This is a genomic window from Pygmaiobacter massiliensis (assembly GCF_900199435.1).
Lineage (GTDB): Bacteria > Bacillota > Clostridia > Oscillospirales > Ruminococcaceae > Pygmaiobacter > Pygmaiobacter massiliensis.
Window position 1 is genome coordinate 229,944 of sequence record NZ_OAML01000002.1, and the last position, 57,671, is coordinate 287,614.

Below are 57,671 nucleotides of genomic sequence, written 5' to 3' on the forward strand. Positions count from 1 at the left end.
ACCTCGGGTCAGCTTCCCCTTGACCCCGAAACCGATACTTTCCCAAAGGGCATTGAAGCACAGACACGCCAATCGCTTGAAAATTGCAAGCAGGTGCTAAAGGCGGCAGGCGCTACGCTGGAAAACGTAATAAAAACTACTGTCTTTTTAAAAGACATGAACGATTTTGGTGCGATGAATCAAGTGTACGCAACCTTCTTCACCGCTGACTGCCCTGCCCGTAGCGCGGTAGAAGTGGCTCGTCTGCCCAAAGACGCTCTAGTCGAAATTGAATGCTTGGCAATGATTTGATCTGTTTTGACTGCCGACCGCTAACCGAGCCGGGCACATGAACCGGGCGGCAACCGGGGTATCAATATATTGCAAAAATATGGAGGTATTAACATGGCAAAGTTTATTCCAGAACCTTATCGAATCAAGATGGTCGAGCCGATTAAAATGACAACCCGCGAGCACCGCGAAGCTGCCATTAAAGAGGCGGACTACAACCTTTTCCGTTTAAAGGGCGAAGATGTATACGTCGATACGCTCACCGATTCTGGCACTAACGCCATGAGCGATGCACAGTGGTCTGCATTAATGATGGGCGATGAAGCATACGCTGGCGCCAAAAGCTACTTTAAGCTAGTTGAGGCTGCACAAGACATCTTTGGTTACGGTTATATTCAGCCGGTTCATCAGGGCCGCGCTGCCGAAAAGGTTTTGTTCCCCAGCTTTTTGGAAAAAGGGAAATATGCCATTGCAAACCTGTTTTTTGATACCACCCGCGCCCACGTAGAGCTTGCTGGGGCCCGCTGCCTCGAAGCCTGCAACCCGGAAGCTTCTGATTCTTCGCTGCGCGCTCCCTTCAAAGGCAATATGGACGTTGCCCGTATGGAAGAAATTATCCGCGAAAAAGGCCCTGAAAATATCGGCCTTGTGGTAATGACAATTACCAACAACTCGGCTGGCGGCCAGCCTGTATCTTTGCAGAATATGCGAGAGGTTGCAGCCCTTTGCCAAAAGTATCATATTCATCTGAATATTGATGCTGCCCGCTACGCAGAAAATGCAATGTTTGTAAAAATGCGCGAGCCCGAATGCAAAGATATGTCGATTAAAGAAATCATTCGTGCATTTTTCGACCTTGCTGATACATTTACGATGTCTGCAAAAAAAGATACCATCGTTAATATGGGCGGTTTGATTGGCGTAAAAGATGAAAATGCACCTTATATTTTGAAAATCAAAGCAAACTGCATCAGCTTTGAGGGCTTTTATACTTACGGCGGCCTTAACGGGCGCGATCTGGAAGCACTGGCCGTTGGTCTTTACGAGGGCCTTGACGAGAACTGGCTGCGTTATCGCATCGGCACCATGGAATACTTTGGCGAACGGCTCGATGAATACGGCATTCCCTACCAAAGCCCCGCTGGTGGCCATGGCATTTTTCTCGACGCAGCGAAATTCTATCCCCAACTTCCGTATTACGAGTTCCCGGGCCAAGTACTGGCAATCGAGCTTTATAAAGAATGCGGCCTACGTGCCTGCGATATTGGCTCGTACATGATCGGCAACGACCCCGATACAGGCAAACAATTAAAATCCATCAATGAGTTTACTCGTCTTGCAATTCCGCGCCGGGTTTACACTCAGAGCCACTACGATATGGTCATCGAGGCCATCAACGAAGTATGGAAACGGCGTGAGAGTATTCGGCGCGGCTACAAGATTACCTGGGAGCCCCCTATCCTTCGTCACTTCCAGGCCTCTCTTACCCCAATAGAAGAGTAAACAAAAAAGCATAAAAAGGCGCGGCTTCCTCAGTTTTTGAATTTGCAGCAGGCCTTTTCGGCAAAGGCCGGAAAGGCCTGTTGCATTTTTATTTAAAGTAAAAAAGCAATCCCAAACTTTGTGTGATTGAATGGAGGAAAGAAAATGGCAACTGATAAAACTACTGTTCCAGAAACCCGCGATAGCTTCAAATCCAGATGGGGATTTATTCTTGCTTGTATTGGCTCTGCAGTTGGTATGGGCAATATCTGGCTTTTCCCTGCTCGTGTCTCTCAATATGGCGGCGCAACTTTCCTTATTCCGTACCTTATTTTTGTTCTTTTAATCGGCTCCACCGGTGTAATCGGTGAAATGTCTTTTGGCCGGGCTACCGGTATGGGACCTATCGGCGCATTTGGCCAGGCCACTGAAATGCGCAATGGCAATAAAAAGCTGGGCGAAGCACTGGGCCTGCTTCCTGTCATCGGCTCGCTTGCACTGGCAATCGGCTACTCAGTAGTAGTTGGCTGGATTTTCAAATATATGGCAGGCTCTTTTACCGGCTCAGTACTTGCAAATGACGGCGTGGATCAATTTGGTGCACTATTTGGCGGCACTGCGAGTGCATGGGGCAACAACCTTTGGCAAGTTGTCGGTATGGTCGTCACTCTTATCATTATGATTTTTGGTATTGGAGATGGCATTGAAAAAGCCAACAAAATCATGATGCCTCTCTTTTTTGTTATGTTTATCGGACTTGGTATTTACGTGGCTACCTTACCGGGTGCTGCTGATGGCTATAAATACATTTTTGTACTTGACCCCAAAGGTCTTGCGGATCCCCTGGTATGGATTTATGCCCTCGGTCAGGCATTCTTCTCACTTTCTGTCGCTGGTAACGGCACCCTAATCTATGGCTCTTACTTAAGCAAAAAAGAGAACATCCCCAGCAGCGCAAAAATGGTCGCTATTTTCGATACACTGGCGGCTATGTTGGCAGCGCTTGTCATTATTCCTGCCATGGCTTCTGCGGGTCAGCAACTTTCCAGCGGCGGCCCCGGCTTAATGTTCATCTTCCTGCCGAATATCTTTAAAAACATGCCGGGCGGCAGCTTTATCATGATCATCTTTTTTATTGCCGTGCTGTTTGCCGGCCTCACGTCCCTCATCAACCTGTTCGAAGCGCCGACTGCAACGTTGCAGGAAATGTTCCATCTAAAACGTACCACCGCTGTTGCTATTATTGGTGTTATCGGACTCGTCGTTGGGTTGAGCATTCAGGGCATCGTTTCCAATTGGATGGACGTGTGTTCCATTTATATCTGCCCGCTGGGTGCGTTGCTCGCCGCTATTCTTTTCTTCTGGGTTTGCAAAAAAGACTTTGTACTTAGCCAAGCGAACCTTGGGCGCAATAAGCCTTTGGGCAACTGGTTTTATCCACTTGCAAAATATGTATTCTGTGGTGTTACTGTGGTTGTTTTACTCGCCGGCGCATTTTTAGGTGGCATTGGCTAATCTACTCCTTTCAAATTTTTCGCAAGGTTTCAGAAAGCTGTCTGCGGTAACACAGACAGCTTTCTTTTTGTAGCGGACCGCATATTTGTAATCGTTAGGCTACGCATAACAAAAAGCCATAGATCTGCTCGGTATTTTGGCAACTATGTTTTTGCGATTTTTCCTTTTGGCCATGGCTTTCAAATTAAGTATGAGGCTTCCCTCAATCGATTATCGGATTTAACCTTATTTTCTGCTGGCGAATAAAGAAATCAAGCGCCTTTACGTAAAATCTCGTAAAGGCGCCTAATTTGATTATAATTTTAACGATTAATATTTGCTGGAGAAGCCAAAGCTGCGAGGCACGCCATCGTCTTCTTCCCGCTCATAGGGTTCCGCTACCGCATTAACGCTAGGCATCCCCTGCTGCTTTTTCAGCGTAAATCTGCCGATTAAATCCTTGAACATCTGTGCCTGGCTGCTCAGCTCCTCACTAGCTGCCGCGCTTTCTTCTGCAGTGGCACTATTCGTCTGTACCACTGCAGAGATTTGCTCGACACCCTGATTAATCTGGGTAATCGAATCCGCCTGCTTATCCGCAGAATCTGCAATTTCTTCAATCGCCTGCACCGAGCGCTTCGAGTCGGCGACAACCTCTTCCAAAGATTTTGCAGCTTCAGAAACAATCGCTGTGCCGTTGCTGATAGCACGCAGCGCGTTATCAATAAGCAGCGCAGTGCTTTTGGCGCTTTCTGCGGATTTACCTGCAAGGTTGCGCACTTCGTCGGCTACAACGGCAAAGCCTTTGCCTGCTGCACCGGCACGTGCAGCCTCTACAGCTGCATTCAACGCCAAAATATTGGTTTGGAATGCAATATCATCAATGTTTTTGATAATTTTTCCGATTTCGGTAGAGGTCTTGCTGATTTCATTCATGGCATCGACCATCTTCTCCATCTGCTGCTGGCTATACTCGGTTGCAGTGTTGGCTTCGATAGAAATCGCACGTGCTTTACGGGCATTTTCAGCTGTTTCTTGAATCTGAACCGAAACTTCGCCAATGGTTGCAGAAAGTTCTTCAATGGAGCTTGCCTGCTCGGTGGTGCCTTGCGAAAGGGCCTGTGCACCAACAGCAACCTGTTCTGAACCACTCGACACTTGTTCGGCCGCCGTGTTGCACTCCGCCAAAGTATCGCTGAGCATATCAGAAGCCTGCACCAAGGCGTCTTTAATTCTGCGGAAATCACCATCATACGACTGAATAAAGGTTAGATTCAAATCTCCTCTGCCCATCTGTGTCAGCAGGTCAGAAACCTCCTCAATATACGCAATATAGGTTCGCAGCCTTTCTACAAGTACATTCATAGACTGGCCCAAACGTCCAACCTCGTCTTTAGAGCGTACGTCCAATGAGACATCCAAATCGCCTGCTGCAAGCTTGTCCGTTGCTTGGGTCAGTTTTTTCAGCGGGCTCGAAATGCTTTTAGCAAGCAAAGACATGATAATGAGAATTGCGAGCATTGCAACGCCATTTATCAGCAAGATGGTGCGTACAATATTGCTCGTTGCCTCTTTGTACTCTGCTTTTGGTACGATATTGACGACTTTCCAGCCGCTTTCCTGCTCTTGAGCAACCACAGCATAGGCATCCGTTTCGCCATCATTAAAGGCAGTGATGTCGCTGTTCACATTATCAATTGCGCTCAAAAGCGCATCACTTACACCAATTTCATTGTACTTTTTTAGCACGCTGTCCGCGTTTTTATGTGCTAAAACCGTATTTTCTTCCGAGACTAAGATACGGTAGCCGGTGTCGTAAGTAGATGCCGTATTGGTTACCATGTCGCAAATTGTGGTAACCTTAATGTCCACTGCTACAATGCCGACAATCTCGGTATGTGCCTCGTTATAAACCGGAGCCGACACGGTTGTTACTATATTGCCAGTGCTTACATCTACGTACGGTTCGCAGATGATAAAGCCTTTATCGGCCTGCGCTTGTTCCTTAAACCAATAGCCCTTTTGGTCCAAATTAAAACTGGCATCGCTAAGCCATTCTCCGTTATCAAACGCAAAGTCCGGCGTGCCGGAAACATTGTTTTTCACTACATAAGCAGTGAGAATGTTCTCGGCATCTTCTGCGCCTGTTGCCTGCAGTGTGCTGTATACAGCTGCATAATTAGGCGCCTGCTGGTATGTTTCTGCAGTCATTTCGCCCGAAAGTAGCTGTACTACATTTTTATCACGTGCCATCTGCTGCATCATGTTGATGTAGCGCGTAAAATAGTTGCTGATTTGGTAAACGGTTTTTTGGCTGTCGTCCTGCATAATAACATTTTCATCGTCAATAACCGTTTTCGACACGAAAGAAGTCGTTACCACTCCAATGGTAAGCACCGCCAACAAAACCGCTCCGCCTAAGTAAACCAATATTTTCCCTAATATACTTCTCACAAAACTCTCCCTTTCAGCTTTTGTTTAATCATCAGATCACCCAAAAGACCGATATACTAGATTCCTCTCTGTTTTACTATTCGACACTTTTCGACAATTCTTTAGAGAAACAAAGAGAATTTTTTGCCTAAAAAAGTTAAAAAGCAACATAATTAAAAAATACATGTTACTCGCTAAAATTATCAAAAATTTTAACTATTTTAAGTTTTTCTGGCGATTTTTGGTAGACTTTCAAAATGAATTTCTTTATAATTGAGAAAGCGCTCAAATTCAAAACAAGTAAGAGGACGTCAACTATGGGTTCTGCATCCCAGCAATCGTTAGAACACACTCGTATTATAAGTGTGGTTAATACCGCGTTAAAGCATATTGACCCAAGGCTGATTAACCATGGCGAGCGTGTGGCATATATTGCTACTATGCTTTGTTTATATGGTAAGTTAGAGGGCCGAATTGACTTAAAAAAATTATTATTCTTAAGCCTTTTTCACGATATTGGTGCTTTTAAAACCGAAGAAATAGAAAAGATGATGGAGTTCGAGAACGATAATGTTTGGAACCATGCTATTTACAGTTATTTGTTTTTAAAAAACATTACCTCTTTAGGTGAAAGTGCCCAGGCGGTTTTACATCACCATACTCCTTACTCTGCGTTGGATCACCATTCGCCTTGGACTCCTTACGCCGCACTTCTTTTTTTCGCAGATCGTGTAGACCTTAGTGTACAAAACAACACTTTGGAGCAATTATTTACCCTGCGTGCGGATACCCTTTCCCCAGAGCTTTGCACGATTTTTGAGCAAGCCAATCACAACAACGCTCTGGTTGCTCCTCTGCAAAATGGAACATATCAAGCAAAGCTTTATAGCGTCTTGCACCGTTTGGAATACTCTCAAGAGCAAGTGCTGGAATATTTAAAGCTACTCGTCTTTTCTATCGATTTTCGCAGCCCTTACACTGTAACCCATACCATCAACACAACTGCTATCAGTCAGCAGATCGGGCGGTTAATGGGATTCTCGCAGCTACATCTAGCCGAACTATCCTTTGGTGCCTTTTTACACGATATCGGAAAAATTGGTATCCCGTTTGAAATTCTCGAACATCCCGGGCGGCTTTCCGCAGCGCAGATGGAAGTGATGAAAACGCATGCCGTAATTACTGAAGAGATTTTGCAAGTAACCGTGCCCGCACGCATTTGCCGTATTGCTGCCCGGCACCATGAAAAATTAGATGGCAGTGGTTATCCGCATGGGCTAACAGAAAAAGAGCTCACTGTCTCCGAACGGATTGTCGCTATTGCTGACATTATTAGTGCCCTAACCTGCCAGCGCAGCTATAAGCAAAGCTTTTCTAAAGAGAAAACGCTTGAAATTTTGCTTTCAATGCGAGATGACGGAAAAATTTGCCCTGCTGTGTGTGAAGTGGTTTTGCAGCATTATGATGAAATTATGCGCATTACCGATGCCAGCCAAGACCCGGTAATTCAGATGTATAACAGCATCTCTGAAGAATATCAGAAACTTTGCGTTACCTTTTCTGCAGAATCCTCATACAGCGCTTGCTAAAATAAAAAAGCGTCTTACTTTAAGAAACCTTTATCATTGGCAAAAGATATTACCTTTGCCAGCCTTCAATACAATTAGAGTGTTTTTGTTTCTTTTTTATGCCGCCATAGAATATAACTAAAACGGAATGTATCTTGTTTTTCCAGTTCTTCCCCCTTCGTTATCAGAGATGTAATTCTATAGTTGAGGGAGTTGTCTGCTCTTTCAATCGTGAAACATGAAGGTTGTTATAAATAAAAAAGCATCTTCTCGATTTAGAGAAGATGCTTTTTCTTTTTATCTAGCCAAACAGGCTAATTTGGCTACTCTTTGGCAAATCACCAAAGACACCCGCTTTTTCAAGCGAATCAATGACAGCAGAAGAAACGCCGCTTTCGCTTTGAAACTCGTCGATTGAGATGAAATCCGTCGTCTTTTTGCAGGCTTCTTCCATCGCAATTGCCGCCGCTTCACCGATACCTTTCATCGCAAGGAACGGCAGTCTTATTTTTCCGTTTTCCACCGTGTAGCGCCGCGCTTCAGATTTGCCGAGCTCGATTGGCAAAAACTCGTAGCCACGCGCGAGCATCTCGCCTACCAGTTGCAAGCTGGCCAAGATGTCCTCGTCTTTGGCATTCTTATTTTCTTTCAACCGTGCAGTTACCTCTTTTAGCTTTTGCGCCGCTACAAGCTTGCCGCCAACCGCAGCTTCGTAGTCGATGTCCTCGCCGCGTACAGTAAAGTTTGTAGCATAAAACTCGAGCGGATGATACAGCTTAAACCACATCAGCCGAATCGCCGCAATCAAATAAGCAACTGCGTGCGCCTTTGGGAACATGTACTTGATTTTTTTACAGCTGTCGAGATACCATTCCGGCACATCATGCTCTCGCAGCATTTGCTCTACTCCTTCGGGAAAGCCCTTGGCCGCAACCTTACCTTTACGGGTTAGCTCCATGATGTTAAACGCCTGTTTTGGTTCTACCCCTTTGTGCAGTAGATAAGTCATAATGCTGTCACGGGTACCGATAACGTCAGAAATGGTGCAGGTGCCGTTTTTAATCAAGTCCTGCGCGTTGCCATTCCAAACGTCAGTGCCGTGCGAAAGGCCCGAAATCTGAATCAAATCAGAAAAGCTCTTTGGCTGTGCTTCAATTAACATGTTGCGGACGAATACGGTGCCAAGCTCCGGAATACCGAAAGTGCCGGTTTCGCTAGCAATGTCCTGGGGCTTTACACCCAACGCTTCCGGCGAAACCAGAAGGGAAATGACCTTTTCATCATTCATCGGCACATCGTCCATTTTAATGCCTGTCATATCCTCCAGGTGCTTATAAATTGTCGGGACGTCGTGCCCAAGCTCGTCCAGCTTAAGCAGCGTATCATGGAGGTATTTAAACTCGAAGTGGGTGGTATAAACGCCCTTTTCCTTATCATCAGCGGGGTGCTGAATTGGCGTAAAGTCATATACCTCGTGGTTGCTTGGAACAACAACCATGCCGCCCGGATGCTGGCCTGTGGTGCGCTTTACACCGGTGCAGCCAATGGTAAGACGGTTTTCTTCTGCTTTATTGAGCACCATGCCGCGCTCATCCAGATATTTTTTTACATAGCCGTAAGCGGTTTTGTCTTTCAGTGCCGAAACTGTGCCGGCTTTAAAGACGAACTCCTTACCAAACAGCTCCTCCGTATAACGATGCACCTGCGACTGATATTCGCCCGAAAAGTTAAGGTCGATATCAGGCTCTTTATCGCCGTCAAAGCCAAGAAACGTTTCAAACGGAATGTCATGGCCGTCCATCATAAGCTGCTCGCCGCAAACGGGGCATTTTTTATTCGGCAAGTCAAAGCCGTCGGCAACCGAGCCATCATCAAAAAATTCGCTGTACCGGCATTTGGGGCACAGATAATGCGGAGGCAACGGGTTAACCTCTGAAATGCCAGAGAAATTTGCCACAGCAGAAGAACCAACGCTGCCACGGCTGCCTACTTGATAGCCGTGCTCGTTAGAATAAGCCACCAGCTTAACCGCAATCACGTACAGCACCGCAAAGCCGTGTTTGATAATAGAATCGAGCTCTCGGGTCAGGCGCTTTTCCAAAATCTCAGGCAAAGGATCGCCATAGCGAGCGCGGGCGTTGTTCATTGTTGATTCACGCAGCATCTCATCGGCGCCTTCGATAGTAGGCGTATAGGTACCTTTAGGGATAGCTCGCAGATTGCCATCGACCATTTCAGCAATTTTGGCCGGATTAGTGATGACAAGCTCTTTCGCTTTATCCTTGCCGAAATACGCAAATTCTTTGAGCATATCATCGGTGGTGCGGAAATAGAGGGGGGCTTGTTGGTCCGCATCTTTAAAGCCTTTACCTGCCATTAAAACAGCGCGAAACGCTGCGTCTTCCGGCTCAAGAAAATGCACATCACCCGTAGCTACACACAGTTTTCCAAGATCTTCTGCCAATTTTACAATCGTACGATTAAAGTTTTTGATGTCTTCATCGCTGGAAACCATACCGTCGCGTACCATATATTCGTTGTTGCCGATGGGCTGCACTTCTAAATAATCGTAAAAACTTGCTATTTTGCGCAACTCATCATAGGTGCGACCTTCGGTTACAGCTCTGTAAAGTTCACCTGCTTCACATGCACTACCCACCAGAATCCCCTCACGGTGCTGCACCAAAACGCTGCGCGGAATACGCGGCACCTTGTGGAAGTGATCGATGTGAGCAAAAGAAACCAGCTTGTAGAGATTTTTAAGGCCAACTTGATCTTTGACCAGTAAAATCATATGAAAATTCTTTTTAGACACAGCGCGCGTACTGCCAATTCCCGTATTTACTGCCCCAAGGCTAGTAATTTCACGGAATTCCAACGTGTCAATCATTTTCACAAAAATTTGCGCCAGTACCCGGGCATCGTCAGCCGCGCGGTGATGCTGGAACGGCGGCAGTTCTAAGTGATTTGCGACAGTATCCAGCTTATAGTTTTTGAGTCCTGCATAAAGTGACTGCGCCAGTGGCAGCGTATCCAGATAGGTATTCTCGAATGGCAGATTATTTTCCTGGGCAATTCTGCGAATAAACCGAATATCAAACCCGTGCGCGTTATGCGCCAGCAAAGGACGATTCCCTGCAAAATCCAAAAAGGCTTTTACTGCATCACACTGAGAGGGAGCGTTTTTTACCATGGCATCTGTAATGCCGGTAAGTTCAACGATTTTAGGAGGAATTGAGCGCTCGGGATTTGCAAAGGTGTCAAATTCTTCAATGATTTCGCCGTTGCGAATCAGTACCGCGCCTATCTCAGTAATATTATCATTTTTAGCACTAAGGCCCGTGGTTTCGATGTCAAAAGCTATAAATTCGCCGCGCAGTGGGGTATCAGCTTCGCCGTGTACCACATCCACCATGTCATCTACAAAATAAGCCTCACAGCCGTAAATCAGCTTGAAGTCGGGGTTCGATTTGCGGATGTCATCGGTGGCAAGCATCGCTTCGGGGAATCCCTGCACCACACCATGGTCGGTGATGGCCACTGCGGGATGTCCAAACTTCGCTGCCAGGCGCACTGCTTTCGCAGGGTCGCACAAACCGTCCATCGAGCTAAGCGTGGTATGCAAATGCAGTTCGATGCGCTTTTCTGCTGCGTTATCTTCTCTGCGTTTACGTTCAACCTTCAGCACATCATAAGGCCGAATGACATAATCTCCCTCATATTTATCATAGTCGCAAGAGCCCTTAATAATAAGCGTGTCACCGGTAGAAAGGTTGTCCCAACGCTCGGTATTTTCATTCATGTCTGCGACAATTTTCAAATTGATGGAGCCTGTCTTGTCGGTAACCGAGATAGTGTATATTTTGCGAAAATTACCTTTAAGTTCCGTAAAGAATACATCGCCCCAGATGGTTACCCTACCGCTGTCCGCGCCAAGGTCTTTGATACGGGTAATTTTGCCGACTTTAAAGTCCTTGCCGCTCACCAGACGCGCAGGCGTATCGGTCAGCTCAATGCCGGGCACCTCTAACTTACCTTTGATTGCTTTGCCTTCACCTCGTTTGGCGGGGGCTGCTACAGCCATAGTCGGAGAGGGCTTTTTCGCCAGTACAGCTGCTTCCAGCTTGTCTGGGTCTGGGCGTTCGTTACAAATCAGCTGCACCGTAACTGCCGAGCCTAATTCCCGGGCAATCTCCTGCGCGAGCTTTTGCTCAAAGTTAATGGCCCGCAAAATAGAATCGCCGTGTTTTACTTCAACGGTAACGGCGCAGTTATCAACCTTGATTTCGCATCCATCTAAAAAGCCGTTAATCGGCAGCCCCTGGCGCTTTAACTCCTCCGCAAAACGCAGCACGGCCTGCTCATCCAAGTGCTGACACCTCTGCTCGGAGCTAACACAAACCCCAAAACCGGGAAAAGCTGCCCGTGCAGAAGAAGCGAGTGCATTGCATTCTTCCGGCGCAATACACTCGCTTGATTTAATATTGAGATGAACGGTGTTGGTAGCACGGTCTACAACCGCCGCTGTGAGCTCTGCATCCTGCAGCTTCACATCCAGCTCGCCAGAAAGATCCGGCCATAGTTTTTCGATCAGTGCCCTCATGCTATCCCCCTACAGTTTTTCAATTTCTTCCATCAGTTGTCCAACAATATCGCCGTACAGCGTGCGCACCTGCTGGCCTTTTACAAAAAGCACCGCGCAATCCTTGCCGCCGGCAATGCCAATATCGGCTTCTTTCGCTTCGCCCGGGCCGTTTACAATGCAGCCCATCACGGCAACTTTAATAGATTTGGTGCAGCCCTCTAACCGCTTTTCAACTTCTGCTGCAATTTCAGCCAGGTTGATATTGGTTCTGCCACAGGTAGGGCAAGAAACAATCTCCGGTCCGGGCACGTCAAAGCCCGCAGCGCGCAAAATATCAAATCCGGCCTGCACTTCTTTCTCCGGTGCGTCGGTCAATGAAACACGCAGCGTGTCACCAATACCATCTAACAACAGGCTGCCAATGCCCATTGCAGATTTAATCAAGCCCATGCGATAAGTACCAGCTTCTGTAACGCCAACGTGGAGCGGATAATTGCACTGTGTAGCCAGCAGACGATATGCTGCAACCACTGTGGGCACATTACTGGACTTGATGCTGATAACGATATCGTCAAAATCGTGCTTTTCCAGCAAAGCCACGTGCCGCATTGCGCTCTCACACAACGCTTCTGGTGTAGGCGTGCCGTATTTTGCAAGCAGTTCTTTTTCCAAACTGCCTGCATTTACCCCTATTCTAATGGGAAGGCTTTTAGCTTTACACGCCTTCACCACAGCTGCTACCCTATCATCATCACCGATATTGCCGGGATTAATGCGAATTTTATCTGCGCCAGCATCAATTGCTGCCAGCGCTGCACGGTAATCAAAATGGATATCGGCAACTACGGGCATCGTAACCTGCTCTTTAATCGCGGCAACTACTTTCGCATCCTCAGCAGTCGGTACCGTCACCCGTACAATTTGGCAACCGGCCTGTTGCAAACGCACGGCCTGTGCAACGTTGCCCTCCATGTCATGGATTGGTACATTTAGCATGCTCTGTACCGCTACCGGCTGATTACCGCCTATGGCAAGGTTTCCTATTTTGATTTCTTTTCTCATTTTGCACTCCTCTTTCGGCCTCGCTGTGACAGCAGTAACCTGTGGTCTATCGATGCTCTGAGCTACTTCAAAAGCTTTGCAATATCATTGAAGGTGGCAAAAGCCATAAGCCCCATCAGCAGCACAAAGCCTGCACTGTTGATGAAGATTTCATATTTTTCGGGGATTGGCTTGCGGCGGATTGCTTCCACCAGAAGCAGGAACAGTTTACCGCCATCCAGTGCCGGTACCGGCAGCAGGTTGAACACGCCAAGGTTAATCGTGATAAGAGCCATAACCATAGCCAGCGAATCCCAGCCATAGCTGACAGCATCACTGATGACACTAACAACGCCTACCGGCCCTGCCAGCGTATTAACGGCAACCCGGCCCGTGATGAGATCCATCACCGACAAGAATACCATGCGTGCCAGAGAGCAGGTCCAAAGCCCTGCCTCTTTCACAACCGTAATCGGCGTTTTTTCGATGGGCAGAACTCTAAAGTCGATTACGATGGTTTTTAAGTTTTCGTCTTCGGTCGGCTGGGTATCAAATTTTACGTTATCCAATGTAATGCGCTGGCCACTGCGAATAACCTCAAGGTCTGCAATGCCATTTTGGGTACGCAGAAATTCATAAATAAGGTCATTCGCAATAAAGCAGCGTCGGCCATTGACACCGACAATTTCGTCGCCTACCTGCAGGCCACTTGCCTGGGTAGAAGCATTCGGCAAAAACTCTGCCACGGTACGGCTGGTGATGGCGTGCTCATTAGAAACAAGAACCGTCAAAATCACAAAGCCTAAAATCAGGTTCATCACACCGCCAGCAATAATGACGAGAATACGATTTTTAAGCGGAGCTCGCGTATAAGACCGTTCGTCATTCGACTCCTCGTCCTCGCCTTCCATGCTGACAAATCCGCCGATTGGGAAAAGACGAAGCGCATATTTCGTTTCGCCTTTTCCGAAATGGAACAGTGTCGGCCCCATGCCAATGGCAAACTCGTTTACCTTTATGCCTGACATTTTTGCCGTGACAAAATGCCCCAGCTCATGTACAAACACCACAAGCCCAAACACAAAAAGTGCAGCAAGAATCTTCACTATCAAATCCAACATAGAGTCTCCCGTCACAGGGGCCGCAACGCCTCTGCTATTTTATTTAAGCGTTTGCAAGGCGGCGCACCATGGCTCGGGCCGCCGCGTCGCAAGCATACAGCTCTTCTAATGTATATGCACCATTTCCCGCGCTAAACTCTTCTGCGGCACGCGCAACAAATTCTCCAATCTCCAAAAAGCGAATTTTATCCTGCAAAAACAGTTCTACTGCCTGTTCGTTGGCGCCGTTGACCGCGGTAGGGCAAAGGCCGCCTTTGGTAATGGCACGTTTTGCTGCTGCCAAACACAGAAAAGTATCTTCGTCTGCAACGTCAAAAGTCAGTGTACCCAATGTGGTAAAATCTAATTCGGGTGCGGGGCCGGGTACGCGCTCGGGCCATGTAAGTGCATATTGAATTGGAATACGCATATCCGGCACACCAAGCTGCGCAATAACAGAATTATCGCTGTATTGTACCATCGAGTGAATTACACTCTGCCGCTGTACTACCACCTGAACCTTGTCTGCTGGCAGACCAAACAGCCAAACGGCTTCAATCAGTTCCAAGCCTTTGTTCATCAGCGTTGCGCTGTCGATAGTGATTTTACCGCCCATATTCCAGGTTGGGTGGCGCAGTGCATCTACTGCTGTAATCTGCTGCAGCTCTTCTTTTTTCTTGCCAAAGAAAGGCCCCCCGGAGGCAGTAAGCAGAATTTTGGTAAGGCTTTTTGCGCTTGCCGCATCTTGCAGACACTGAAAAATTGCAGAATGTTCACTGTCCACAGGCAGCAAATGCACACCTTTTTTCTTTACCGCATCTATTACCAGCTGGCCGCCGGTAACCAGGCTTTCTTTATTCGCAAGCGCAAGGTCTTTGCCGCTTTCAATCGCAGCAAGCGTCGGTGCAAGGCCGGCGATGCCGACAACCGCATTCAGCACAATGTCTGCACCGGGCATTGCAGCAAGCTCCACCAGGCCTTCTTTGCCGGTAAGCAGCACCGGTGGGTTTGGCATTGTAGAAAGCTGTGCTTTCAGCTGCTCTGCTGCATGAGGATCCACCACGGCCACAGCTTTGGGGGTAAATTCTATAATCTGCCGCAGCAGCAGTGTTACATTGCTATGCGCCGCAAGGCCAAATACCTGGTACCCCTGGGCCCGGATTACATCAAGACTTTGGGTACCGATAGAGCCGGTAGACCCAAGCAGTGTAATAACTTTAGACATGGTAAACTCCTTTATGCATTTCAGCGTGCAATAATCTGCACCGAGCGAGATACGATGGCAACAAAAGGCATGACAAACAATACGCTGTCAAACCGGTCCAGAATGCCGCCGTGCCCTGGGAAAATAGTGCCGTAATCTTTAATTCCGCATTGCCGTTTGATAGCGGAAGTAAACAAATCGCCCATGATACCCATAACGCTGGCCACTGCGCCCATCAGACAAACTACCAGATAGCTGCTGCCATCAATGGCTGAATAAGCCGACGTCTCCAGATGCGGGAGCAGCAGCGAATAAAGGTAGGTAAACAATGCACCGAGCAGCATGCTGCCAAAAATACCGCCAATTGCACCTTCAATGGTTTTATTGGGGCTTACACTCGGGGCCAGTTTGTGCTTGCCAAAAGAGCAGCCGGTAAAATAAGCCGCCGAATCTCCGCCCCACGCAAACCCAAAGCCCAGCAAAATTAAATACAGGGCATCGTAGTGGTACTGCGAAACAGGATAAATGAGCTTAAACGAAAGAATCGAGTAAAAGCCGAACAGCACAACGCCGCAAAACAGCACAACGCCACTAATTTGTGTAAAAGACAAATCTTTAATCTCAAAAATAACGCAAACCGCAATATACACAATGAAGAGGAAAACCAAAAGCGGTATCGCCTGCCGAATAAACTCTTGATCTGACAGCAGTACGATAAGTGCCATTGGCACCACCGCGAGATAAATCCAAAGAGGATTTTTGATTTTAAATGCGCCGACAATCTCATAGAAAGCAAGCACACAAACGGTTGCTATGATGATATTAAAAACAAACGTATCGTAAAAATACAGCGCAAGGAATAGAATGGGGATTCCTATCAGCGATGTGATAATCCTAGTTTTCATAAATTTTTATATCCTTTCCCGGCTTATTGTGCAAGCCCGCACCGCTCGCCTCTAGATTCCACCAAAGCGGCGGGTGCGATGGTTGTACTCGTCAATGGCAAGGTCAAGGTCATGCCTTGTAAAATCAGGCCAGAGCACATCCATATAAACAAACTCTGCATAAGCGCTTTGCCAAAGCAAAAAGTTAGAAAGACGTTTTTCTCCCGAGGGACGCAAAATGAAGTCCGGATCTTTTTGCCCACCGGTATAAAGCCGGTCAGAAATCATTTGCTCGGTAATGTTCTCAGGGGCGAGCTTGCCCTGCTGCACCTCTTGGGCCAAGGCGCGCACCGCATGCGTAATTTCGTCTCTGCCACCATAGTTAATAGCGATGTTCAGCGTCATGCCGGTATTGTTTTTTGTGCCTTCTTCTATTTCTTCCATCATCTGCACAAGGTCACGCGAAAGTGGTGTGCGGTCACCCAAAAAGCAGACGCGGTTGTTTTCTTTTTTATAATCAAACGCTTTAATGAGATACTCTTTGAAGAGCCGCATAATGCTCTCCACCTCATTTTCGGGGCGTTTCCAGTTCTCGGTAGAAAACGCATAAAAACTCGCGCTTTCTACGCCAATTTGATTACAGTAGCGCACAATGTCCTGAAAAACCTGTGCACCTTTTTTATGACCTGCAGTGCGCGGCAAGCCGCGTTTCTTTGCCCAGCGTCCATTACCGTCCATAATAAAGCCGATGTGGAGACCCTCGGCGCGGGTGTCAAGCTGCTGCATAAATAAACTCCTTTGCTCGTCGCCTAAAAAGGCTGTATCCTAAAAGCGCAGACCGCACGCGAAGGCGTGCGGTCTGCATCTTAGAGGCAGTTTAGCATTATGGAATTGAGAATCCAATACCCTTTTGCAAGCTGTAATGCTTAGATTTCCATAATCTCTTTGATTTTTTCTTCACAGACCTTGTCGACTTCTTTGACGAATTTATCAGTGACCTTTTGCATTTCATCTTCGAGGTTTTTCTGGTCGTCTTCGGTAATTTCGTTTGCTTTTTTCTGAGCCTTAAACTTATCCATTGCATCGCGGCGTACATTGCGCACAGCCACTTTGGCTTCTTCGCCCATCTTCTGCACATCTTTGGTCAGCGCTTTGCGACGCTCCTCGGTCGGTGCGGGGAAAACCAGACGAATCATGCGGCCGTCATCAATCGGGTTAATACCGACATCGCTGCACTGGATTGCTTTTTCAATCGCATGCAGCAAAGATGCATCCCAAGGCTGAATGGTGAGGACGCGCGCCTCAGCCACGGCCACAGCTGCCACCTGCTGGATGGGGGTAGGGCTGCCATAATAGTCAACCGTCACTTTATCGAGAACTGCGGGGTTAGCACGACCTGCGCGAACAGCCTTCAGCTCTTTGACGAGGTGGTCGACTGCGCCGCTCATTTTATCACTGTACTTTTTAGTTGCTTCACTCATTTTAATTTTCCTCCTTCACAAGGGTGCCGATATCTTCACCGGAAATGGCTCGAACGATGTTATCAGGGTCGGAAATATCAAATACCAGCAAAGGCAATTTATTGTCTCTGCACATGGTTGCGGCGGTAGAATCCATTACCTGCAGCTGGTCTGCCAGCACCTGAGAGAATGTCAGGGTTTTATAGCGTACTGCATCGCTGTATTTGTGGGGGTCTTTGTCGTAAACGCCGTCTACCATCGTGGCTTTAAAAACGATTTCGGCATTGATTTCTGCTGCGCGAAGGGCAGAGGCGGTATCCGTAGAGAAGAACGGATTGCCCGTACCGCAGGCAAGAATCACAACGCGGCCTTTTTCGAGGTGACGAGTTGCGCGGTTGCGGATATAAGGCTCTGCAACCTGCTGCATCGTAAGTGCAGTCTGAACGCGCACTTCAAGGTCCAAATGCTCAAGCGCATCTGCAACAGCCAAGGCGTTCATTACAGTTGCCATCATGCCAATCTGGTCCGCACGGGTGCGCTCCATCTCTCCACTGCTGCGGCCACGCCAAAAGTTGCCGCCGCCTACGACGATGGCGATTTCTGCGCCCATGTCTACAGCTTTTTTGATGCTGCTGCAAATGCGCACGACAACGTCGTAATCTATTCCCATTTTCTGGTCGCCGGCAAGCGCCTCACCAGAAAGTTTGAGCAATATACGCTTATATTTTAGTTCCAAATTTCCAACACCGCCTAATTCTTCATTATCAGTATTATTTTACAATAACCCACTCTTAATGTAAAGAGATAACAAAATAAAAGGACACTGAATTGTGTCCTTTTACGTTATCTTCACACATTCGCGCGATATTTTAGTGCCTTAAAAAGTGTGGTGAGCAAATCAAGTACTAAAGCGAACAAGAAAACCGCAAGAAAGATTTTCCCAAAGCTTTCAAACACCCAAGAGATTTCGCTAAGTTCCGGTGCAACTGCCTGCACAGCGGGGAAAAAGTTTGCACTGTAAAGCTGCGGATTGCCAAACACGACCACAGCCAGCCCCATCGAGATTAAATCGCTGATGCTTGTTACAATTGCAAGGCGCATGGTATAGCGGCCTTCCATAAAAGCCACAAATTCACGAAATATGCCCAGCGCAAACATTAGAAGCAGCATCGGCAACATCTGGCGCATTATCTCGAGATTGAAAAACGGAACGAGCACATAGCGACCATCTGTTTTAAAAAAGCCACCAATCAGTTGCGGAAAGAGTACAAAAAGAAGCATTGCGAGCACACCGAAAACGATGCCAAAAATCGATTCCCAGCGAGGGATGCGCTCCCCGTTTTGCGGAAGCGGTGGCAAGTTTGCCGGTGACCAGGGTGTATGAAGGATACCATCTCGCAAGGCACCACCACGCCACTGCGCAAGTGCAAAAATGAAAGTAACAATCGCTGCGCCTGTTACAATGGCAGACACTAAGCTGCTAAGCCATGAAAACAAAAAGTCGAATATGCCGCTAAAGCTGCCCAAGGTCATTAAAATCACCATTGCCACAGTAATACCAAATGCCACTGCCATCATTACGATGCTAATGACTGTTTTGTATTTTGGGAAAAGGTCTGGCCCAATCAGATATTGTTCCTGCCCATTTGCTTTTGCAGAAAACGCTGAAGGGTTGCCAAGTTCTGTAAGCACCATTTCAATGTCTTTTGCCACAGCCACCCGGCCACCCGTTCGTTCTTCCATCATGTCGCCGATTAGACTTTCCAGCTCTCGCGCTGCGTCTTTGCGTTGCTTTGCCGGCATCCACCGCGTGGCTGCGTAAACATAGCGCGTGGTCATGCTGTCGATATAATTTTTGTCGTTGTTCATGATTTCTCCTCCAGTAAAGCCGATATGCTTGTCGCTATGTTCTGCCAGTGTTCTTTCAATTCTTGGTAAACCTGTCTGCCCTGCTCTGTAAGCTGATAATATTTGCGCGGCTTTGCGCCGCTGGTTTCCCACTCTGCTGCGCAAATGCCCTGCCGCTCTAAGCGGCGCAGCAATGGATAAAGCGTGCTGATGTCTATTGCTATCCCCTTTTCGCTTAGTTCTTGTACTAAGCTGTATCCGTATTGCGGGGTGGTGAGTCTGGAAAGCACGCATAGCACCAAAGTGCCGCGACGCAGCTCCAAATCCAGCCCGGCAACCAATTCTTCTAATTCTGCCACGTTCTTCACCTCACAATTATTATACTGTACGTCATACAGTATTGTCAATATGATATTATAATAATATATTATTTATTTGATTTTATAAACCAAATAAGTTTTCACACATCCTCTACTATTAGAAAAAAGCACCCGCCACAACCAACGCTGAGCAAAACCGTTTAATCGTAGAAGCTCTAGCTCAATACACAGCCTAGTAAACCTTTGTTTTAACGCAAAAATTTTTTGCTTACCTGCAAATATCGTAAAGGCCTAATATTTTAGAAAAAATATAAAAAAACAGGGGCAATGCAGTAAACGCATTGCCCCTGTTTATTATAAACTAAGCTGGATGAAACTTATTTCACCATGCTTGCAATTTCGGAAGCGAAATCGCAAGCTTCTTTTTTCTCGATGCCTTCGCCTTTTTCAAAGCGCTCGAATTTGACTACAGCGAGTTTGCCGCCAAGCTCTTTAGCAGTGGATTCCACATACTGGCCAACGGTAACTTTGTCGTCTTTAACGAACGGCTGGTCAAGCAGGCAGTTCTCTTTATAGAACTTGCCAATTTTGCCTTCGACCATTTTAACTTTAACCTGCTCGGGTTTGCTTGCCATTTTAGCGTCGCCTTCGATCTGAGCGAGGAGAATCTTCTTCTCTTCCTCAATAACCTCAGCGGGAACGTCGCTCTCGCGAACATAGGTGGGGTTAACAGCAGCAATCTGCATTGCTACGTCTTTACCGCAAACCTCAAAGCCCTCTTTGTCTGCAACGTCGGTGTCGAAGCAAACCAGAACAGCATGGGTGCCGCCGCCGTGAATATAAGAAACGCAGTCGCCTTCGTAGCGAACAAAACGGCGAACCTGGATGTTCTCGCCGATGACGAGAACTTTATCCTGACGAGCAGCCTCAACGGTCATGCCGTCAGCCATTTTGCACTCAAGCAGTGCAGCAACGTCTGCGGGGTTCTGCTCGAGAACAACTTTAGCCAGATCTTTAACGAAGTTCTGGAACAGCTCGTTCTTTGCAACGAAGTCGGTCTCAGCGTTAACTTCAACAACAACGCCAAGTCTGTTTGCGCGGTCAGCAACAGCGTAAACCATACCTTCAGCAGCAACGCGGCCTGCTTTTTTGTTTGCCTGTGCAAGGCCCTTCTCACGAAGAATCTCGATTGCTTTTTCGAAGTTGCCATCAGCATCGGTGAGTGCTTTTTTGCAGTCCATCATGCCGCAGCCAGTCTGCTCACGCAGATTTTTTACGTCCTGTGCAGTAAATGCCATAGTAGTTTACCTCCTGTATTTTCCTTTTGATCGTGGTTCGATTAAGCCTCTGCAGCTTCCTCAGCGGGAGCAGCTGCTTCCTGCTGGCCCTGGCGGCCCTCGAGGACAGCGTTAGCCATAGCGCCGGAGATCAGCTTAACAGCGCGGATTGCGTCGTCGTTGCCGGGGATGACGTAGTCAATCTCATCCGGGTTGCAGTTGGTGTCGACGATTGCCACGATGGGGATGTGGAGCTTCAGCGCCTCAGAAACAGCGATGCGCTCTTTATGGGGGTCAACGATGAACATTGCTTTCGGCAGTTTGTTCATGTCTTTGATGCCGCCGAGGAATTTCTCAAGTTTCTCAATCTCGAGCTCGTGTTTGACGACTTCTTTCTTCGGGAGAAGATCGAAGGTGCCGTCCTCACGCATTTTCTTGAGCTGCTCCATGCGGTCGATACGTTTACGGATGGTGCGGAAGTTGGTCAGGGTGCCGCCGAGCCAGCGAGCATTGATGTAGTACATGCCGCAACGGGTAGCTTCCTCACGGATGGAATCCTGAGCCTGTTTTTTGGTGCCGACGAACAGAACGGTGCCGCCCTGTGCAGCGGTGTCACGCACAAAGTTGTAAGCCTCATCGAGAAGTTTAACGGTTTTCTGCAAATCAATGATGTAGATGCCGTTACGCTCGGTGAAGATATATTTCTTCATTTTGGGGTTCCAGCGACGGGTCTGATGACCAAAGTGTACGCCCGCCTCAAGAAGCTGTTTCATAGATACGACTGCCATAGTAAAATCCTCCTAAAAATAATGTTTTTCCTCCGCATTTCAAGGCTAAAAACCCACCGGAAGCGGATGATTCCGGCACACGGTTTTAAAGAAATGCGTGCGTATTGCTGTGATAGTATATCACAAACGACCATTCGGTACAAGCTTTATTTCAAAATTTTATTGGATTTCTTGACTTTTTCGGCCGTTGGGGTAGGTCGGTGCGCACTAAAATGACATCCTCCCCTACCCGCACGATATCCCGCCATGGAATATGCGTGTCATCTTCGCGCCCCAGCAAGCCAAACCAGCGCAGGCGACCATACACTACAAGCTCCTGCACGGTGGCGGTTTCCTCATCAATTACCAGGTCGTCTACACGCCCCAGGTTTGCGCCCGTTGTCACGTTAATCACGTCTCGTTCGCACAATTCATACATTGTAACCATGCCACCACGCCTTTCTGTCTTCGCTGTGCGGTTTATCCTACCTATATATGTATGCAAACAGGCAGCTGTTCGACCATTTATCTGCCGTCTGTGGAAAAATCATCCATCGACAATTTTGCTTTACGTTGAATTTTATCGAAAAAAGCAGTAAAATAAGAAAGTAAGTAATAATGCGGTACGATGTGGGGCTCTGCCCATCTGCCGGAAGGAATGAGAATCTTTATGCTAAAAAACGTTGTTTTTGACCTTGGCGGGGTTGTTGTGGATTATGACCCGCGCGCTTATCTTTCTGAGCGCTTTTTAAATCAGCCCCTCGAGGACTTTCTATATGAACATATTTTTGCCAGCGACACCTGGCGCGCTTTAGATGCCGGCACAATCACCATGTCAAAAGGCGTTCAGTTAATGCTGGATGCCTGCGGCCCTCGCCGCTATGAGGCCCAGATGGTGCTGGACGACTGGCGCGATATGCTGGTTACCAAAAATGATACTGTGCGCTTAATGGAGCAGCTGCGCACACTGGGCTACCCGCTTTACTATCTTTCGGACATCGCGGAAGATGTGCTGGAAATGTTCCAACAGAAAAAACGCTTTATGCAATATTTCACGGGCGGTATTGCTTCCTGCGAAGTAAAAATCACCAAGCCTGATCCGCGCATCTTCGCCAAACTGGTAGAGGTTTGTAAGCTAGATCCTGCGGAAACAATTTTCATCGACGACCGGCAGGAGAACGTAGACGCTGCGGCCGCACTTGGCTTTACTGCCATTCTGTTTACCAGCGCATTAGAGCTGCGCCGTACCCTGCTGAGCCTCGACCTGCCCTTACCTGCACCGCGTCGTCCCAAAAGCGACCCTGTTTCCAAATCCCAAAAAGCAGGCAGTTTCTTTAAGTTGGGCAAAACCTCTGCCGCAAACAAACCCCAGCGCTGATTTTATAGAAAAGCAAAGCACCCTTTTCTGCAGCTTGTGCAGAGAGGGTGCTTTTTTCTTCTTACATTTCACTTTTAATGCGTTCAAGCGCATTTTTTTCGAGCCGAGAAACCTGGGCCTGCGAAATTCCAATCTCTTTGGCTACTTCCACCTGGGTGCGCCCTTGCATGAAGCGCAGTGCCATAATGCGTTTTTCACGCTCAGAAAGCTGCCCTACTGTGTCGCGGAAGGTCATGCTACTAATCCAGCTTTCTTCCCCTCCGTTATCTCCGATTTGATCCATTACATACACGGGATCTCCGCCATCGCTATAAACCGGTTCATACAGCGAAATGGGATCTACTACCGACTCCAACGCCAAGGTAACTGCCTCTTGAGGTTGGCCCGTTTCTTGTGCGATTTCTCGAATGGTCGGCTCTCGGCCCAGCTGTTTTTGCAGCTGTTCCTTTGCTTGCATCGCTTTACATGCAAGATCTCGGACCGAACGGCTGACCCGCACCGGATTGTTATCTCTCAAAAAGCGGCGTATCTCGCCGACAATCATCGGCACGCCGTAGGTAGAAAAACGAACCCCCAGCGTGGTGTCAAATCCATCAACTGCTTTAATCAATCCAATGCAGCCCACTTGGAACAGGTCATCCATATTTTCTTTGCGGCCTGCAAATTTTTGCACGACGCTTAGCACCAAACGAAGGTTGCCGGCGATCATCTGTTTTCTCGCCTCTTCGTCCCCCGCTTGCGCTCGTTTAATCAAGACCTGTTTTTCACTTTCTTTCAATACCGGCAGCTTGGAAGTATCCACGCCGCATATTTCAACTTTGCTATAATACATGCGCCCACCTCATCCGTCTTGATACGGATAGTATGGGGAAGCGCATATTTTTTAGACGGATTTTGGGGACTGGTAAATCTTTCTCGGTAAATGGGTCAGATTATGCTGTAAAGCCAAACCACATTACATAGCGTGTTCCAAGTCTGTACGCAGCCTGCGAATGATACGTTTTTCTAAACGTGATATGTAACTTTGCGAAATACCAATCATATCAGCAACTTCTTTTTGGGTGTGTTCTTTTCCATCACAAAGGCCAAAACGCATCTGCATAATCAGCCTTTCGCGGTCAGACAGCCGGTCTACCGCGCGATACAATAAACTACGCTCATCGTCCTGCTCCACACCGACAGAAACGGTATCACCTTCCGTACCCAATACGTCGCCAAGCAGCAGCTCGTTGCCATCGCCATCCACATTCAGCGGCTCATCGATGCTGGCCTCATTCCGGCGGTTGCTGCTTTTGCGCAAATACATCAAAATCTCGTTCTCAATACAGCGCGAGGCGTAGGTAGCGAGCTTGATGTTTTTTTCCGGCACAAAGGTATTCACCGCTTTCACCAGCCCAATTGTACCGATAGAAATGATGTCTTCGATATTGATCCCGGTGTTCTCAAACTTTTTTGCGATATAAACAACCAGGCGCAGATTGTGCGTGATAAGCACTTCGCGGCACTCTGATTTGCCCTCTGCAAGGCCCGCAAAGACCAGGGCTTCCTCTTCAGCGGAAAGCGGGGCGGGCAGCGTTTCGGGGCCGTTAATATAGTAGATATAGTCCGGCAGGCAAATCAGTTCCAGCGTCTGCTTCCATAAAGCGCAGCACTTCCCTTTTAAACTCAAAAACAGCTTCCACATGATGTCTTCCCCTTTTCTTTATACCAAGGCCCCAGCCACAGCAGGACCTGCCAATGCCTCGTAAGTGCCCTCAGCAAGTGGTTTATCGGTAAACAATACGGTGACAGCGCCTAGGCGTTGTTCCTTTTTGCCCTTGTAAAGCAAAACGTCTTGACACACATTAGCAGGGAGCAAACCTCTGCCCTGTGCCGTGGTGCAAGGTACCAAATGCAAGCCCTCCCCCAAGGTCCCGCTTTTAAAGTACGCTTCCAGCGTCGTTGCTAACTTTTCCGGCAGCTGTTTTTTCATTGCCGGCAGACTGATGAGCACACATGGATAACCTGTCAGCGCATCTTTCACCGAAAATCCGGTATCGTAAAGCGCGTGGGCGCGTATCAATATATCACCCAGCCGGAAGCCAAAATCCAGTGCGGTCTCTGTGTGCGGCGGTCGAAAAAGCAATGAGAATACCTCCAGCACCAAATAAACAGATAGCACCGAAAAAAGCAGCATCCACGGAGAAACGTTAAAGTAAACCGCAAAATTATTTTGATGAATACCACTTGCCGAAAATGTGTACATTGCGAAAAAGACAACGCCAGCAAGCAAAAAATTCAGCAAAAAAAACCAGCAGGTGGCTTTTGCCAAAGTGCGCCAGCCCGTATACCGAAACGCCGCCCGCACACAGCACACACAAATAAGCAGCTTTATCAGTACGCTGATGGCCGGGTGCATCGGTGGCGCAAGCAACATCAAAGATGAGAGCGCCGCAAGCGCACTACCCAACAAAAGGCGAATATTGCCCCCACTTGCCCCCGAAAGGTGCTTTGCTGCAAGCAGCAAATAGTAATCAATGATGAAATTAATGCCGAGCAGTACGTCGACATAGATAACCGTTTTCATCGGCATACCTCCCTTGCAATACCAGTCTAGCGGGCTTGCCTCAAAAAGCATGACGAATTCCGTCACCGCAAATGAAAAGTGCGTAATTTTTCTGTATCTTAACAAGTTTTTTAAAAAGCAAAAGAGAGCTAAGACCTACAAAATGCAGGTATTTAGCTCTCTTTTTTCGGTCCGCCCCAACAGGACAGGCAATTTTTCTAGGAACTATTGCGACCGGACAGGCGCTTTCTCCATGGTGCCTATTTCGTCATTTTTCCGCTTTTTTCGCAAAGCGCAATTGATATACCAACGCGCCAAGGCTATTTCAGCTCTACCACGGTTACACCGTCTTCGCCCTCGCCATACATGCCGGAGCGGAAGCTTTTTACCGACTTATGGCGTTTGAGGTGGTCGCGAATCGCCTTGCGTAAAATGCCAGCGCCGCGGCCATGAATTAAATAGATAGGCGAAATACCGCTCATCATAGCACCGTCAATAAAGCGGTCTGCTTCCATCACGGCCTCTTCCGAGGTCATACCGATTAGATTGATTTCCATTGCCGCACTGCGGGTAGGCCGCCCACTACTGCTGCCACTGCTGCGCGGCACAATGGTCTGTTTTTTCTTTTTGGGGGCTTGTTGCTGCACTGCCTCATAAAGACCAGAAAGCGGCACGCGGGTTTTAATTGCACCGCACAGCACCTCAACCATACCATTTTTATCGGGTGCGGATTTCACCGTGCCGTTACAGCCCATTTCTGCCACCACAACAATCTGGCCGGGTTTGGCCGAGGTAAGCGGCACATAGCTTTGCTTTTCTTCACCGCTTCCGCCAATGCCTTCTGTAATGCCCATCGCCTCTTTACGGGCAATGGCACGCGCACGCTGCGCTTTTTGAGATGCAGAAAGATTCTCCTGTTTTTGCAGCTCTTTCATCTCATCCAACAGCGCATATGCCGCATCCTGCACGTTCTGTTCCATTTGTTTTGCCTTACGGCGCATCGCATCGAGTTCGTTTTGGCCTTGCTGAATCAGTTTGTCTCGTTCTGCTTTTGCAGAATCCAGCTGGTTTTCAGCAACGTATTTCAGTCGTTCGATTTCTTCTTTGTCTTCACGAATTTCAGCTTTCAAATCCTCCAGCTGGCCCAGTACGGTTTCAAAGCGCTTGTCGCCGGCAGAAAGATGCCCGCTCGCCTTTTGAATCACTTTGGCAGGCAGCCCCAGCTTTTCGCCGATTAAGAACGCATTGGAACGGCCAGGCACACCCACCAGCAGCCGATAGGTCGGACGCAGCGACTCAACATCAAATTCGCAGGAGGCATTTTGAACGCGCGGTGTTTCCAGCGCAAAAACTTTCAGCTCACCGTAATGGGTGGTCGCCATAATTTTCGCACCGGTTTCGCGAATGGTTTCGATGATAGAAACTGCCAAGGACGCGCCCTCGGCCGGGTCTGTACCTGCACCAAGCTCGTCAAGTAGCACCAATGTATCAGGGGCAGCCTGCGCAAGAATGCCAACGATATTTTTGATGTGCCCGGAAAAAGTGGAAAGGCTCTGTTCAATGCTCTGTTCGTCGCCAATGTCCACCAAAATATCCCGAAACAGACAAACTTCGCTGCCTTCAGAGGCTGGAATCAAGAATCCGCAGGCTGCCATGGCAAGCAGCAAACCGGCAGTCTTCAGGCTTACTGTTTTACCGCCGGTGTTGGGGCCGGTAATAATCAGCGCATCGTAGTCCTTGCCGATGCTGATATCCACCGGCACAACTTTCTTTTTATCAATCAGCGGGTGCCGTGCTTTTTTAAGCGAAAACCGCATTTCGTCCGAAACCTGTGGCATAGCGGCATTCTGGCTAACGGCAAGGCGCCCTTTGGCAATTAGGGCGTCCAGCTCCAGCATGGCGGCATAGCTGTAGCCAAACTGAGGCTGCAGCGCTGCAACTGCGTTCGAAAATTTCGAGAGAATTGCTTCAATTTCCTCTTTTTCCTGGCTGCGCAGCTGCATGATTTTGGCGTTGGTCTCCACCACCGCCGAAGGTTCCACAAAAAGTGTTGCGCCAGAGGACGAAACGTCGTGAATGACACCGCTGATTTCACTGCGGAATTCTGCCTTAACCGGCACAACAAAGCGGCCGCTGCGCTGGCTGACAATGGCATCCTGCAAGTACTTTTGCGTGCTCGGCGACCGGATAATAGAATCCAGTTTATCACGGATAGCGCTTTCTGCCGCACGGATTTTACGACGAAGGTCATAAAGCGTATCACTAGCGGTGTCTGCCATTTCATTTTCGGAAAGGATACACTCGAAAATAGTTTTAGAAAGCTGGTTGTTTTCGGTTATACCATAGAAAACGCGATCCAGCGCTTCCGCGTTGGGGATCTCGGTCTCCTGGCCTTCGCCATACCAGTCGTTCAAGTGCTTAAAATTGCGCAGGGTGGCAGCAACAATAAGCAGCTCGCTCATCGAAAGCATACCGCCTTTTTCGGCGCGGCGAATGATATTCATTACATCCTGCACGCCTTGAATACGCGGGTTGCCATGTTTAATAAGCAGGCTGGTCACCGCATCGGTGCGGCGCAGCGCTTCGCGCATTTCTTCTGTGGTTGTGCTGGCATTTAAATTGCGCAGCATCTCTGCTGCTTCGGGGCAAGCGCAGTTCTCTGCCGCCATCGCAATTATTTTGTCAAATTCCAGCAAATGCAGATATTTTGTTGTCATAGAAGCTCCTTCCATAAAAGCCGCCCCGCATAATTTTAGGCACGGCCGAAAAGGTTAGGGATTGCATCGGCACAAAAACACTTTTTCTGTACCTTGCTTTTTTGTATTTCATATGCAAAAACAGTGCCACATTATATCGTCATGTAAGTCCCTTAATCAAGCACTGTTTCCAAAAAATCCAGAGTTTTAAAACGATGATCGAGCTGGCTGCACACATAGTGGGTGGCCAGGCGCGAAAGCCCCGCCATTGCTTCTGGCAAAAGCGTAAAGCTGTATGCTTTTTCAGGTTCGCTGTAAAGCATATGCTGCATTGCCGCAAGCTGGCTGCGAGAAATGTTCGGCGCTGCACCTATTTTTTCGGCACAGTTTTGGCAAAAAAGTGCACCTTCCGAAAGGTCAAACCGAAACGTTTCGGTTTCTGCACTGCCGCACTCACAGCAGCCCACAATATCTGGCATGAAACCTGCATCAAAAAGTGTGCGAAGCTCAAATACCGCTTTAATCTGATGCAATGGCTTTTTTTGCGTGCCAATCAGAAAAAAACTGTTAAGCAGCAACCGTAAAAGCGACTCTGCTTCTTCGCCTTCTTGGGCAACGGTAGCCGCAAGCTCTGCAAAATACATGGCGAGCGCCATGCCCTCTACACTTTGCCGAAGCTCAAAGAAAACTTCTATTGGTGTTGCTTCGTCTACAATATACATGTTTTTGCCGGGGAACAGTACAAACTCTGAATAGCAAAAAAGCCCTGTTGCGGCAAACAGTTTGTTTTTGAGCCGCAAAGAGCTTTTGGCAGAGGCCGAGAGGATACCATGTTCCGGAGTGAGAATCGTTAAGATGCGGTCCGCCTCTCCGGTTTTGACCTCGCGCAGCACAAGCCCTTTGGTTTTGAGCTGCATTCATCACGCCTCCCTATTTACCAAATCCAAAATTGTTCAGATAAAAATCGTTGTCGCGCCAATCGTCTTTGACTTTAACCCAGCATTGCAGATTAACCCGTGCGCCGAGAAAATCTTCACAGTCTTGTCGAGCGGCAGTAGCAATTTTCTTCAGCATCGCACCGCCTTTGCCGATGACCATACCTTTGTGACTTTTCTTTTCGCAGAAAATGGTCACATCAATGTCAATCAAATCCTTGTCTTCGCGCTCTTTAAACCGTTCTACCAGTACAGCAGTGCCGTGGGGTAGCTCGTCCCGCAGGTTCAGCAGCAGCTTTTCACGCACCAACTCGGCAACAATTGCTTTTTCAGGTAGGTCGGTATAAGCGTCTTCGGGGAAAAAGTGGGGCCCTGGTGCCGCGCATTGCTCCAGAAGGGCAAGCAAGTCTTCTACGCCCTCTTTTTTGGCGGCACAAATGCCGACCACCTTATCAAAAACGCCTAAAGATTCAATCATCGCTTTGCGCTCTTCAAAGTCTTCCGGCTTTTTCAGACAATCCAGCTTGTTCACAGCTGCAAACACCGGCATTTTGCTGGCGCGCAGCTCACCAATTAAAGTTTGCTCCGCCTCATTCAGCTCGCCGTAAGGCTCAAACAGCATCAAGGTAGCGTCGCCATCCCCCACTGTTTCGCTTACCGTTTTTACCATACGCTGCCCCAATTTGGTTTTGGGCGCATGAATGCCCGGCGTATCCAAAAACACATACTGGCAGGTACCTTCGGTTAAAATGCCAGTAACGCGGGTACGTGTTGTCTGCGGCTTGGATGTTACGATAGCCAGCTTTTCGCCAATTAAGGCATTCAGCAGGCTCGATTTACCCACATTGGGCCGTCCGACAATGGCGGCGAATACAGATTTGGTTTCAGCGGTCTTCAAAAGGCGGTTCCTCTTTTCTAAAAATAAAGCTGCACCCTGCAATTACCAGTGTGAAAAGCAGCACAATGCGCAGCGGAGATGAAATGTAGTAATTTAAAATCGTGTACAAAACGTCTGGCTGCCAAAACAGAATGATTCCGGCAACTGCGGCGCCAATGCTGTAAAGCAATACTGCGGCCGCTGCCATATCTTTAACAACACCGGTGATGAAAAAACGTTCTGGCCCAGGGCGTGCCACCGCGCGCTCGATGGAAGAATTGACCAGTTCAAGTGCAATCACCCCACCAATGGCAAGGGCGAGGATCGCATAAATCCCGCGGGAAAAGTGATAGAAGCGGGAAAACCATAGCACAAAAAAGCCTGCCACCAAGTGAAAGCGCAGGTTGCGTTCTTCTTTGACCGCAACGGTAAAGCCATTCCACGCATACTGAAAGCTTTTCAAAAAACTGTGCGGATACATGACTTCCTCCTCAAAGTTTTTTCGCCGTTATCAAGGCTATGCCAGCGCGGGCGGGCAATTAGATCTCTGCATCAGGTGTATATGCGATGGTGCGGGTCAGACCCAGTTTGGTCAAAACCTGCTCTTCTTTCTCTCGCATATGTACCTCTTCCAGTCCTCCATTTACATGGTCGTAGCCGAGCAGGTGCAACATGGAGTGAACGGTAAGGAAAGCAACCTCGCGCTGAAGCGTATGCCCATAGATATTCGCCTGCTCCTGTGCTTTTTCCATCGAAATCACAATGTCGCCCAGCATTTTTGCGCCGGTCTCATTGTTGGTGTCATACTCGCCGTCAGAACCCAACGGGAAGCTGAGTACGTCAGTTTCTACCGGCTTGTCCCGATATTGGCCATTCAACTCGGCAATTTCTTTGTTATCTACAAAGGTCACGCTGATTTCAGCAGGATCGTGGAATCCCTCCTGCTCGAGCACTGCGTTGCAGCTACGGCGAATCAAAATACGGATTCCGGTGGGGATCTTGACGGTATTTTGCTTGTTGGTGATATAAACTTTATTGTACATAGTAGTTCCCCCTGTGTAATTTTTATTTTACGGCTAAAAAGCCTGCGTTTTACTTCTTTGCGGCAGGTTTTGTACGGTTGTCCTGCGCTTTTTCATAAGCGCGCACAATTTCCTGCACTAGGCGATGACGCACAACGTCCTTGTCTGAAAAGCGCACCATTGCAATGCCTTCGATATCCTGCAAAATGCGGGTTGCATCCAGCAAACCGCTGCGGGTTTTATCGGGCAGGTCAATTTGGGTCACATCGCCGGTAACCACCACTTTGCTGCCCATACCCATACGGGTCAAAAACATCTTCATTTGCTCCGGCGTGGTGTTTTGCGCTTCGTCCAAAATAATAAAGGAATCATCTAGGGTGCGCCCCCGCATATAAGCAAGTGGCGCCACTTCAATAATGCCCTTTTCCATCAGCTTTTGAAACGTTTCGGCCCCGAGCAGCTCAAAAAGCCCGTCATACAGCGGGCGTAGATATGGATCTACTTTGTTTTGCAAATCGCCCGGCAAAAAGCCCAGCTTCTCCCCCGCCTCGACGGCAGGTCTTGTTAAAATAATGCGCGACACTTCATGCGCCTTAAAGCTGCGCACAGCCATTGCCACGGCAAGATAGGTTTTGCCGGTACCGGCAGGGCCAATGCCGAAGGTGATGCTGTTTTTTCGGATAGCATCAATATACGCTTTTTGCCCCAGTGTTTTCGGGCGCACCGGACGGCCCTTCGTTGTCAGCGCGATAAAATCGCCGGTGAGCTCTTCCACCCGGGTTTCATCCCCGGAAGAAGCCAGCGAAATGCAATAGCGCAAGGTCTGCTCCTCAATCGGTGTCCCATTGCGAATCAAACGAAGCATCGCCTCTACTGCACGTGCAGCCTGGTCCACCCGCTGCGGTGTACCGGAAAGTTTCAGCTCGGTACCACGGCTGACAGCCGCAATCTCGAACTCCTTTTCCAATATCCTTACATTTTCATCAAAGGTGCCAAACAGCGCCAGTGCTGCATCGATGGATTCCAATTCGATCAGCTTTTCAGCCATAAACAGTGACCATTCCTTTCGAGGATTGCAATTTATCTGCCGGCAGCAATACCGACTTTAGGTTGCGCAGCGCGAAGTTTTCGCAAAATCTGCGCAACCTTTTATTATTCTTGCCGTTTCTGTTGCAGCTAACCCCAAATATGAAAGAATGCCTGTATTAAAACGGCCGCTTGGGTCATTTTTGTGGTTCTTTCATTTTTCGTTAGAATTCGAAGGGTGTCGTTAATTATATCACATACTTTTGGAATCTGCACCCCTGTTTCGAAAATCTAAACAAAAATAGGGTAATTTTTACACGTTTTACAGTTTGGCAAGTATAGTATAGCACATTTTGGAAATCTAGCCTATGGAATTTCTCGCAATTTCATCAAATCAATACATCTTTACCAGGTTTCTGGCGTAGGTGTCGGAGTCGGCACCGATACGCTTGGGTCTGGCACCACAGTTTTACCAATTTCCTCCCGTGCTTCCACCGTAATGGAATAAACGACGCCTGTATCAGAGTGCTCCACTTTCTCATCTGCTTTAATAATATCGCCGTTTGCGAGAGTCGCAGCTATTTGGGCTTGGCAGAGATATTTTGCTCTTGCCTCTGCTTGCTCTGGGGTGAGCTGAATTTGTTTGGTGGTCACCCCTGTCACATCCTGCCACTCGAGTGCAGCAGGAAAAGACCAGCCCATAGGTGCAGCAGCCGCAACACGGCGACTGGTTTGGTAGTTGGCTGGAAGTTCTTGCTCACGATAAAGTGGCACAGTTTTTTCTCCCATGTGTAAAGTTAAATAACTTTCCTCTTCTCCTGTGGGATACTTTGCTTCAAAAATGTAGGGTTGCTCGCAGCGGTAGGTGGTTAATGTGCGGGCAACAATGCGTGCACGCGCATACCCGGTAACCGTGGCACCGCTAAGCTGATCTGTGTAAGTGTGCGAAACAATCACATCGCCCGGCATGACAGACTGCCCTACCGAACGCACCGCATAACCGCTGTAGACTTCCACTACCTCCAGCACACCTTCGCGAGAGGCAACGATATCCATAGGAGTGTGGTTGTCAACAATATCGGGTTTCGCGTCCCGCATAATCGCTTCCACCATCAGCCTTCCTTTAATAAAGTGAAACGACAGGCTCGAAAATTCTGGATTTTCAAGCAAAAGTTTCTGGCGTATTAAATTTAGAGAATCACTATCTGGACGCACACCAGGCGCAATGCCGACATCAAATAATTTCTCCTCCAGTCGCGCAGCAGTTTGGGCCGGAAGATTGTAATAGTTCACGGTCCAGATATATCCCTGCATCCACCAGCATATCAACATAAAAAAGATAAGGCCACAGGCAATACCCAACCTGTTACGGTACCGGTGAAAGCGAAAACGCAGCCCTATTTTGCGATCCACATGTACACGACAGCGGCATTTGTAGGCAAACTTATGGACGCAGTGATATTGCCTCGCGGGTATCCATGCCGTGAAGCCCAGCGTATTTGCTTTGATGCGGCTGACCGAAAGCCCCGCCGCCATACATTCATTTAAAAAACGTTCGGTTGCCCCGCCTTCTACGGAAAAGCGTACTACCCCGAGCAACCAGCTCCACACCGACGTCTTAGCCAAAAAAGCTCCTCCTGTTATGCAAAATCTTCGACCCTTGCTTTTTAATAGGAAAACTCGATCGAAAACAATCTTCCCTCCACCGAGATGGTGTGTTTACTTAAGGTAACCAGCACAAGCCCATCACCGGAAATACGCGCATGGCAGCTGCCAAGGTCCAGCTCTACAAAGTTTTCGTTGTAAAGCGAAACACCCTTGCAGCCTTCCACCTGCACGGCCCCCATACTGCTGATGTGTAATGAGGCTCCCATATATAGCTCCGGCGGCGGCAGCTTCATTCCGCTTGTAATCGCCTTGATTAAACTCTCTTTTGGTTTTTTTCTTTTTTCCACTAGATAAGCCTCCCCCTACTCTTTGTGGCAATGCCCTTGAGGGGGCATCGGACAGCATGCCATCACCTCTTTGCCAGCCCCTCACAAGACTTCGCTGGCGGCAGGTTCGATTTTCGCTCTCCAGCACATATATATCACTTTGTGGTGATTCTTATGATATGTAAAAATTCAGTTGGTCGGCTTTGGTCCATTGGTATAGCGGCGCTCTGCTGTGCACTTTTTTTAATGCGTCCCGGCAGTGCCGCAGCCGGAATAGCCGCTGGGCTTGAGCGCTGCGCGAAAAGCATGATTCCTGCGCTTTTTCCGTTTTTGGTAATTTCAGAGTTCATTTGCCAAACCGGGTGTGCACCGCTGGCCGCGCTTCCTTTTCGTCCGCTATGTCGATTGTTGCGGGTTTCTCCCGCCGGAGGCAGCGCTATTTCCATGGGAATGCTGGGGGGCTTTGCTTCCGGCTGCAGCAGCATTTCTTCCCTTGTGAAAACCAACGCAATTACGCCGGACGAAGCTCGGCGTCTGCTTTGCTGCTGTGCAGGTATCAGCCCCGCCTTCGCTATTTCTGCGGTCGGTTACGGTATGCTAGGGAACAGTTTTGTTGGCTGGGCACTTTTTCTGGGCAACTGGGCCGCTTGTTTTTTCTGCGGCTGGCTGGTGTCTTTTCGTAGCGACTCTCCTAAACTGCGAGATACCAACACGCAAACTGCTTTGCATACCTCTATTGGAAATGCGTTTGTCGCATCGGTCAATGGCGCCGTCGCCAAAATGCTCACGATTTGCGGTTTCGTTGTGATTTTTGCACTTTTTGCTGCTGTACTTGCACCTGAAAATGCGCCTTATAAGGCAGCGTTATTGCTCGATCTGTTGCTAGAGATTTCTGCCGGTTGCCGCAGTGCCGCTGCCGAGCCAGCAGGGCAGCTTTTCTTTTGCACTATTTCGATGAGTCTTCTTGGGCTTTGCGGTTGGGCACAGATGCGCGCGATATTGCCGGATAGTGTTTCTCTACGCACCTTTTTATTCACCCGCCCCCTGCACATCGCGCTGGCGTATGGGGTTGCACGGCTTCTGCTAAAGCTTCTTCCCGGGGATGCCGTGGCACTCACAGGTCTTGCTGCAGGCGAGCGACTTGTTTTGGCCAGCAGCCTGCCGTGGGAGTCCGCGCTTTGCCTCTTCGCCTTCCTGGCCGTCACCTGCCAGGCAATCACCTCTTTACGCCGCAATGCAAATCCCTTATAATAAGGAAGGACTTTAGCGAAAAGAGGAATTTGAATGCGAAACCGATTGTTCAGCAATGATATACCGCCAGCATGCGAATACTGCGAGCATGGTCGCCGTGCCGCGGATCATATTATGATTCTTTGTAAAAAGCGCGGACCTGTTTCGCCGCATTACTCTTGTCGACGTTTTTTGTATTCACCTTTGCGTCGGGTGCCAAAACGCCGCCCTAAGCTGCCTACTTTCAGCGCAGAAGATTTTGAGCTTTAATTTTTTGTATAAAAAATGCGAGGTGCCAGAATAGGCCCTCGCATTTTATTTTGATTTAGTTTGCCACAGCCGGAAGCAAATTGTAGACATAAACACAAGTAAGTGCCATGCAGTAAAGGCTGCAAAGTGAAATATACACTTTTTTATTTTTTGCGCTCTTGATTTTCACCGAGAAAATCACAATCAGCAAACAGGCAATTGCTAGTCCGATAATGTCGATAAAACAGCGTGCCACATAAAGCTGAGAAACCAAAACTGTCTTTTGTAGTAATTGCGCCAGCGGCAGCCCCGCAATATGTGTTGCGGGCACTATGAGGATTGGGATAATGCTAATCGCATAATCCGCATGACCGCTGCGCACAAAAACCACAATAATGCAAAGCAAAATGGCAATAATCGCTACGCTTTCTCCCATCATGTTTTTCATCCTCCATCTAATTTTTCCTTTATCATACACTAAAACAATTTGAACGTAAAGCGTTTTTTGTAAGATAACCCTTGACTTAAGCGATATTTTAGATATAATAATAAATGCACTATGCAAACCGACCAATGCTACTGTGGCTCAGCTGGTAGAGCAGCTCACTCGTAATGAGCAGGTCGCCTGTTCGAATCAGGTCAGTAGCTCCAAGAAAAGCCCTTATATTTCGCTTATTTAAGCCAAATATAAGGGCTTTTCTGTTGTTTATATTTCGGGCTTAAAATTGCCAAAATGGTGCAAAATGGCGGCATATCCTTACTGAAAGTGGCACAATAATGGCACAAAAAATTAGATTTTTCCAAGCTCTCCAACCAGGTATTTTGTATTCTCAACTTCATCGTATTTGTCGATGGTAGTTGAGATTTTTGTATGCCCCATAATCTTCTTTAACGCATCCGGTTTCACGCCGTTTTCGACTGATAATTGGGTAAATGTATGCCTGGTTCGATGCGGAGTTAGCGTCCTATTCCCTGCCTCGTCCAAATAGTTAATGCCAAGCTTATCCAGTGCCGGGTAAAACAGCACGTCCACAAAGTGGTCATAAGTGATTGTTCGGTTATCCTCCAAGACCAGCAGCGTCTGCTTTGTTTTCTGTCGCATCATTTCTTCTATAAAAGGATAGATTCGTTCATGGATTGGTATCGGGCGATTTTTGCCGGCCTTAGTTTTGCTACCGCCGCGCATCAGATGGTTTTCGAGATCTACGTTAGCTCTCGGCAGCCTGAGCAGCTCATTTGCACGGAAGCCCGTATATACATAAATTAAGATAAGCCGAGCACCTAGCCGCAGCTTTGGATCTTCGTCCTGGTGCGCTGCGACAAATAGCTTTTCTATTTCTTCTTCAGTAAAGTTGCGGCGCTGCACCTTCTCTTCGTCCGTTTTGAGACTCAGCAGCTCACCATAGTTGGTGTCAATAATATCATCGCCCATGGCCTCTTGGCAAAGTATGCTGATAAGAATTTGTATTTTATGCTTACCGGCATAACCCAAAGGCTCCGGCGGTTGCGAAATTAGCTTTTTATATCGCTCAACATCTGCCGGTTGCATCTTGGCCAGTTGTTCTTTGGTGCGTATAACATAGCGAGGCTTTTTCATCGCTGTATCGATGATTTTCTGATAGTCACTCCGCTTCAAATCCCGCATCTTGCACGAGGATAGCACCTGTAATCGGCTCCATGCGGTGTCCATACCCTCCTGCCCTTTGTCGGTTAGTTTTCGGTAAGCCGAGCTTTCGGTGTACGAGCGCCAGATGTCACCCAAGGTCGCATTAAACCGCTCAGACACCATAGCCGGGTCAAACCGGTTTAGAATAGCCTGGGCTGCTGACAGCGTTTCAAAAGTACCAAGGGACATCGACACGCCGTTTTTTACAATGCGCGCTTGATAAGGCCGTGACCGATTATCTCCAAGATATCGAATCGAGCCTGTCCCCTTTGTTCGGCGTGGCAGCGGGTAATCTCTGCCCGGTATCAATACCGTCTGATGCGTTTGCTTTTTACCACAGAATGGGCAGTAAAGAAACTTGTCGTTGATGAAATTGTCGCATTTAATACAGCGCAAAATAAAACACCTCCAAGGTATGACTTGCTAAGCCTACCCCAAAGGTGATACAATACAGTTGCGAGACTGCGTATCTTTCGAGGTAAGCTGTTCTTTCATCCTCTTGCCGGTTGCCGCCGGCAGGGGGATTTTTTTATTATTTTTTAAGCATCTACAGAAGGCGCTGTATTTGCCACACTTGATGCGGCGCTGTTGTCCGCAATGATATTTTTAAGTTTTGCGAAACCAATGAAGGAAAGGATCATTTGCACCAAAACAAACATTGCATAAATAGGAAACAAAACTGCAGCCACTGCATATAAAATGCCCCCTGTTAAGGCAAATCCGCGTTTGTTCATTGCCCAACCTAGTACATTAAAAATTGCTGCAAGAACCGCCACAATCATGTGAGGCATTACTAGCATCGTTGCAATGCCAGCACCCACCGCTGCCGCCGCGTCTGTTTGAGAGCTTGCAGCCCCTGCAAAATACGTTACAAGGTAAAGTGCATACAGTACGCCTAAAATCCAAGAGACCAATAGACACTTGCTTTTCTTTTGCTTAACTTTCATGATAATACCTCCAATATTTTAACTACCGACCTGGCAGCCATTACAAATTGAATTTTATTCTCACGTGGGTTTTGCTTAGCATGGAATTTTGCTTGTAGCCATTGCATTTAATCTCCGGTGATCGTCAATGGAAACAACTGCTTGTGATACTAAAATTGGATTCCTATAGGCGCAGTATCAAAAACCGTATTCCAAGTATCAGTATTAAAGACGTGGAAACTCAACTCCACATTTTCCAATTCCGTTATTTTATTTTCCTGAAGTTTGGTCTCCATTATTGTAATGCCCGTCATAGCCTTTGTACCCGCAACTACTTCGGCCGACATAATTCCATCAACCATAAAACCGTTGACAGACATATTGGCTTGCTGAACGGTAATGGATTGTTCGGAATTGTTTTCGATATACAAAAGGATTTCGGGGCCCATAAAAGAGTCTTTAGAAAGTCCTTTGTATACTATTTTAACTCCATTCTCTTCATAGAGGAGTTGTCCTTCATCGTTGTACGTCTGAGTATATTCTCCATAGGATGACGTTTCAAGTGTCACACGTTCAGAATCTGCAATTGTGTCCCATGTATCTGTATTAAAAACATGAAATTTAAAGGAGACATCTGTTATAGTTTCGATGTCACAAACGTCCAGCATAGAATTCATAATTTTAATACTATCTCTCGTTTTTTTCCCAGCTGCCACATCGGAAGAAAACACGGTTTCGCTACTGCCCGCAGTATAGCCGTTAACCACTACTGCTGCGGCTTGAACAGTCACATTGACATCACTGGTGTTTTCAATCAGCAATGTGACTTCCGGTCCCATCATCCCGCCAAATTCCAAACCTTCTGCTGTTACTTTCAGACCATTTTCTTCGTAAAGAAGCTGTTCTGTAATTGTTTCTTTTTGGCTTCCTTGTCCCGTAGATGAAATATTACTTGTTGCGGACGATTGAGTCGTAGAAGGTTGAGCTGCTGAAGATACCGCCGATCCCCCACATCCCACCAATGTTGCGGCCATGAATGTCGCCAGAATTGCTGCACCGAATCTTTTCATAAACATCCTCCTAAAAATTATCCGCCAAAGCGGAATGATTAAGATCCAATGCCCTGCATTCTCCCCAGCAATGCAGGGCTTTTTTCTAATTCTTTCCTAAGCAACGACAACCATTTTGTTGATTTTTAGAGTACACACAAGAGCCAACGTTTTTATTTTAAGATAAATCCACTGATAACGCGGCAGAGCGCCGGCACATCAGCACGAGAAACGAACTCAAACTTAACTTTACCTAAACCGCTAAACCACAGTTCCAGCTCGCTATCCAGGTCAAGCATGCCGGCAGTTTCTACGGAAAAAGCCTGAATCTTACTGTAAGGCAGCGAGGTGAAATCTTTCTTTTTTCCTGTGATGCCTTGAACATTGATTGCGAAAATACGCTTGTTTGTAAACACTACACCGTCGCGCATGCCTTGGAACGACCCAACAATTTGCTCGTCTTCAATAAACATCGGTTGGATCATGCCTGCAAAAGAGTCATTACCTACCGGTCTTAGCTTTAAAAAATCTGCATTTTGAAAATCAATCATTTGCGCTAAACCTCCTAATATTTCTCCAGCGTTAGCTGGTTGTTGCATATCAAATTAGCACTAAAATCGCTTTTATTAAATTGTATAGAGAAAAAGCAACTGTAATAGCTAAAAACCATCTTACTGACTTCAATGCAAAAAATTCTTTGTATAGCTCTTTGTTGCACTTAATAGAAGCAATCACATTTCGGGGATTACAATCGTTCAATAGCTTCACAAAAAATGGCCTTTTCCATAAAATTATAAGTGCCAGTGCAATTAACACTACATTTATAGCTAGCGTAACAGGAAGATTACTCCATGGAGTAATTGGTGATTCCTTGGAAAGCAGTTGAACAAGAATATTAGAACTCGACCACTCAAGAACCCATCCATTCACCATAATATGAAGTAAAATAGGAAAGAAGATATTCTTTGTTAGCACCATAAGAATGCCTAGCATCAAGCCTGATGGTAGCACTATCACTACCCTGACACCTACGTGCATGAGGATGAAAAGCAACCATGTTGTAAGGATCGAAAATCCATTACCGTATTTTCTTAAAACACCGATGCCTACTCCTCGAAATAGCAACTCTTCCATGATGGGAGCCGAAATTACGGCTGCAAACACACTAACGTTTGTCCATGCTTCAGCGCCATAATATAATTTCATGATTCCCGCGCTGGCGAGCAGCTCGGCATAAATGATATAAGTTGACGCAAAAAGGATAACTAAAGTTAAACTTTCAAACCAACAAATCTGCTTTTCTTCATCATAAAAAAAGCATTTTAGCGAAACTTGTAAAGGCTTGCTTATCCACCATAGCAAAGCTGGCAACAAAATCAAGAAAGCAAATTCTGGAGCAAAAAAAGTATATGCTAGGATAAAAGCAACCCCATATCCAATAAACCTATTTACTGTTTGTTGAAAGCTCATCTCCTGCTTTTGCAAAGAATCATTCATTTCCTGGCTCCTTCCCTGGCTGTGGCTAAGGCGGATACACAATTGCTTTTTTAGATATTCAGATGCATTCCTTTGCACACTGTCCAATAGTGGTATGCTCTCAAAATATCTTCCTGCGGTAAATCAAACCACTCTTCCAGCTCCCACAATTCGGTATAGCCAGCATCAAAAGCCTTTTGAAAGTCCGCAGGCGTAAGATAACGTTCAATCACAGCGCGGTGCGCTCTATGCTCCATTCGTTCGACCAGCTCAAACGGACTGTCTACTTTGTGAAGTGCGCCGGTCATGCAATGTCCTTGCTCATGCATGCACATAGATCGCAGCTGTCTTGTAGTGTCAATTTTAGAAAAATCGATTGCAACCGCATAATGGTCTCCGGCTCTAAGTGTGGCAGCGGGATGCGGCATACCTATATACGGAATTACGTCTACATCGTTTTCTTCAGCATAATCGTAAAAATCAGCAAGCTGAAACAACTTTATCTCCCCTGTTTCTTTGCGCGGCGCTCACGCATCACGCGGACCATATCCCGCACAACGTCTTTTTCATCATCGTTTAATTCTTTGTACTCGCCATAAAAAGCGATGTCTACTTCATCTAAAATATCTGGCTCGCCGCTTTTTGCGGCGGGCTTTTCTTTTTGTTCACCCGTAAGCAAATAGTCAACCGTGACACCAAAGTAATCGGCTACTTTTTGCAACTGAGCCGCTTGTGGTGTAGTGCCTTTATTTTTCCAGGTGGTGGGTGTAGCCTTGCTCATTCCCATCTCTAACGCTGCCCGTGTTGGTGCAATTCCTTTTTTCTTGCAGAGACTGCAAAAAAGCTCATAAAACACAATAAAGCCCTCCAGACTTTGTGCAACATGGAGAAGCTAAAAAAGTTCAACTTTTCCTATTGCAAGGTTTAACAAAATAAGCTATACTGTGTTCACAGGAGTTGAACAAGTTAAGCTTTCGTTGATTTTATTTGACTCCAATAAAATAATATCACGTATGTTTAACAAATTCAACATCATAAGCAAAGGAGGTTTATTTTTGTATGCCTGCACAATGGACTGGTGATATTTTCGGCAAATTAAAAGCAAACCGTATTACTCAAATTGAATTTGCCGGAAAACTTGGCTACACGCCGCAATATGTCTGCTCTGTATTAAACGGAAAGCGTCAGCCGAAAAATGCAGAGCGTCTTTTCAAAACGGTCTTGGAAGAGCTAATCGCAGAAAAGAACATGTAGAAAGGAGAACTTATGAAACTCACAGTAAATAAACATGGAGTTTTTTTAGACGATCTAAAAATCCCTCTTTGCTTTGCAATAGAAATCAAAAATATTTGTTCTTTGGAATTGTCTGAGGTTGTTCTTCACTTGCAAGTCAGCGAAGTAGCTGTCGAGCACGTCGCGCATCTATCTTAAGAATAATCTCCATTTTTCCATCTCCTTTGGCCATATTTTATCATTCTCAAAAAAGAGATACAAACAGAAAGGATAGCTATGAACGAACTTATCAAAATCAACTACGATTCTGAACAGCCTACCGTTAGCGGCAGAGAACTGCACCAGTTTTTGCAGGTTGGTACCGAATACAAAAAGTGGTTTGAGAGAATGAGCGAATACGGCTTCGCCGAAAACACCGATTTTGTAAAGGTGACCCAAAAATGTCTTACCTCTGCAACTGGTCAAAACATGACCGACCACCAACTCACTGTCCCGATGGCAAAAGAAATCTGCATGTTGCAGCGCAACGAAAAAGGTAAGCAAGCGCGGCAATATTTCATCCAATTAGAGAATGCCTGGAACACGCCGGAGCAGGTTATGGCACGAGCGCTTAAACTGGCGGACAAGCAAATTCTTTCCCTGCGCACAGAAAACAGCCGTCTTGCAGTGCAAGCACAAATCATGCAACCGAAAGCAGATTATTTTGACGAGCTGGTCGACCGCAATCTTTTGACAAATTTCAGGGAAACCGCAAAGCAACTCGGTATTAAAGAAAAATCTTTTATCTGTTTTCTTTTGGAGAAAAAGTACATTTACCGCGATAAGCGCGGAAAGCTGATGCCGTATGCGCAGTACGTGGAAAGCGGTTTGTTCGAAATAAAGGAACAAATCAACGAAAAAACACAGTGGGCTGGCACGCAGACACTAATCACTCCCAAAGGGCGCGAAACGTTCCGATTGCTTTGCTTGAAAACGGCTTAATCTTTAGCCTACGTCCGGATTTTACCACAGCAATTGTCCAATAAAACGGATTTTAGAAAGGAGTTATACATGTCTTTCGCAGAAATTGAACGCAGCACAAAGATTTACCTTATCCCTGATGAGATTGCTGATGTGCTGGAATCCGATCCGCAAACTATCCGAAACCAAGCCAAAGAAGACCCTTCTAAACTAGGCTTTCCGGTCATCGTCTGTGGTCGGTATGTCAAAATCCCCCGCGCGGGCTTTGTCTACTTCTTCAAATATGGCCGCCCGGCACCTTAACCTCACAGAAAGCGAGCCTTTACGATGAAACGAAACCATTTGTCCCTCACGGCTGCTGTGGCGCTGCTCGCCTTAGGCTTTGCGCTAATCGCCGGAGATTATGAACACGATGCTATTGCCGCTCAAACCGAAGTCCGCAGGCTGGAAAATGAAAACGCTGTGCTTGCATTAAAGGTGGACAAGCTAGAGCATCTTGACCTATTGCCCGAAGGAATGAGAGCAACCTATGCTGGCGAATTTACCGTCACCAGTTATTGTGGCGAACGATATCCTCATATTTGCGGCACCGGGGACGGTATTACCGCAAGCGGCGCGCCTTTTACCCCCGGCTTAACCGTAGCAGCAGATCTGTCTGTCTTCCCCCTTGGCACCGTTCTTTATATTCAAAATATCGGCGTGCGAGTCGTGCAAGATACTGGCAGCGGACTGCAAGGGCAGCACCTTGACATTGCCGTGCCGGGCACACACGAGGAAGCGCTGCGTTGGCCACTTGGAATGACCATGCAAAAAGTATGGATCTTGAAAGGAGCTGACACTAATTGAAAAGTATTTGGCCTCTTGCCTTGCTCGTTTTAATGGCAATACAACCTACTAACCATGTGCTTTGGATGCTTCTGCTATTTGCCTCAGGAATTTGTACATACGTTTTTTGGATTTCAGAACCCACTACAAAAAAGAAAGCGCCTGCCCGGGCTGGAACCCCGAACAAGCGCAATGGTAAGACTCGCCGTCTTGCCTCAATTATAACGAATTGGAGGTAAATGTCAAATGTCATATTATGCACAACCCTATGACCCCACGCAGCTTGAGCCTCAAGAAGAGTCTGTTACATACCCTGTTTGCCCTTTGTGCTGGGCTGTACTGGACAGCGATGAAGATGAAATTTACACAGATAGTGACGATCCCTCTGTCGTCACCGGCTGCTCGCATTGCATGAAAACCTACGATGCACAGAAATGGTGGGAGCAATATCATGAGGCGGCCGGCTTATGACACAGCGCCTTAAATTCTACGACGAGGGCCATATCTACGAATACCGAAATCAGGTTATCCCCAGCGTGTCAGAAATATTGCGATTTATGAGTCGAGAAGTGTATGGCGAAATCGACAAATATATTCTCGACCATGCCGCAGAGCGTGGCACAGCGGTTCATAAAGCAGCTGTGGAATTGGATCTGCATGGAACGGTGGAATGCGACGAAGAAATTTTCGGATATCTTGAAGCCTATGCTAAATTTTTGCGCGAGCACGAGGTTCACTGGGACATTATTGAGCGCGCTTTCGCACATCCGAAACTGCTGTATGCCGGCACAATTGACCGCGCGGGCTTGGTAGATGGGTTCTACACTATTGTAGACATTAAAACCAACTGCGCAATTAAAAAGCCTTTGGTAAAGGCGCAATTAAACGGCTATCGAAAGCTGTTGCAGGCGCGCCGCAAGCGAGTTGAACGGCTTGTCTGTCTACAACTGCGGCCCGATGGAAAATATCGCTTTTACCCCACTGCAATTGACGATACAGAATTTATGGCGTGCTACAAAATCCACGCCGCAATGTCGAAACGACAGAAACGAGGAAAAATAGAATGAACGATAAAATGATGGAGCCTTTAGAGCAGGGTTTACAAGATCCGGCAGCAGCCGCTCTTACCATGCAGGACACGCTTGCACAGGCCAAAAGCCTCGCTGAAAATATTACCCTGCTCAATACAATTTCCAAGCTAGCTAATAAATACGCCAACAGCACCATGATTCCGCGAGACTACCAACGCAACCCGGACAACTGCTTTGTTGCCATTGAGCTTGCTGGGCGCATGGGCGTATCGCCTACCCTAGTCATGCAAAACCTTGTGGTAGTGCAAGGGCGGCCGGCATGGAGCGGGCAAAGCTGTATTGCGCTGGTTAATGGCTGCGGTAAGTTTACCCACGATTTAGATTTTGTGTTTGAAGGCACACCCGGCAACGACGATTGGAGCTGCCATTGCGAAACAATTCGCAAATCTGATGGCAAGCACTTAATTGGCACTTCAATTTCAATTCAGCTGGCTAAGACCGAGGGCTGGTTTGGGAAATCCGGCAGCAAGTGGCAAACTATTCCGCAGCAAATGCTGATGTACCGTGCGGCGAGCTGGTTTGCTCGTACTTATTGCCCCGAGGTACTTATGGGCTTCTCTACCGCTGATGAAGCCGAAGACATAGCTTCAGCTCCTGATGCTGCACCTAAGAAAAGGATTGTGGTGTAATTGCGACCTCTTCCTTGCGAAATTATAAAGTGCCAGGACGGCGTGGGCTTTTGGACGTTCACGCCGTTCAAGCATACCTATTTGCTGAACAAACAACAAATGCACTGCGAAACAAGGCTTATCGACGGCCGGCAAATCAGCCCACAACAGCGAAGATACATTTACGCTACGTTACGTGATATTGGCTTATTTACTGGTTTTGTGGGCGAAGAAATAAAAGCCGTAATGAAATACGAATTTATTGCACGCACCGGCGCTGAGTATTTCAGCTTAGCTGATTGCACTATGAGCCAAGCCAGAGAGTTCTTGACATTCTTAATTGAGTTTTGCATCGAGAATGACATTGGAACTTCTGAATCACTTTTGATGCGCAGCCCGGATATCAGTCAGTATATCTACGCATGCATTGCAAACCGAAAATGCTGTCTTTCCGGTAAGCCGGCAGAAATTCATCATGTGGATGCGATAGGCGCAGGGCGCGATAGAAATGAGATAGTTCATCTAGGCATGCGAGTGCTGCCGCTCGCCCGAGAATACCATACCGAAGCCCATACAATCGGCCGAGACAGCTTTTGCAAGAAATATCATGTTTTTGGCATCGCCTTAGATGAATACCTTTGCGAAAAGCTGGGACTGAAAGCCAAATGAAAGGATGTATCGTTTTGAGTTTGAATACTGTTGTGCTTATGGGCCGCCTTACAGCGGACCCAGAGCTTCGGCGCACCCCTAACGGTGTGTCGGTAACCACATTTACCATCGCGGTAGAACGTACTTATACCCCACATGGTCAGGAAAGGCAAACTGACTTCATTGAAATTGTGGCATGGAGAAATACTGCGGAATTTGTTTGCAAACATTTCAGCAAGGGCAAGATGATCGCTTTGTCCGGTAGCATCCAGACTAGGCCCTATGAGGACAAAGAAGGCCGTAAACGCAAGGCTTTTGAGATCTTGGCAGATAACGTGTCCTTTTGCGGCGACAGGGCATCTGCGCCCGCTCAGCCTTCCCCTACGGTGTTATATGAACCCCCAGTTAGTTTTTCACAGGGGGCCAGTGATGATTTCAGAGTGGTAGACGACAACGAAGATTTACCCTTTTAAGGTGGTGATTTTATGGCTGATGTGAAATGGATAAAAATTGTCACAGATATTTTTGACGATGAAAAGATGCTTCTTATTGAGTCGCTTCCGGATGCCGACGGTATTATCGTCGTTTGGTTTAAACTACTTTGCTTAGCAGGCAAACAGAACAACAGCGGGGTGTTTGTTCTCAATGATAAAATCCCTTACACAGACAAAATGCTTGCTACTATATTCCGCAAAAAAGAATCTACCGTCCGTATGGCCTTAGAAACGTTCGAGCGATTCGGCATGGTCGAAATAGTTGATGGAGTTATTACCATCCCAAACTGGGAAAAACACCAAAGTTTGGATCGCCTGGACAAAATCCGAGAGCAAACTCGAGCCCGAGTAGCTAATCACCGTGAAAAACAAAAGCTTCTCGCAGACTGTAACGTTACATGTAACGCTGATGTAACGGAGTGTAACGCAACAGATAAGATAAGAGAAGATAAGAATAGATTAGATAATAATATAGAGGGTAAACGCAAGCGTTTTACCCCTCCCACTGTTTCTGATGTACGAGCTTATTGTGCTGAAAGAGGAAATAATGTGGACGCGCAACGCTTTGTTGACTTCTACACCTCAAATGGATGGCTTGTTGGCAAAAACCATATGAAAGATTGGAAAGCTGCTGTAAGAACATGGGAGCAAAGGAACGGCAAAAAAGATGATGAAAAACCAAGAAGTACATATCAATGCCCTACTCGACTATGAACGTCGCCGCGTAGAGCGCGAAAATCAGAAGCCGGGGCACCTTACTGGAATCGACTGCCCCATTTGCCGAAATCGCGGCATCGTATGGGTGCTAGATGAAAAGCATATCACACCGGTTATGAAGCGTTGCGAATGCATGGACCGACGCGCTGCAGCGTCCCGCATAAAAAAGAGTGGCCTTACAGACGCTCTGCAAGGCCTTACATTTCAAACTTATACCGCATGCGAAAAATGGCAGCTGGACATCAAGAAAGCCGCTATTGAGTACACCAGAGCGCCGGAGGGATGGTTTTTTATCGGCGGTCAGGTTGGCTGCGGAAAAACACATATCTGCACCGCCATCCTTAACGAGCTGCTGAAAAATAAAGCCTGTGTTTACATGAAATGGCGCGACGATGTACGAGATATCAAAGCCAAAGCAAACGACGAGGCTGGTAGCCGGCTGTTGGAACGATTCAAAACCGCGTCTGTTTTATACATAGACGACCTGTTCAAAGGCGGCATCACCGAGGCTGATCTCAATATCGCCTTTGAAATTATCAATGCGCGGTATAACAGCCGCAGCTTACTGACGATTATCTCGACCGAAAAATACATCAATGAGCTAATTGACCTAGATGAAGGCATTGGCTCACGCATAGCGCAAAGATCCCATGGCCACCAACTAGAAATTGGCCGCGATGATCGAAAGAATGTGAGGCTGCGGATCTAAGCATCATTAGTTCTCAAGCTTATATTGAAAGGAGTTTTCAGTGAACTTGACTTACGAAGATAAAATCAAGTATTTACGAAGATATCGAAACGCCATCTGTGAAATTAATCGGCTTGAAGATGAAATTGCAAAATGGCGTAGCTTAGCAGAAAAGGTTACGGCGTCTTTAGCATTGGCTCCCGGCGGGAGCACCGGCGACCGAATTCCTTCTGCTGTAGAACATATTGAAGAATGCATTGCAAAGCGCGAACGAGAATTATCTGCTTTGTGTGTCCTGAGAGACGAAATTGGCAAAGCAATTGAAACGGTGGCTGATGAACGACTTGCGCGGCTATTACGGTTAAGGTACATAGACCACCTACGAGTAGAAGAAATCGCTGAGCAGGAGCACATCGACTTTAGGTGGACACAGAAACTCTTGCGTCGCGGGATCGAGAAAATGGCCGTATAAAGCCGCTCTCTCAATATGGTATAGTTAAAATGAAAAAGCACCGATAAACGGTGCTTTTTATATTTTACTTGTTGTTTTGGGAATTTATTGATGTCCTAAAAAGCTTTTAAAACTATACATCTTGCGGAATAATCTGGTCGCAAATTTCCCTCAATAATAAATATTCGCTTTTAGCTACGCTGAAATTTGCTTTACCTGCTTTTTTTTGAAGTTTATCAATTAAATTCATCCATTCCGTTTTAGAAGTTTTACCTCCAGCTTTTTTCTTTTCAGATCCTAGTGTAAAAAGTTCTGAAAAATGATCCGACCAATTTTTTCCGTAAAGAACAATATCTCTACAATTGAGCATTGTTACGAAGTCCCAAAATTCGCAAGGCTCCCCCGTTTCATACTGCTGTGCTAAGGCATCTTTAGAAGCTTTGGTAAAAATGCTTTTTGGGATCTCGTTAATCCATTTATTTGGATAAGCATCCTCTAGTTTCTCGCGAATTATTGCTTTTACAGCTTTCTCAATATCAGCCAGCATGGTAACGGTTTCTTGATTAAATTCCTTACCATGGTCTTCCCAGTATTTTTCTAGACCATCCGGCAAAAATTCAGGTCGCTCTTGATGAATCGCTTTTTGAAAATAGCGGGCACAATGCATAGGACCATTTCCACCATATGTAGTTCGTATATCGCTCCGCTGTTCTTCAGTTATATTATCAATAAATCTACAGATAGGATCAAGATAGTATTTTGTAGCCTCAGCCATAGCTTCCGGCTTATCATTTAACGGATGAATGGAACCACGGTCGACTAAGAAGTTAGCAATATCATTTATTACTCTAATTAATCCACCAATTCCATTGTTAATTGTGAGGATACCCCCATCAGCACTTCCCTTATCCCATTCTTCTGCGGCATTGTTTTTAATGTGCAACAAGCAGAGCTCTAGATATGAATACAATTGGGCTAACGTAGCATCATTGTTTCCTAAATCAAAAATTCCATTTTGCGTAAGTGAATTCTTCTTATCAAACTTAGATAGAAAGTTACCAACATTTATAGCAATGCGAATGCATTCAATGGTAATACATTTTTCTAAAGATCCGGGCTCTTCCCCAATAATAATCTTGCCATAAAGGGGCGAGGACGTTTTTTCTCCTAATTCTTGTGCAATTCTTAATCTCAAGGCATCTCGTCGCTCAGCTTCCTTTGGAGAAACCCAAAGCATATCGGCATTAAGAGTATTTCTAAGATTTTTAGAAACAGATTTCTGATTTTCATTAATTTCCATAAATAGCTTCACCTGCTCATCTTGGGCAAGATTTTCGAATGCTACCACTGGAATTGAATTAGATTGAGCATATGGCGAGTCAGAATAGCCGTAGAGTCTATGTTGGCCATCAATGATATAAGCAGATTTATACTTTTGGGGCAAATAGAGAACGCCTAAATCCGCAACTGCTCCCTCAACTTGCTTGTCCGAACGATCAAATTTCAAGGGGCGTTTAGAGTCGATACTGATAATTATCGAGTTTGCAAAATAGCCATGTTCTTCATTTATGAATTTACGTACAGAATTAAGACGATTCTTTTTTATGATGCGTTGATAGGTCGGCATCATACTGCTGTTGGCTTCATTTCTATGGAGTACATATCCTATTTTTAATAGTTTTTCTGGTTCAATAGAAAATGAATAATAATTGTGTCCTCCCATTTTCCCTTTGATGGCAGGAATTCGCGTATCCATTCCTTTTATCTTTTGATTCGCAAATAAGTTTCCAAGCAACTGATAACGTGCGCTTGAACCCAAATGCTTAACCAACTCGGAATAATAATTAATTTCTGTGTCATCAAAATGAGCAATTTCTAATTGGCTCATTCGGCTACTATCTTCTTGGCTTATACGATAATTATGAGTAGCGAAAATAAATTTCACTTTGCGATCAGGGTATTGTTTCGTAGCTTCGTTTCTCAGCCCTGACATCTTTGCGCCTAAAGCTTCTATCTCTTTTTTAAATACCCCATCTTTAACTGTAAGAGCACTTTTACATTCCACAAAAATAATAGTTTCATCATCTACAGCAAAAACATCTATTTGTTGTGTCTGCCCTGTTGCCTCACCATAGCTCATAACAAAGTGTTGATCTTTATTTAATACAGTAAAACCCAAGTTATAAAATAAAAGCCAAACAGTGTCTTCAAACACTTCATCCTGCGGCTTATCTTTTTTCACTTTAGCCTTCTTAGCATTCTTCATGCTGGAAAGAAATTCCCATCCATCTTCCTTTTCATCCTCCAACGAAGAGACATATACCGTTTTTGAAAGGAAAGGAAGGGATCTGGATCGTTTAATGAGTTTCAATTCGTCTCCTTGAGCAATCCGATCCCAAGTTGTTTTGCCCATACTTTATACTCCTTCCGGGATATTAGTAAACACAAATTCTTGAATTTTAGCCCGTCTAGCATTTTTTCCGCCAATAAGGCTATTTCGCTCCACAATTACTTTTCGATCGTCTTCTTTTCTAAAAATAGCATCAATAGTTTCATGTGCAGCATTTGTTAAAATATAAAAAGCTCCCCGATTTTTAATTTCATTAATATACTCGTTTAGCCGATGTTGGTCGTTTAGTGAAAACAAGTCGCGATTGTACTCAATAAAGCCATTTTGATTATGCGAAACGGTATAAGGGGGATCTAAAAAAATCAAATCGTTTTTATGAATATTATCAAGACTGAGCACAAAATCACCTTGAGAAATATGGACTCCTTGAAGAGCTCTGCTGGCATCCAGAAAACGTTCTTCATTAAATGTTAAATTCTTTCGATGCCCATAAGGAACATTATATTGTCCAGCCTTATTGACTCGATACAAGCCATTATAAGAAGTATGATTCAAATAGATAAATCGCGCTGATTGTGTAATGGCTCCTCGACTTTTCAATTTGCGAATTTCGTAATATTGCTCTTCTGAATTTTCAAATTTTTGAAGCTTATGTATAACTCTCAATGGGGTATCTTGTAATGTACGATAAGTGGTAATCAAATCTTTATTCATGTCTGAAAGAAAAGTTTGATGCCCTTGAGCATTTGGTTCTAAAGAAAAGAATATTGCTCCTCCGCCTAAAAAAGGCTCATGATAATTATTATATTGTAAGTTTCCAATGATGTCCTGTAATGGTGCTACCAACCAGCTCTTTCCTCCAGCCCATCTTAAAAAGGGAATCGCCATATAGTCCTCCGCAAAACTTGGATTATGTTTTTAACCCCCAATATATATTTTTGTAAGTCAAATAAATATTTTGGGCACTCATTTGTCTATTTTTAATAATAAAAACTTAAACACTCATATATTAGATTGTTTTTTTCGACAATTTATTTATATAATATCGTACATTTCATAAAATATCAAATTTTTTATGGAAAAAATTACCTTTAAATATTTGTTAAAGAGGTGGTGATGTGCCGAATGAAAAAAACCTTATCCCAAACTCCGAACGAACTCCGGAAGAACGCAAAGAAATTGCAACTGCTGGCGGCATTGCCTCCGGAGCCGCTCGGCGAAGAAAACGCAGCTTAAAAGAAGCAGCTGATCTGTACTTATCACTCCCCGTTTCGGATCGTCGCGCTTTCAATAAAATCACCCGCCGGTATGTCGATGTAGAAGATATTGATAACCAGATGGCCATGATTATCGGTCTGACCGATGCCGCAACACGAGGTGATGCAAAAGCAGCTACTGTAATTGCAAAACTGATTGGTGAAGAAACGCCCAGAGAAGATCAGGCAGCCGAACATCTGGCAAAAGCGGCAAAGATGCTGGAGGGCATTCATGGCGTTATCGAATAAACAAATTGAATATCTGCAAAGCTGTAATCACCGTTGGAATATCAAAGTCGGCGCAACCGGTAGCGGCAAAAGCTGGCTCGACTATGCTGTGGTAATTCCTAAGCGCTTATTGGCCTTACGTGGGCAGGGCGCAGCCGTACTGCTTGGCAATACACAAGGTACCCTTTCCCGCAATATATTAGATCCAATGCGCGAAATTTGGGGGCCGCAGCTTGTCGGCACTATCAGCAGCGACAATACTGCCCAGCTCTTCGGTAAAAAGGTGCATGTGCTGGGTGCCGATAATAAAAAGCACGTCGCTCGCTTACAGGGTATGACCATCGAATACGGCTACGGCGATGAGATGACCACCTGGAATGAAGAAGTATTTCAGATGCTGAAAAGTCGCTTGCGCTGTGAACACAGCTTTTTTGATGGAACCGCAAACCCGGACAACCCTCAGCACTTTCTTAAAGTCTTTATGGACAGTGACGCGGATGTCTTTTGTCAGACTTCTACGATTGATGACAATCCTTTTCTCCCCCGCGAATTCGTGGAGAACTTGAAAAAGGAATACGCTGGCACTGTTTACTATAATCGCTTCATTCTGGGGCAATGGGCGGCCGCTGAAGGCATTATTTATCGTGCATTCGCAGATAGCCTTGCCGCTAATGATAACCGCTTTCTATGGCCTGCTGGCAAGCCGTTGCATCCTTGGCACGTTCATATTGGCGTAGACTTCGGCGGCAATGGTTCGCAGCACGCTTTTGTGGCAATCGGAATATTGCCGCAGTATGCGGGTGTCATTATACTGCAAAGCCAGCGGACCAATGCTGCTCAGACAGATCCTGAAAAGCTCAATACCGTATTCTTAAACTTTTGCCTTGCTGTGTTCGCTCGTTGGGGCGAGATTCATGCAGTCTTCGCAGATAGCGCCGAACAAGTTTTAATTCGGGGTTTGCGTGTAGCTGCGCAGCACTCTTCCCTCCCCTGGCTTGCCGGCCGCATTTATAACGCTGCTAAGATAGAAATTACAGATCGCATACGCCTGACGTCCACTTTGATGGGCGGTGGGCGTTTTTGGTATCTGCCGGAAGCTGGTAGCGCGCGCGATGCACTGGGTACTGCACTCTGGTCTGGCAAGCACCCAGGCAAAGATGAGCGCTTAGACGATGGCACGACTGATATTGATACGCTTGACGCTTTGGAATACACCATGGAGCGTGACTACAAACATTATTTGAGGCTGGTGTGACATGAACATTACGAATTTCATTAAATACCTGAATGAAACCAAGAAGTGGAACATCCAGGGCAAATATTATACTTATATCGACCAGTGGCGTGCGTGGTGGCAGGGTTTCACTCCTGAGTTCCATACAATCCGGGAGATTGGGCTGGACGGGGAAACTCGTACGCGCGAAATGTACCGGATGCGCATGCCAAAGCGCGCTTGTGAAGACTGGGCAAGCCTACTGTTAAATGATAAGACATTCGCCTGCATAAGCGACAAGAACTCATCTGATTGGCTAATTGGCCCAGAAGGACAGCAAACCGGCGGCATACTTCGACAAATTGATTTTTGGACCCGAGCAAACGAGCTTGTTGAACTTACAATGCGAAGCGGCACCGGGGCTTTTGTGATGAGCCTGGATAATCTCAAGGTCGAAAAAGGCGCTGTTGTGAAATCTCCGGATGCGGTCATCTGCATGGACTATGATCCAGCTGAATGTATTTTGCCCCTCACAATTCGTCACGGGCGTGTGGTTGATGTTGCTTTTGCCTCAGAGGTGACGATCGGCGGCAATAGCTGCATTTATTTACAGACACACCAGCTTATAACAGTAAAAGGTGTTCGCCAGTACCGCATCACTAACGAATACTTCACCAGCAAAGACGAGGAAAAGGAAACCGCAAGTTATGCTCCTACGGCTTTGCCTGATGGAGTGATTGGTACCTTTACCACCGGCAGCGATGTGCCCTGGTTTGCGATTATTACACCCAACGTCGTTAAGAACATTTCCGGCGGCCCTGGGCTTGGCATGGCAGTTTTCGCCGAAGCCTTAGACCAGGCAAAGCAGTGCGATGCTGCTTTTGATAATTACCACCGTGATATTTTCCTCGGCGGTAAGAAAGTGTTTTATAATAAGCGTCTGCTGAACAGCTATATCGACAAAGACGGAAAGGAGCATTTTGCTACTCCTGATGATGTTCGGCAGTCGCTGTTCGTTCATGCTCCTGGCAACGACCCTGACGATGAACCAGATTGGCATGAATATAATCCAGATCTGCGAGTGGATGATAACAGCAAAGCCGTACAGGATGCCTTGGACTATTTCTCATTTAAAGTGGGTCTTGGCACCCATCACTATCAATTTAGCGCAGGTAACATTGCAACTGCAACTCAGTACAATGGTGATCGGCAAGACATGGTACAGCATGCAAATAAGCATCAAATTAAAATAGAGGCTGCACTATTACAGATTTTTAAAGCAATGCTCTGGGCTGGTAAAGTCATCATGGGGCAACCAGTCAATCCAGATGCGCAAATTACCATTAACTTTGATGACCGCTACATCGCTGATGCTGATACACGCCGCAAATGGGACCAGGAGGACGCGCTTAATGGTTTCCTGCCCAAATACCGGTATAACATGGAATGGCGCGGTATGAGCGAGCAAGACGCAAAGAAAGCGGTCACCGAAGCAAGCAACGAATCTGGCATCAATGAGCGGTTGCAGTTTGAAAGTGGTGACGCCTAATGCTGACGCCGGAATATCTGGAACAGCTGCCTGACGCCTTTGTTTCTCTGTGGCAGCAAGTCGAAGACGATATTCTCCGCGACATCGGACGCCGCATTTCCAAGATGGACGGAATTACCGACACCGCTGAATGGCAAGCCTGGCGCTTTGAGCAAACGCGTGCACTGCGCACCGACGTAATAAAGCTGCTAGCCAAATACAGCGGTAAAAGTGCGACAACTATTCGGCAGCTCATGCAAAGCGCCGGTATCGAAACGCTTGCAAGCGATGACGCGCGGTATCGAGCGGCCGGGCTTTCCCCTTCCGATTTAAACCAGAGTACAGCTCTTTTAAATTTATTGAATGCTGGATATCGGCAAACGCTTGGCACCTGGCAAAACCTTACCGGTACAACCGCCAACACTGTGGCACGGCAGTTTGAAAACGAACTATCGCGCGCATGGCTCCAGGTCTCTAGCGGGGCATTTGATTATAAGTCCGCTATTAAGCGTGCAGTTGATACCCTTTCTCAGACGATGCAGGGCGTCACTTATCCCAGCGGCCACCATGACACCTTAGAGGTCGCATGCCGGCGCGCAATACTCACTGGCGTTAACCAGACCGCAGCTAAGTTGCAAGTAGCACGTATGGAAGAGATGGGCTGCGAATTTGTTGAGGTTACCGCGCACGCTGGTGCGCGCCCAGAGCATGCAACGTGGCAAGGCCAGATATATCACCACGGTGGTTCTATCACTTATGAAGGACAGCATTATCGTGATTTCGAAGCCGCTACCGGCTATGGCACAGGCGCCGGCCTTTGCGGTTGGAACTGCCGGCACAACTTCTACCCTTTCTTTCCTGGACTCTCTCAACCAGGCTACACCGATGCGGAGCTTGACGCATTGAATGCCAAAGAGATTCAATATGCCGGGCAGCAATATTCCCGATATGAAATTTCTCAAATGCAACGCAGCTTAGAACGCAAAGTGAGAGCAGCTAAAAAGCTATTTATCGCTGAAGATGCTGCCGGGCTAGACACTGTTAACGCAGCCGCCAAGCTGTCAAACGCTCGGCAAAAACTGAAACAGTTTACTCACGCTACTCAAAGGCGGGTAGATTCTGCAAGGTTAAGCGTCTACGGGTTTGGGCATAGCCAAGCAAGCAAAGCTGTCTGGGCTGTAAGGCATAACACCTTGACAAACACCATTGGGCATACCATAATAAAAATAAAGAGAAGCGCCCCCACCGGTCCTGCAAACGGCATTACTCAAAAAGCAAATGCAAAAGGCGGTATAGATCGCAACTACTATGGAGCTGATGGAAAACAGGTAAAGCAAATCAGCAATAATGGGCATGGTCATAAAGTGGAGGAGGCTCTAGGCCGCCACGGCGAACATGCGCATGATTACTGGTGGGATGAGAACGGCAAGCCGCATCATCTTGCTGCCAGAGAATTAACCGATAAAGAGCGAAAGGAGAATGACGATATTTTATGAATATGATGGATGTGATTAAAAGCACTATTGTAGACAATGCAACTTTATTCGGTTTCGACTATAATGGAAAATCAGGAAACATTGATCCCAGCTATACGCCGGAAACCGGGGATTCTTTTCTGTTATTCTTCAACGGAAATGAGCAATCGGTGTCCTCTATTGATGAGGTGTTCAGCACGCCATTTATAGATGGAAAGACCTTATCTGAGGTTGCAAACCAGATTACAATTACAGAATGGTGAAACCACCCTGCTTTTGCGAGGTGGTTTTTTCATGCCTTAATTCAATAAATTCGGCGTCCTGCCTTGCTGCGGGGCGCTGTTTTTATACAAAAAATGCCCTGGACATGGAGTTAAACTGCCCAGCCATGCGGAAGCAACCCGCGACAACAAAGCGTAGGCAGAAAGGAACCAACATGAAACGCGAAGATGTAAAATCCAAAATTGAAGGCATTACCGACGCACAACTTGATTGGCTGATGGACGAGCACGGCAAAGACATCAACGCCGAAAAAAACAAGTCTACAGATTTGCAGGGCAAGCTGGAGGCGGTAAGTGCGCAGCTGAAAACCGCACAAGACGGTTTGAAAGCCTTTGAGGGCGTGGACGTCAGCGCTCTGAATGGCAAAATCACCGAGCTTCAAAACAAGCTTACTGCACAAGAAGAAGCTTTTCGCTTTGACAGTCTGCTCGATGGCGCCATCCGCGACGGCAAGGGCCGTAACGTGAAGGCAATTCGCAGCCTGCTCGATCTGGACGCGCTCAAAGCCTCAAAAGACCAGACTGCTGACATTAAAGCAGCTTTGGAAAAATGCAAGACCGAAAATGCCTGGGCTTTTGAAGGCACTGAAGCAGATCCAGCCAATAAAACAGGCATGCAGACTGGCGGCGAACATGGTACTGGCGGTGGTGCATCTTCCGAAACCCTTGCAGGCGAAATCAGCTCTATTCTTTACGGAACCAAAAGCGAATGAAAGGATGAACTATAATGGCATTTACTCTTGAGGATGCAAAAAAACTCAGTCAGTCTAAACTGACCAACTTTGTCATTGACGAATTCCGCAAATCCCCTATTCTCGATGCGATGGTGTTCGATGACACCGTTAAACCCGGCGGCGGCAACTCTCTTGCCTATGTTTATAAC

General features: G+C 46.8%; 61 protein-coding genes and 1 tRNA gene (2 of these 62 cut by a window edge). 27 read left to right on the forward strand and 35 right to left on the reverse strand.

Translation table 11 applies throughout. From position 1 onward, the window contains the following. From C1A11_RS01065 to C1A11_RS01075, 3 genes are all read left to right on the forward strand, one after another. Positions 1-291, forward strand: partial view of a RidA family protein gene (locus C1A11_RS01065; RefSeq protein WP_102048581.1) — the 3' portion only. The gene continues 84 nt to the left of window position 1, outside the view; 291 of the gene's 375 nt are visible here — the last part of the coding sequence; its start codon lies off the left edge, out of view; the stop codon is at positions 289-291. A gap of 93 nt (positions 292-384) precedes the next feature. Continuing rightward, positions 385-1,773 (forward strand): tryptophanase, encoded by a 1,389-nt coding sequence (locus tag C1A11_RS01070; protein WP_102048582.1) that lies wholly within the window; start codon positions 385-387, stop codon positions 1,771-1,773. A 144-nt stretch (positions 1,774-1,917) separates the two neighbouring features. Beyond that, the gene (locus tag C1A11_RS01075; RefSeq protein ID WP_102048583.1) at positions 1,918-3,267 is read left to right on the forward strand and encodes a sodium-dependent transporter; all 1,350 of its coding nucleotides are present in this window, start codon (positions 1,918-1,920) and stop codon (positions 3,265-3,267) included. A gap of 309 nt (positions 3,268-3,576) precedes the next feature. Here C1A11_RS01075 and C1A11_RS01080 read toward each other — a convergent pair whose 3' ends face one another. Next, positions 3,577-5,700 (reverse strand): methyl-accepting chemotaxis protein, encoded by a 2,124-nt coding sequence (locus C1A11_RS01080; protein WP_145995692.1) that lies wholly within the window; start codon positions 5,698-5,700, stop codon positions 3,577-3,579. Positions 5,701-5,936: 236 nt separating this feature from the next. Between C1A11_RS01080 and C1A11_RS01085 the strand changes: the two genes are divergently transcribed. Continuing rightward, positions 5,937-7,268 carry an HD-GYP domain-containing protein gene (locus C1A11_RS01085; protein WP_102048585.1) on the forward strand — a complete coding sequence of 444 codons (1,332 nt, stop codon included), beginning with the start codon at positions 5,937-5,939 and terminating at the stop codon, positions 7,266-7,268. Positions 7,269-7,548: 280 nt separating this feature from the next. On the opposite strand, the gene C1A11_RS01090 is transcribed toward C1A11_RS01085, so the two are convergent. The 13 genes from C1A11_RS01090 to C1A11_RS01150 all read right to left on the reverse strand — a co-directional run bounded on the left by C1A11_RS01090 (position 7,549) and on the right by C1A11_RS01150 (position 22,181). Beyond that, on the reverse strand, positions 7,549-11,850 hold the full coding sequence (locus C1A11_RS01090) for a PolC-type DNA polymerase III (protein ID WP_102048586.1): 4,302 nt from the start codon (positions 11,848-11,850) through the stop codon (positions 7,549-7,551). Positions 11,851-11,859: 9 nt separating this feature from the next. Then, entirely contained in the window at positions 11,860-12,948 is a 1,089-nt protein-coding gene (ispG, locus tag C1A11_RS01095) for a flavodoxin-dependent (E)-4-hydroxy-3-methylbut-2-enyl-diphosphate synthase (protein WP_278335969.1), read from the reverse strand. A gap of 8 nt (positions 12,949-12,956) precedes the next feature. Beyond that, positions 12,957-13,994 (reverse strand): M50 family metallopeptidase, encoded by a 1,038-nt coding sequence (locus C1A11_RS01100; RefSeq protein WP_102048588.1) that lies wholly within the window; start codon positions 13,992-13,994, stop codon positions 12,957-12,959. Positions 13,995-14,037: 43 nt separating this feature from the next. Further along, positions 14,038-15,198 (reverse strand): 1-deoxy-D-xylulose-5-phosphate reductoisomerase, encoded by a 1,161-nt coding sequence (gene dxr / locus C1A11_RS01105; protein ID WP_102048589.1) that lies wholly within the window; start codon positions 15,196-15,198, stop codon positions 14,038-14,040. Between the two features lie 20 nt (positions 15,199-15,218). Next, a complete protein-coding gene (locus C1A11_RS01110; RefSeq protein WP_102048590.1) occupies positions 15,219-16,082 on the reverse strand; it encodes a phosphatidate cytidylyltransferase in 864 nt (287 codons plus the stop codon). Positions 16,083-16,133: 51 nt separating this feature from the next. Further along, the gene (locus tag C1A11_RS01115) at positions 16,134-16,847 is read right to left on the reverse strand and encodes an isoprenyl transferase (protein WP_102048591.1); all 714 of its coding nucleotides are present in this window, start codon (positions 16,845-16,847) and stop codon (positions 16,134-16,136) included. A 140-nt stretch (positions 16,848-16,987) separates the two neighbouring features. Beyond that, positions 16,988-17,542, reverse strand: coding sequence for a ribosome recycling factor (frr, locus tag C1A11_RS01120; protein WP_102048592.1), 555 nt, complete (start codon positions 17,540-17,542; stop codon positions 16,988-16,990). 1 nt (position 17,543) lies between these two features. Further along, complete coding sequence (gene pyrH, locus C1A11_RS01125) at positions 17,544-18,257, reverse strand: UMP kinase (protein WP_102048593.1); 714 nt, start codon at positions 18,255-18,257, stop codon at positions 17,544-17,546. A 113-nt stretch (positions 18,258-18,370) separates the two neighbouring features. Further along, a complete protein-coding gene (locus C1A11_RS01130) occupies positions 18,371-19,390 on the reverse strand; it encodes a hypothetical protein (protein ID WP_102048594.1) in 1,020 nt (339 codons plus the stop codon). Next, a complete protein-coding gene (locus C1A11_RS01135; RefSeq protein WP_102048595.1) occupies positions 19,387-19,728 on the reverse strand; it encodes a PadR family transcriptional regulator in 342 nt (113 codons plus the stop codon). The genes C1A11_RS01130 and C1A11_RS01135 overlap by 4 nt, the downstream gene beginning before the upstream one ends. Positions 19,729-20,066: 338 nt before the next feature. Continuing rightward, the gene (tsf, locus tag C1A11_RS01140; RefSeq protein ID WP_102048596.1) at positions 20,067-20,987 is read right to left on the reverse strand and encodes a translation elongation factor Ts; all 921 of its coding nucleotides are present in this window, start codon (positions 20,985-20,987) and stop codon (positions 20,067-20,069) included. Between the two features lie 41 nt (positions 20,988-21,028). Beyond that, positions 21,029-21,754 (reverse strand): 30S ribosomal protein S2, encoded by a 726-nt coding sequence (rpsB, locus tag C1A11_RS01145; RefSeq protein ID WP_102048597.1) that lies wholly within the window; start codon positions 21,752-21,754, stop codon positions 21,029-21,031. 151 nt (positions 21,755-21,905) lie between these two features. Then, positions 21,906-22,181 (reverse strand): YlmC/YmxH family sporulation protein, encoded by a 276-nt coding sequence (locus C1A11_RS01150; protein WP_102048598.1) that lies wholly within the window; start codon positions 22,179-22,181, stop codon positions 21,906-21,908. A gap of 222 nt (positions 22,182-22,403) precedes the next feature. On the opposite strand from C1A11_RS01150, the gene C1A11_RS01155 reads away from it, so the two are divergent. Beyond that, on the forward strand, positions 22,404-23,111 hold the full coding sequence (locus C1A11_RS01155) for an HAD family hydrolase (RefSeq protein WP_180950198.1): 708 nt from the start codon (positions 22,404-22,406) through the stop codon (positions 23,109-23,111). 61 nt (positions 23,112-23,172) lie between these two features. Here the strand turns inward: C1A11_RS01155 and sigG are convergent, their stop codons facing one another. From sigG to C1A11_RS01210, 11 genes are all read right to left on the reverse strand, one after another. After that, positions 23,173-23,943: an RNA polymerase sporulation sigma factor SigG gene (gene sigG, locus C1A11_RS01160; RefSeq protein WP_102048600.1), complete on the reverse strand. Its 771-nt coding sequence runs from the start codon at positions 23,941-23,943 to the stop codon at positions 23,173-23,175. 123 nt (positions 23,944-24,066) lie between these two features. After that, positions 24,067-24,795 (reverse strand): RNA polymerase sporulation sigma factor SigE, encoded by a 729-nt coding sequence (gene sigE / locus C1A11_RS01165; protein WP_102048601.1) that lies wholly within the window; start codon positions 24,793-24,795, stop codon positions 24,067-24,069. 18 nt (positions 24,796-24,813) lie between these two features. Continuing rightward, positions 24,814-25,677, reverse strand: a complete 864-nt coding sequence (locus C1A11_RS01170) for a sigma-E processing peptidase SpoIIGA (RefSeq protein WP_180950199.1) — start codon at positions 25,675-25,677, stop codon at positions 24,814-24,816. A 299-nt stretch (positions 25,678-25,976) separates the two neighbouring features. Continuing rightward, positions 25,977-28,373, reverse strand: a complete 2,397-nt coding sequence (locus tag C1A11_RS01175; RefSeq protein WP_102048603.1) for an endonuclease MutS2 — start codon at positions 28,371-28,373, stop codon at positions 25,977-25,979. 152 nt (positions 28,374-28,525) lie between these two features. Continuing rightward, positions 28,526-29,269, reverse strand: coding sequence for a DNA repair protein RecO (gene recO / locus C1A11_RS01180; RefSeq protein WP_102048604.1), 744 nt, complete (start codon positions 29,267-29,269; stop codon positions 28,526-28,528). Positions 29,270-29,282: 13 nt separating this feature from the next. Further along, entirely contained in the window at positions 29,283-30,185 is a 903-nt protein-coding gene (gene era, locus C1A11_RS01185) for a GTPase Era (protein ID WP_102048605.1), read from the reverse strand. Further along, entirely contained in the window at positions 30,172-30,645 is a 474-nt protein-coding gene (locus tag C1A11_RS01190; protein ID WP_102048606.1) for a diacylglycerol kinase family protein, read from the reverse strand. The genes era and C1A11_RS01190 overlap by 14 nt, the downstream gene beginning before the upstream one ends. A 58-nt stretch (positions 30,646-30,703) precedes the next feature. Further along, positions 30,704-31,207: an rRNA maturation RNase YbeY gene (ybeY, locus tag C1A11_RS01195; protein WP_102048607.1), complete on the reverse strand. Its 504-nt coding sequence runs from the start codon at positions 31,205-31,207 to the stop codon at positions 30,704-30,706. Positions 31,208-31,256: 49 nt separating this feature from the next. After that, positions 31,257-32,234, reverse strand: a complete 978-nt coding sequence (locus tag C1A11_RS01200; RefSeq protein ID WP_102048608.1) for a PhoH family protein — start codon at positions 32,232-32,234, stop codon at positions 31,257-31,259. A gap of 383 nt (positions 32,235-32,617) precedes the next feature. Continuing rightward, on the reverse strand, positions 32,618-33,838 hold the full coding sequence (locus tag C1A11_RS01205) for a sporulation protein YqfD (protein ID WP_180950200.1): 1,221 nt from the start codon (positions 33,836-33,838) through the stop codon (positions 32,618-32,620). Positions 33,839-33,879: 41 nt separating this feature from the next. Beyond that, the gene (locus C1A11_RS01210) at positions 33,880-34,167 is read right to left on the reverse strand and encodes a YabP/YqfC family sporulation protein (protein WP_102048610.1); all 288 of its coding nucleotides are present in this window, start codon (positions 34,165-34,167) and stop codon (positions 33,880-33,882) included. A 153-nt stretch (positions 34,168-34,320) separates the two neighbouring features. Between C1A11_RS01210 and C1A11_RS01220 the strand changes: the two genes are divergently transcribed. Next, on the forward strand, positions 34,321-35,397 hold the full coding sequence (locus tag C1A11_RS01220; RefSeq protein WP_145995693.1) for a hypothetical protein: 1,077 nt from the start codon (positions 34,321-34,323) through the stop codon (positions 35,395-35,397). 304 nt (positions 35,398-35,701) lie between these two features. Here C1A11_RS01220 and C1A11_RS01230 read toward each other — a convergent pair whose 3' ends face one another. Continuing rightward, positions 35,702-36,064: a hypothetical protein gene (locus C1A11_RS01230; protein ID WP_145995694.1), complete on the reverse strand. Its 363-nt coding sequence runs from the start codon at positions 36,062-36,064 to the stop codon at positions 35,702-35,704. A 136-nt stretch (positions 36,065-36,200) separates the two neighbouring features. Here C1A11_RS01230 and C1A11_RS01235 point away from each other — a divergent pair. Further along, positions 36,201-36,276, forward strand: a tRNA-Thr gene (locus C1A11_RS01235). Between the two features lie 139 nt (positions 36,277-36,415). On the opposite strand, the gene C1A11_RS01240 is transcribed toward C1A11_RS01235, so the two are convergent. The 7 genes from C1A11_RS01240 to C1A11_RS01270 all read right to left on the reverse strand — a co-directional run bounded on the left by C1A11_RS01240 (position 36,416) and on the right by C1A11_RS01270 (position 41,523). Beyond that, the gene (locus C1A11_RS01240) at positions 36,416-37,687 is read right to left on the reverse strand and encodes a tyrosine-type recombinase/integrase (protein WP_145995695.1); all 1,272 of its coding nucleotides are present in this window, start codon (positions 37,685-37,687) and stop codon (positions 36,416-36,418) included. 143 nt (positions 37,688-37,830) lie between these two features. After that, positions 37,831-38,238: a hypothetical protein gene (locus tag C1A11_RS01245; protein WP_102048616.1), complete on the reverse strand. Its 408-nt coding sequence runs from the start codon at positions 38,236-38,238 to the stop codon at positions 37,831-37,833. Between the two features lie 149 nt (positions 38,239-38,387). Next, on the reverse strand, positions 38,388-39,287 hold the full coding sequence (locus tag C1A11_RS01250) for a hypothetical protein (RefSeq protein ID WP_102048617.1): 900 nt from the start codon (positions 39,285-39,287) through the stop codon (positions 38,388-38,390). Between the two features lie 152 nt (positions 39,288-39,439). After that, complete coding sequence (locus tag C1A11_RS01255) at positions 39,440-39,817, reverse strand: PH domain-containing protein (protein WP_102048618.1); 378 nt, start codon at positions 39,815-39,817, stop codon at positions 39,440-39,442. A 49-nt stretch (positions 39,818-39,866) separates the two neighbouring features. Beyond that, positions 39,867-40,763 (reverse strand): CPBP family intramembrane glutamic endopeptidase, encoded by an 897-nt coding sequence (locus tag C1A11_RS01260; RefSeq protein WP_102048619.1) that lies wholly within the window; start codon positions 40,761-40,763, stop codon positions 39,867-39,869. A 50-nt stretch (positions 40,764-40,813) separates the two neighbouring features. Further along, positions 40,814-41,239, reverse strand: coding sequence for a hypothetical protein (locus tag C1A11_RS01265; protein WP_102048620.1), 426 nt, complete (start codon positions 41,237-41,239; stop codon positions 40,814-40,816). A 2-nt stretch (positions 41,240-41,241) separates the two neighbouring features. Continuing rightward, complete coding sequence (locus tag C1A11_RS01270; protein WP_145995696.1) at positions 41,242-41,523, reverse strand: helix-turn-helix domain-containing protein; 282 nt, start codon at positions 41,521-41,523, stop codon at positions 41,242-41,244. A gap of 278 nt (positions 41,524-41,801) precedes the next feature. On the opposite strand from C1A11_RS01270, the gene C1A11_RS01275 reads away from it, so the two are divergent. The 13 genes from C1A11_RS01275 (at position 41,802) to C1A11_RS01335 (ending at position 48,478) form a co-directional block, all read left to right on the forward strand. After that, positions 41,802-41,996: a helix-turn-helix domain-containing protein gene (locus C1A11_RS01275; protein WP_102048622.1), complete on the forward strand. Its 195-nt coding sequence runs from the start codon at positions 41,802-41,804 to the stop codon at positions 41,994-41,996. 12 nt (positions 41,997-42,008) lie between these two features. Continuing rightward, complete coding sequence (locus C1A11_RS13730; RefSeq protein WP_180950201.1) at positions 42,009-42,173, forward strand: hypothetical protein; 165 nt, start codon at positions 42,009-42,011, stop codon at positions 42,171-42,173. 78 nt (positions 42,174-42,251) lie between these two features. Continuing rightward, entirely contained in the window at positions 42,252-42,956 is a 705-nt protein-coding gene (locus tag C1A11_RS01280) for a phage antirepressor KilAC domain-containing protein (RefSeq protein WP_102048623.1), read from the forward strand. Positions 42,957-43,025: 69 nt separating this feature from the next. Beyond that, positions 43,026-43,238, forward strand: a complete 213-nt coding sequence (locus C1A11_RS01285) for a hypothetical protein (protein WP_102048624.1) — start codon at positions 43,026-43,028, stop codon at positions 43,236-43,238. A gap of 24 nt (positions 43,239-43,262) precedes the next feature. Then, a complete protein-coding gene (locus tag C1A11_RS01290) occupies positions 43,263-43,781 on the forward strand; it encodes a 3D domain-containing protein (RefSeq protein WP_102048625.1) in 519 nt (172 codons plus the stop codon). Positions 43,782-44,006: 225 nt separating this feature from the next. Beyond that, entirely contained in the window at positions 44,007-44,231 is a 225-nt protein-coding gene (locus C1A11_RS01300; RefSeq protein ID WP_102048627.1) for a hypothetical protein, read from the forward strand. After that, positions 44,228-44,827, forward strand: a complete 600-nt coding sequence (locus C1A11_RS01305; protein ID WP_102048628.1) for a hypothetical protein — start codon at positions 44,228-44,230, stop codon at positions 44,825-44,827. Before C1A11_RS01300 ends, C1A11_RS01305 begins: the two co-directional genes overlap by 4 nt. After that, positions 44,824-45,480 carry a recombinase family protein gene (locus C1A11_RS01310; RefSeq protein WP_102048629.1) on the forward strand — a complete coding sequence of 219 codons (657 nt, stop codon included), beginning with the start codon at positions 44,824-44,826 and terminating at the stop codon, positions 45,478-45,480. Before C1A11_RS01305 ends, C1A11_RS01310 begins: the two co-directional genes overlap by 4 nt. A 42-nt stretch (positions 45,481-45,522) precedes the next feature. Further along, positions 45,523-46,128 carry a putative HNHc nuclease gene (locus tag C1A11_RS01315; protein ID WP_278335970.1) on the forward strand — a complete coding sequence of 202 codons (606 nt, stop codon included), beginning with the start codon at positions 45,523-45,525 and terminating at the stop codon, positions 46,126-46,128. A gap of 14 nt (positions 46,129-46,142) precedes the next feature. Further along, entirely contained in the window at positions 46,143-46,580 is a 438-nt protein-coding gene (locus C1A11_RS01320; RefSeq protein WP_278335958.1) for a single-stranded DNA-binding protein, read from the forward strand. A gap of 12 nt (positions 46,581-46,592) precedes the next feature. Beyond that, a complete protein-coding gene (locus C1A11_RS01325) occupies positions 46,593-47,315 on the forward strand; it encodes a phage replisome organizer N-terminal domain-containing protein (RefSeq protein ID WP_102048632.1) in 723 nt (240 codons plus the stop codon). Continuing rightward, complete coding sequence (locus tag C1A11_RS01330) at positions 47,269-48,027, forward strand: ATP-binding protein (RefSeq protein ID WP_102048633.1); 759 nt, start codon at positions 47,269-47,271, stop codon at positions 48,025-48,027. Before C1A11_RS01325 ends, C1A11_RS01330 begins: the two co-directional genes overlap by 47 nt. Before the next feature lie 46 nt (positions 48,028-48,073). Then, on the forward strand, positions 48,074-48,478 hold the full coding sequence (locus tag C1A11_RS01335; RefSeq protein WP_145995697.1) for a hypothetical protein: 405 nt from the start codon (positions 48,074-48,076) through the stop codon (positions 48,476-48,478). Between the two features lie 112 nt (positions 48,479-48,590). Here the strand turns inward: C1A11_RS01335 and C1A11_RS01340 are convergent, their stop codons facing one another. Together C1A11_RS01340 and C1A11_RS01345 are read right to left on the reverse strand one after the other, a co-directional pair. Continuing rightward, positions 48,591-50,870 (reverse strand): DGQHR domain-containing protein, encoded by a 2,280-nt coding sequence (locus C1A11_RS01340; RefSeq protein ID WP_102048635.1) that lies wholly within the window; start codon positions 50,868-50,870, stop codon positions 48,591-48,593. 3 nt (positions 50,871-50,873) lie between these two features. After that, on the reverse strand, positions 50,874-51,695 hold the full coding sequence (locus C1A11_RS01345) for a DNA adenine methylase (RefSeq protein ID WP_102048636.1): 822 nt from the start codon (positions 51,693-51,695) through the stop codon (positions 50,874-50,876). A 230-nt stretch (positions 51,696-51,925) separates the two neighbouring features. On the opposite strand from C1A11_RS01345, the gene C1A11_RS01350 reads away from it, so the two are divergent. From C1A11_RS01350 to C1A11_RS01380, 7 genes are all read left to right on the forward strand, one after another. Next, positions 51,926-52,312, forward strand: a complete 387-nt coding sequence (locus C1A11_RS01350) for a hypothetical protein (RefSeq protein WP_102048637.1) — start codon at positions 51,926-51,928, stop codon at positions 52,310-52,312. Beyond that, positions 52,296-53,546 (forward strand): phage terminase large subunit, encoded by a 1,251-nt coding sequence (locus C1A11_RS01355; protein WP_102048638.1) that lies wholly within the window; start codon positions 52,296-52,298, stop codon positions 53,544-53,546. The genes C1A11_RS01350 and C1A11_RS01355 overlap by 17 nt, the downstream gene beginning before the upstream one ends. Position 53,547: 1 nt before the next feature. Next, entirely contained in the window at positions 53,548-55,053 is a 1,506-nt protein-coding gene (locus tag C1A11_RS01360) for a hypothetical protein (protein WP_102048639.1), read from the forward strand. Beyond that, positions 55,053-56,528, forward strand: coding sequence for a phage minor capsid protein (locus tag C1A11_RS01365; RefSeq protein WP_102048640.1), 1,476 nt, complete (start codon positions 55,053-55,055; stop codon positions 56,526-56,528). The genes C1A11_RS01360 and C1A11_RS01365 overlap by 1 nt, the downstream gene beginning before the upstream one ends. Next, positions 56,525-56,770 (forward strand): hypothetical protein, encoded by a 246-nt coding sequence (locus C1A11_RS01370; protein ID WP_102048641.1) that lies wholly within the window; start codon positions 56,525-56,527, stop codon positions 56,768-56,770. The genes C1A11_RS01365 and C1A11_RS01370 overlap by 4 nt, the downstream gene beginning before the upstream one ends. Before the next feature lie 173 nt (positions 56,771-56,943). Continuing rightward, positions 56,944-57,501, forward strand: a complete 558-nt coding sequence (locus C1A11_RS01375; RefSeq protein WP_180950202.1) for a phage scaffolding protein — start codon at positions 56,944-56,946, stop codon at positions 57,499-57,501. Positions 57,502-57,515: 14 nt separating this feature from the next. Continuing rightward, on the forward strand, positions 57,516-57,671 hold the 5' end (the start) of the coding sequence (locus C1A11_RS01380; RefSeq protein WP_102048643.1) for a major capsid protein. The gene runs 777 nt beyond the window's last position; only the first 156 of its 933 coding nucleotides appear in the window; it begins with the start codon at positions 57,516-57,518; the stop codon falls past the right edge of the window.

Excerpts from the sequence above, each read along its gene's own strand:
- C1A11_RS01070 (WP_102048582.1), top strand. The coding sequence starts at position 385 with ATGGCAAAGTTTATTCCAGAACCTTATCGAATCAAGATGGTCGAGCCG.
- C1A11_RS01075 (WP_102048583.1), top strand. The coding sequence starts at position 1,918 with ATGGCAACTGATAAAACTACTGTTCCAGAAACCCGCGATAGCTTCAAA.
- C1A11_RS01085 (WP_102048585.1), top strand. The coding sequence starts at position 5,937 with ATGAATTTCTTTATAATTGAGAAAGCGCTCAAATTCAAAACAAGTAAG.
- C1A11_RS01090 (WP_102048586.1), bottom strand. The coding sequence starts at position 11,850 with ATGAGGGCACTGATCGAAAAACTATGGCCGGATCTTTCTGGCGAGCTG.
- C1A11_RS01100 (WP_102048588.1), bottom strand. The coding sequence starts at position 13,994 with ATGTTGGATTTGATAGTGAAGATTCTTGCTGCACTTTTTGTGTTTGGG.
- dxr (WP_102048589.1), bottom strand. The coding sequence starts at position 15,198 with ATGTCTAAAGTTATTACACTGCTTGGGTCTACCGGCTCTATCGGTACC.
- C1A11_RS01110 (WP_102048590.1), bottom strand. The coding sequence starts at position 16,082 with ATGAAAACTAGGATTATCACATCGCTGATAGGAATCCCCATTCTATTC.
- C1A11_RS01115 (WP_102048591.1), bottom strand. The coding sequence starts at position 16,847 with ATGCAGCAGCTTGACACCCGCGCCGAGGGTCTCCACATCGGCTTTATT.
- frr (WP_102048592.1), bottom strand. The coding sequence starts at position 17,542 with ATGAGTGAAGCAACTAAAAAGTACAGTGATAAAATGAGCGGCGCAGTC.
- C1A11_RS01130 (WP_102048594.1), bottom strand. The coding sequence starts at position 19,390 with ATGAACAACGACAAAAATTATATCGACAGCATGACCACGCGCTATGTT.
- tsf (WP_102048596.1), bottom strand. The coding sequence starts at position 20,987 with ATGGCATTTACTGCACAGGACGTAAAAAATCTGCGTGAGCAGACTGGC.
- rpsB (WP_102048597.1), bottom strand. The coding sequence starts at position 21,754 with ATGGCAGTCGTATCTATGAAACAGCTTCTTGAGGCGGGCGTACACTTT.
- C1A11_RS01150 (WP_102048598.1), bottom strand. The coding sequence starts at position 22,181 with ATGGTTACAATGTATGAATTGTGCGAACGAGACGTGATTAACGTGACA.
- C1A11_RS01155 (WP_180950198.1), top strand. The coding sequence starts at position 22,404 with ATGCTAAAAAACGTTGTTTTTGACCTTGGCGGGGTTGTTGTGGATTAT.
- sigG (WP_102048600.1), bottom strand. The coding sequence starts at position 23,943 with ATGTATTATAGCAAAGTTGAAATATGCGGCGTGGATACTTCCAAGCTG.
- sigE (WP_102048601.1), bottom strand. The coding sequence starts at position 24,795 with ATGTGGAAGCTGTTTTTGAGTTTAAAAGGGAAGTGCTGCGCTTTATGG.
- C1A11_RS01170 (WP_180950199.1), bottom strand. The coding sequence starts at position 25,677 with ATGAAAACGGTTATCTATGTCGACGTACTGCTCGGCATTAATTTCATC.
- C1A11_RS01175 (WP_102048603.1), bottom strand. The coding sequence starts at position 28,373 with ATGACAACAAAATATCTGCATTTGCTGGAATTTGACAAAATAATTGCG.
- recO (WP_102048604.1), bottom strand. The coding sequence starts at position 29,269 with ATGCAGCTCAAAACCAAAGGGCTTGTGCTGCGCGAGGTCAAAACCGGA.
- C1A11_RS01190 (WP_102048606.1), bottom strand. The coding sequence starts at position 30,645 with ATGTATCCGCACAGTTTTTTGAAAAGCTTTCAGTATGCGTGGAATGGC.
- ybeY (WP_102048607.1), bottom strand. The coding sequence starts at position 31,207 with ATGTACAATAAAGTTTATATCACCAACAAGCAAAATACCGTCAAGATC.
- C1A11_RS01200 (WP_102048608.1), bottom strand. The coding sequence starts at position 32,234 with ATGGCTGAAAAGCTGATCGAATTGGAATCCATCGATGCAGCACTGGCG.
- C1A11_RS01220 (WP_145995693.1), top strand. The coding sequence starts at position 34,321 with ATGATATGTAAAAATTCAGTTGGTCGGCTTTGGTCCATTGGTATAGCG.
- C1A11_RS01230 (WP_145995694.1), bottom strand. The coding sequence starts at position 36,064 with ATGATGGGAGAAAGCGTAGCGATTATTGCCATTTTGCTTTGCATTATT.
- C1A11_RS01245 (WP_102048616.1), bottom strand. The coding sequence starts at position 38,238 with ATGAAAGTTAAGCAAAAGAAAAGCAAGTGTCTATTGGTCTCTTGGATT.
- C1A11_RS01250 (WP_102048617.1), bottom strand. The coding sequence starts at position 39,287 with ATGAAAAGATTCGGTGCAGCAATTCTGGCGACATTCATGGCCGCAACA.
- C1A11_RS01255 (WP_102048618.1), bottom strand. The coding sequence starts at position 39,817 with ATGATTGATTTTCAAAATGCAGATTTTTTAAAGCTAAGACCGGTAGGT.
- C1A11_RS01260 (WP_102048619.1), bottom strand. The coding sequence starts at position 40,763 with ATGAATGATTCTTTGCAAAAGCAGGAGATGAGCTTTCAACAAACAGTA.
- C1A11_RS01270 (WP_145995696.1), bottom strand. The coding sequence starts at position 41,523 with ATGAGCAAGGCTACACCCACCACCTGGAAAAATAAAGGCACTACACCA.
- C1A11_RS01275 (WP_102048622.1), top strand. The coding sequence starts at position 41,802 with ATGCCTGCACAATGGACTGGTGATATTTTCGGCAAATTAAAAGCAAAC.
- C1A11_RS13730 (WP_180950201.1), top strand. The coding sequence starts at position 42,009 with ATGAAACTCACAGTAAATAAACATGGAGTTTTTTTAGACGATCTAAAA.
- C1A11_RS01280 (WP_102048623.1), top strand. The coding sequence starts at position 42,252 with ATGAACGAACTTATCAAAATCAACTACGATTCTGAACAGCCTACCGTT.
- C1A11_RS01285 (WP_102048624.1), top strand. The coding sequence starts at position 43,026 with ATGTCTTTCGCAGAAATTGAACGCAGCACAAAGATTTACCTTATCCCT.
- C1A11_RS01290 (WP_102048625.1), top strand. The coding sequence starts at position 43,263 with ATGAAACGAAACCATTTGTCCCTCACGGCTGCTGTGGCGCTGCTCGCC.
- C1A11_RS01300 (WP_102048627.1), top strand. The coding sequence starts at position 44,007 with ATGTCATATTATGCACAACCCTATGACCCCACGCAGCTTGAGCCTCAA.
- C1A11_RS01305 (WP_102048628.1), top strand. The coding sequence starts at position 44,228 with ATGACACAGCGCCTTAAATTCTACGACGAGGGCCATATCTACGAATAC.
- C1A11_RS01310 (WP_102048629.1), top strand. The coding sequence starts at position 44,824 with ATGAACGATAAAATGATGGAGCCTTTAGAGCAGGGTTTACAAGATCCG.
- C1A11_RS01325 (WP_102048632.1), top strand. The coding sequence starts at position 46,593 with ATGGCTGATGTGAAATGGATAAAAATTGTCACAGATATTTTTGACGAT.
- C1A11_RS01330 (WP_102048633.1), top strand. The coding sequence starts at position 47,269 with ATGATGAAAAACCAAGAAGTACATATCAATGCCCTACTCGACTATGAA.
- C1A11_RS01340 (WP_102048635.1), bottom strand. The coding sequence starts at position 50,870 with ATGGGCAAAACAACTTGGGATCGGATTGCTCAAGGAGACGAATTGAAA.
- C1A11_RS01345 (WP_102048636.1), bottom strand. The coding sequence starts at position 51,695 with ATGGCGATTCCCTTTTTAAGATGGGCTGGAGGAAAGAGCTGGTTGGTA.
- C1A11_RS01355 (WP_102048638.1), top strand. The coding sequence starts at position 52,296 with ATGGCGTTATCGAATAAACAAATTGAATATCTGCAAAGCTGTAATCAC.
- C1A11_RS01360 (WP_102048639.1), top strand. The coding sequence starts at position 53,548 with ATGAACATTACGAATTTCATTAAATACCTGAATGAAACCAAGAAGTGG.
- C1A11_RS01365 (WP_102048640.1), top strand. The coding sequence starts at position 55,053 with ATGCTGACGCCGGAATATCTGGAACAGCTGCCTGACGCCTTTGTTTCT.
- C1A11_RS01370 (WP_102048641.1), top strand. The coding sequence starts at position 56,525 with ATGAATATGATGGATGTGATTAAAAGCACTATTGTAGACAATGCAACT.
- C1A11_RS01375 (WP_180950202.1), top strand. The coding sequence starts at position 56,944 with ATGAAACGCGAAGATGTAAAATCCAAAATTGAAGGCATTACCGACGCA.